The organism is Myxococcaceae bacterium (assembly GCA_016000045.1).
GTDB lineage: Bacteria > Myxococcota > UBA727 > UBA727 > JABDBI01 > AER2-1.
Genome location: JAECQY010000001.1, coordinates 113,759 through 171,429 on the forward strand (window position 1 = coordinate 113,759; position 57,671 = coordinate 171,429).

Here is a 57,671-nt window from a genome sequence, read left to right on the forward strand (position 1 = left end):
TACCCAGAAGGAGCGCGTGCAAGTAGGCCAAGAGCTCCAAGTCAAAGTGTTGGAAATTGATAAGAAAGCTAAAAAAATCAAAGTTGGCTTGAAACAACTGAAAAAAGATCCTTGGCAAGAAATCGAAGATGAATACAAGATCGGCATGGATGTCAGTGGAACGGTTGTGGCCCTTTCCGATTTCGGCGTGTTTTTGCATATTGCCGAAGGTCTTGAAGGTTTGGTTCATAGCAGCGAAATTTCTTGGCAGCGGGTGAAACACCCATCGTCTTGCTTCAAAATTGGAGACGAGGTTCGAGCTCGAATTTTGCGATTGGATCAAGAAGGTCATCGCATTTCTCTGTCCATCAAAGCTTTGTTAGAGAATCCGGTTGAAAAACTGGCTGAAAAATATCCAGTGAGTACGATTGTTAAAGCCAAAATCGTTGGCATTAAAGAATACGGCTTGTTTGTTCAGATTGACGAAGGTGTCACGGCGTTGGTTCACATCGGTGAGATTTCCTGGACACGTTCGGTAGAACACCCAAGTGAGCTCTTTAAAGAGGGCGATGAAGTCGATGTGGCAGTCTTGGGTTTTGACTCCAAGCGTCAACGTGTCTCCTGCTCCATCAAGCGTACGAAAGACGATCCGTGGATTTCCTGGAAATCTAAGTACGCGAAAGGTTCTCGCCACGAGGTAACCGTGAAGCGTGTGTCGCATGCAGGATTCGAGTGTGAATTGGAGCCCGAATTGGTGGCCTTTTGCTCCACGCGAGAAATGGGAGATACGCCGGTGAAACAAGGGCAAACCCTGCAGGTTGAAGTCATCGCTTGCGATCCGGTGCAGCACAAAGTGAGCATGAGCGTCAAGGCTCGCATTGAAAAAGAAGCGCGAGAAGATTACGATGCATACTTAAAGCGCAGCGAAGGACAAAGTTCAAAAGCAACCTTAGGCGATCTGTTCCGCAAGCTTTAAGCAATATGGATTCTCGGTGGCAAACAAGTAACCGTGCCTATTTTCTGTCGGCTGGGATCTTGAGACAGGTAATAGATTTTGGGTTGATTGGGCAAGCTTCAATGGGGTCCGATGCGGTGGCTTGACTTGATCTCAATGGCGTGAGCCTAAAAAAGTTTCTGCCAGGATTGAAAGATAGGTTTCAACAATCTCTGGAGCATACTCCATATTTTGCCGCGTTTTATGGAGTTTGGTGAAGTGATTTTATCTGGTGCGCTATTTCTGTCACTCTGCTTAAAGTTCTGCGATGACTCCGTCGGCTCCTTCCGACAGCCATTTTTTGGCGGTTTCGGTATCCGGAGCTGTCCAAAAAACGAGCGGGTAACCCTTCGGAGCTTTCGTCAGGGACGACCGATCGATGTGGAGAGCCTGTACCTCGATATCCCTCGGAACTTGGATGCTTTGTTCGGATTCAAACAGCAAGCCGATTGGCCATCCAGACCAAGGTTTCAACAAGGCTGGGTTAAAACTTGAGATCACGACTTCAATCCGGTGCTCGTGCCTTTTCAAAAGCAGCATGATGTTTTCTGCGAGAATTTCAGGATTCCAAGGTTTGCAATCCTTGAGCTCTAGATTAACGATGCCATTTTGCGGCATGGTTTCGAGGGCTTCTTCTAGGGTGGGAACGCCTAAAACTCGAAGTTGATCGGCCGAATGTTCCCAAACAAAGCCAGTGCCTGCGGTGGTTCGGTCGAGTGTTTCATCGTGCAAAATCACTGGGATGCGGTCTTTGCTTAAAAACACGTCGCATTCAAAGCCATCGGCACCTAATTCGAAAGCTTTTTGAAAAGCTAAAATTGTATTTTCAGGAGCCTGTTGTCGTGCGCCACGATGCGCCAGGATGAAAGGTTTTCGAGGCCAAGTGTACATAACGCAGTATGGGTATCCTTTGAGGGCACGCTTGTTCGCAGGCATGGCAGTTTGTGCAAGAAGCCATTTCACGAAGCGCGCGCTCGGGTTTGAGCAGAGATCGCATGGGACTCAGATTCTCCGGACAAGCGAAATCGCATTGTCCACAAGTTGTGCAACGACCGGGCTCATGAGCTATGGCTCGGAGCTCTTGGGTGCACGGTAAAAAAGACTCGGAGAAATAGTTTCGTTTGAATTGCTCTATCCCAGGAGTCCTGTCGCTCCAGGGCCAAAATTTTCGAGCATAATGGACGAAGCCGACGGAGGCTAAAAAAAGTTGGGCATAGATCCATTTGAAATGGCGGAACTTCACGATTCTGTTCTAGCATGTTCAGTTGAATTTCTCAATCGAGCGTCCGATTGAAAGTGTTCTCAAGAAGCCGTAGCTACGCAAGCATTTACAATGCTAAAAAGGGAGCGTAAGAATGCAAAAAGTAGGTTTTTGAATGACCTCGTCAATGAGAGGAGAGTGTTTATTTATATGAATCAAGTCTTCGTTTCTATTTTCTTTATTTTTGCTCTATCCCCCAACTTGTTTTCCTGGAATTTGCTGGGGCATCGCCCCGCTTGGTTGCAAGATGCTTGGTCCGAGGTGGCTCGAATAGGCCAACAGATCCAAGACAGTATTCGAGAGGTGAAACCCCTTTCGCTGGGTTCGGCTTGGGCGCCACTGACTCGCGTCGGCGGTGACTACATCGCGCAGATGACCCAGCGGCATAGGCGCATCCAAGAACTCCGGCAAAAGATCCATAGGCTGCGCCAAATAGACAAGGCTTCGGAAGCTTCGGCCGCGGAAGAAGAGCTCTTGCGGTTGATCGAACTGGGGGATTTACCCGAGAGGCATTCGAAGGCAGGAGCTCTGAAGATTGGGCTGGAGCTTCTGGATGCAGTACCCGGCGAGTTATCTCTGCCTGCCTCTAAAGCCAAGGATTCGGTACCGGGGCTACGCTTGGTTCCCGGTGCTGGTGGCCCGCCGCCTCAACCGAACCCTTTGCCGGCAGACGTGCGTAACGACTTACCCGATCCTGGGATCCCTTGGGGGATCAGTGGACGCGTTTTCAGAAACAAGACGCTTATAAATTCTACGATAGCGCTGCTGAGTCTTAAGTGTCAGCTTTTACAGCTTGAGTATCAGCTTTCACACCAAGCACTCCATAAACAGGAGATGGGCTCGTCAATGTGTCAAGCATTGGTAAGAACTTCGAGCGCGTCAGGGCGGGTCTCTGCTCAGGCCTCGCAGGCCGTTGCTCCTGTCGCTTCGCCGGGTAGGTGCTCGGCGCAGATGATACAATGGGGTCAGTCTAGCGGAGTTCACGAGTGGGATAGATCCACGCTCGGACGCAAAAGAATTTTGAGTAAGAAGCCGAAGCGATCGAACCATAGGCTGGACAAGTGGTATACCTCTCGGATTCCGGGCAGACTATCTGCTCTGGAATTGGAATCCAAACGTCCAGAGAAAGAAATGAATTTCACAGATGCCCACGCTGATATGAATCAAGTATTCGCAAGAACTTCGAGCGCGTCAGGACGCATCTCTGCTCAGGCCTCGCAGGCTACTGCTCCTAGCGATGCCTCTACTCAAAGCATATTGTCACCCAATATCGTCTATACGGAGGCGATGCGTTCAGATCCGTTTAGGCAACTTGGCGATTGGTATAAAGGCCCACGCGATGCCCAAGACGTAGCTGCTTTGGAATGGGAATCCAAACGTTCAGAGGAAAAAATGAGCTGGACGAATGCCTGCGACTACGCAGCGGATCGTTCGTCGGAAGGGTGGCGCTTGCCAACGATTTGGGAATTAGAAGTGCTGTTTAAGAAACGCGGAGGAGATCTCGGTGAAGGGTGCCACTGGTCTAGCACAGGGGTTTTTGGAACCCCCAGTTTCTGGGCCCTCAGTGCCGATGGTAAGGTAGACGAGGAGTGCAACAACCCTGGCGATATCTGCGACGATTATCTTACTACTGATAATTTTGTTCTTTGTGTACGATCTCTTCCTACCAGTAGACCGCCTGCTAGTCAATGAATCTCGGGGTCTGAATTAAGTCCTGAGAAGCGTTGCCTTCTCAGGTACTCGTAGGCGAAAGTGTTTGGATATGGGTTGAAAGATTGCTCGACACGTCAGAGAGTGTGCAGGCATGCCGTGCATGCCCAACCCTGAGGGAGTAAAGTTTATTAAAGTAATTTGAAATTCCATCTTTAACAGCTTGTCTAAAAGCCATTTTATATTCACGAGGATTGTTGTTGAACCAGAACAAAGCATTTACAGTGCTAAAAAGAGAGCGTAGGAATCCAGAAAGTAGGTTTTTGCCTAGCTTATCCATGCTGAAGAGAGTACTCGTTTTATGAATTTCGTTTTCGCTTTTATTTTTCTTATTTTTGCTTGGTCTCCAACTATATTGGCTTGGAACTTGCTTGGGTATCGCCCCGCTTGGTTGCAAGATGCTTGGTCTGAGGTGGCTCGAATGGGCCAACAGATCCGAGACAGTGTTCGAGAGGTGAAACCTCTTTCACTCGGCTCGGCTTGGGTGCCACTGACTCGCATCGGCGACGACTACATCGCGCAAATGATCCAACGAGATCAGCGCATCCAAGAACTCCGGCAAAAGATCCACAGACTGCGTCAAATAGACAAGGCTTCGGAAGCTTCGGCTGCGGAAGAAGAGCTCTTACGATTGATCGAGCTGGGGGCTTTGCCTGAGAAGCGTTCGAAAGCAGGAGCTCTGAAGATTGGGTTGGAACTTAAAGATACAACACCGGGCGAGTTATCTCTGCCTGCCTCTAAAGCCAAGGATTCGGTGCCGGGGCTACGCTTGGTTCCCGGTACTGGCGGCCCGCCGCCTCAACCGAACCCTTTACCGGCAGACGTGCGTAACGACTTACCCGATCCTGGGATCCCTTGGGGGATCAGTGGACGCGTTTTCAGAAACAAGACGCTGGTTCCAAACGGTACCTATTTCAAAGCGGAAATACTCCCAACCGATCCAGAATGGCGTTTTATTTGGCGTTGCTTTTACCACGACAAGCCGACCAAATGGGGCCTTTCGCGGGTCTATTGTGTTCATGACCGAGACCAAACAAACGTTTTTGAAGCAAATATCGCTCTGCTGGAGAAAGACGCCACCGCTTTTAAGCCAACTTGGGATGTGGAGCCTCGGGCAGATCAGCGCGCGGTTGCGATCGAGCGTTGGAAACAAGCTGTAGCACCCTTTTCGCCTTTTCACACAGTGGAAAGTGATGGGCGACCTAGAACCTTTAAAAATACCAAAGTTTTACCCCTTTGGCATGGCAGTGACTCACAGAAGTGTCATGGAATCGCGAATAGTGGGTTTAAGTTTTCTGGAAAGCTTGCTCTCGAGGGTCAAGCGTCATTCGACACGGATGATGGATACTTTGGTAGTGGGATCTATTTTACGAATAGCGCTCGTTATGCCGGAGATATTTATAGTAGAGGCGATTTGATGATGGCTTGGGTGTCTATGACGGAACCCTTTCCCATCGTCGGAGATCCCTCCCAGTTAGACATGGCACTTTTGTCGTGTGAAGGAGCCTATAAGCATTACAATGCGCATTACATTCCGGTGTTCCCAATGGAGGATAATTTTGATTGTGCCGAATATTATCCTTGTCTGGCGGGTCAAATGCCTGTTTGCGATGAGCTGGTGATTTTTCAACGATCTCAAGCTTTGCCGCGTTATTGGATAGAGCTTCAGGTAGAGCATCCTGCGATGGCGCGCCCGAGCCAAGCGCCAGCCTTTGTGGAAGATTTGATCCCGGTCTTGATGCAAGTCTTGCAGCAGCAAGAAGTGGATGCAGATAAGAGGCTTCGCAATGTGCTAAATAGGCACCTTGAGCGGCTCTTGAAGCAAGCGCGCGATGATGACTTGGAAGAGGATCAGTTGGAGATGCACGGGCAGCTCGCTCAGCTGTTTAATGCACAAGATAAGATGGATAAGTCTGTGCGTCAGGCCTTGATAGGAGCTTCGAGTTCGCTGGCAGGCGTTCCTGTGCAGGCTTCACAGGTGGCCGCTAGTGTAACCCGTGCCCATGCGTCAGTGGGCTTCTTCTCCCAGCTTCTAAAGGGAGCTGTTAGCTTCATTTCTGTCCAGAATTCTCTAATCCGCACCCAAGCGATGCGATCGGATCCGTTTAAGAAAGTTTCTGATTGGTATCAAGGCCCGCGCGATGCCCAAGAGGTGCCTGTTCTGGAATGGGAACGCACACCTTGCCGTGAGATAACTCTTAGAGAGGCCCAGGTTTACGCAACGCGCTCTTCGTCGGCAGAGTGGCGATTACCCACGGTTTGGGAATTAGAAGCGTTGTATCAGCAACGTGATGTCTTAGGAGTGCTTTATCAGCAAGGAGTGGATCACGAACAAGAGTGGTATTGGTCCAGCACAGAAATCTCTGGCTATCCAGAGCGCTCGTGGGTTATCAATTTGGATAGTGGGCGGGTCGCTTACGGTACTGTCAGCGCTGCTAACTCTCTTCGTTGCGTGCGTTTAAGGATGGAAACTGATGATTGATTGAGCCAGTTGTCGAGCAGGCTCGATTAAGTCTGCGTGCTGGACCAAGTCGCAGTGATGGAAAATAGGAAGACCGGATTGCCGTGTACCCAAAAAGTCACCGGGACCCCGAATCTTCAAGTCTTCGGCTGCGATTTCGAAGCCATCTTGGCTTTTTTCCAGGATGGCCAGCCTTCGATAAGTCTCTTCGCTGGGAAAGAGTTGAGGGGTTAGCAAGAAGCAAGTGCTTTTGCGCTCTCCGCGCCCTACTCTGCCCCGTAATTGGTGCAGCTGAGAAAGGCCAAATCGTTCCGGGTGAACGATCATCATGCAGGTGGCATTGGGGACATTCACCCCGACTTCAATGACGGTGGTGGAAACCAGTAAATCCGCTTGAGCACTCGCGAATCGATGCATGGCGGATTCCTTCTCCGCGCCCGTCATACGGCCATGAATCAAAGCGACTCGATCACTTCCAAAGCGCCCTGCCAGTTCAGCGAAAGCCTGCTCTGCGTTTAGAAGATCCATTTTTTCGGATTCTTCAACGAGCGGATAAATGATGTAGGCCTGCTCTTGGTTTCGAAGGCATTTGTCTGCCAACATCAGAACATTTTTTTGCGGATCGCCTTGCAGTAAATGCGTTGAAACCGGGGTTCTTCCCGGCGGAAGTTCATCCAATACCGACAGCGCAAAATCTCCGTAGGCCGTTAGAGCGAGGCTTCGAGGGATTGGGGTTGCGGTCATGGCGAGCACGTGCGGGACAAAGGAGCCTTTTCGACCTTTGTTGCGTAACTCGCTTCGTTGGTGGACCCCAAAGCGGTGCTGCTCGTCAACGATGCAGAGTCCTAGATTTTTAAACACAACGTCTTCTGAAATCAGAGCGTGGGTTCCGATGAGAATATCGATGTTTCCTGATTGAAGCGATTTGAGCATTTCTCGGCGAGCCGGCACGCTCAAGCTGCCCATAAGCTTACCCACTCGTTCGCTGCCAAATAGTTGAGAGAATACGTGAAAATGTTGTTCGGCCAAAATCTCGGTAGGAGCCATCATGGCGGTCTGGTAGCCATTTTTTTGAAACAGTTTGGCGGCACAGGCTGCGACGGCTGTTTTGCCGGATCCTACATCTCCTTGGAGCAAGCGAAGCATGGGGTAAGACTGGCTTGTATCGTCGCTGATTTCTTGAATGACGCGAATCTGGGCGTGAGTAGGAGCAAAGGGCAAGAGGCCCTGAAATAGCTCCCGAGCCGATTCGCGTGGCAAAATCGGAGATTGCAGCTTCAGCTGTATTTGTCGGTGTTTCAACAAACGGCATTGGAAGTGGTACAATTCTTCAAAAGCCATGCGGCGAAAAGCAGGATGCTGGCCTGGGTCTGCGATTGCCTCGACGGGTTGGTGAATGGTTTGATAGCTTTCCAGCAAGGGCAAAAGTTTGAGCTCTTGAAGCTTTTCGATCGGCCAATCCGGTGCAGAAGCTTTTTGGACTTGCTCCAGCGCAGCTTCGATAAATTTGGTCAAATCATGGGAACTGAGCCCCTTGAGTTCCGGGTAGATCGCGCAAACTCCGTGAAAGGGTTCGGGCTTGTTGCCCAAGGCGACTTTGGGGTGGACCATTTGCATCATCGCGTTAAACGCCGTGACTTCTCCGGTGACAGTCAGCTGAGTTCCAGGCTTCGCTTTGAGGAGATAAGCGACGGGTTTTAGCTGGAAAAATACGAGCTTTAAAAAACCGGTTCCATCTTTTAAGATCATTTCCAATCGTTGGTGCTTGAAAGAACCAAGTGTCTGCAAGCGCAGAATCGTTCCAACGACCCTAGCTTGCATACCGGACTTTAAGTCTCGAATCGGAAGTTGCACACGATTTTGGTAGCCTTTGGGAAGGATGCTCAAAAGGTCCTTGATCTTTGAAATGCCAAGGGCCTCCAATGCGCGTTGTTTCGCAGGACCTACACCGGGCAAGGTCTGGATGGGTTCGTCATAAGGAGAGGCGCTCATGGAAGCCAATGGTGAAAGAGGACCCAAACCACCATCGCCAAAGTGACAAGGCCAGCGAGCAGCAAAACCCAGCCCTGCCTTTTCGAGTTTGAAGCCTCTTGGCTTCGATCTTGAGAAAGAAGACCTTGTTTCTCGGCTTCTTGCTTGACCTCTTCGACGATAAATTCGGCGGTAATTTCTTCGGTTGGATCCATCAAGATATTATATCAAAATTTCGACAATTTCACACTCTTTGATACCCTTGGGGGTTTGGATTTCAATTTGATCTCCAACGGATCGTCCGACCAAGGCTCTTGCGATGGGAGAGGTAATGTTGATCTTTCCTTGTTTTAAGTCGGCTTCGTCCTCGCCAACCAGTGTCCAACGCTGTTGTTCGCCCGAGTCAGCATCGCAGATGACAACCGTGACCCCAAAGAGGACCTTCGAGCCATCGTGACGACTTAAATCAATAATCTGCGCACCCGCCAGTTTGGCCTCAATTTCACGAATACGACCTTCTACCAAGGACTGTTTCTCTCGAGCAGCGTCGTATTCCGCGTTTTCAGAAAGATCTCCGTGGGCTCTGGCTTCTGCAATGTCTTGGATGACTTTGGGGCGGACTTCAATTTTTAAGCGTCGAAGCTCTTCGGTAAGAGAGTCAAAACCGCTCTGGGTCATGGGGTAACTCATGGGGCCTCCAAAACCGTCAATCGAATCCGGTCACTCGGTAAGCGATTGACAATTTTATGGGTTAAAAAATTAAGCGTTGCGAGTGGAAGCTCTCCTGTTTTAAAAGCAGGATGCCGGACGAATACTTGCACCGAAGGTTTGGAATCCGACAATTCAAGATTGGCTTCGACGAAGGCTTCGGCTTTCGCGTTTTGAAAGATGGACTCAACAACGGCTTTTGCTTGCGCACATTTATCTTCTGGAGTGCTGGTCAGCGTGAATTCCACGCGATCATCATCGTCCAATTCAAACAGCCGTCGAAGCCTCTTGTCACCATTGGGGTTTGGAGCGGCTTCGCTGGATTCAGCGGGTTTTTGAGGATCCGGTATGAGGTGCGCTAGGCCTGCCACAACCGGATTCACACCGCCGACAATATAACGGCCCATGCGAACCCAAGGGGCTTGCTCGCTCTTTTTGCGGTACGTTAAACCGCTCAATTGATGCGTTGGAGCTAAATCAACCGAGTTTCCCAGCTGATCATGAAGAACATCAAAATCTTTGGGATTCTCACGTTGATTTCCGATGTCTTCATTGGGAAATGTCATTTCCTTTTGAGGACGTCGATTTCCGACCGAATCGCTTGGGTTCAAACCATAATAATGTTTCATGTCAGGGACTCCGATCGCCTCCGGACATACACCTGCTGAGCAATGGTGAGCAGGTTGTTCACCAGCATGTAGAGAGACAGACCTGCCGGCAGATTTAACATAACAAACGTTAAAAACAAGGGCATAAACCAGAGCACGTATTTCATCTGAGGCTGAGATTCATCGATCTGCGGGGGAATAACCAGTTGGCTGATCAGCATGGAAACACCCATCAATACGGGAAAGGCGTAGTAGGGATCCGGCTTCGTGAGATCGAGAATCCAGCCATAGAAAGGTTGCTCGTAAAGTTCGACCGAGTTTCCCAGCATTTGGTAGAGGGCGAACCAGACGGGCATTTGAATGAGCATGGGCAGGCAACCTGCCATCGGATTGATCCCTTTTTCCCGATAAAATTCCATCTGCTTTTGCCCTAGCATGGCTTTGTCATGGCTGTATTTTTTCTGAATCTCTTTAAGTTGTGGAGCGATCTTCTTCATTTCTTGCTGAGACGCGAAAGATTTTTGAGTCAACGGAAACGTGAGCAGCTTAATAAAAATCGTGAGAAGAATAATGGCAATGCCGAAGTTTTTAACCCATTGATCGATCCAGATGAGCAACCACAAAAGAGGGCGGCTCAGCACTCCAAACCAACCATAGTCGATGTTCTCTTCCAGGCCATACCCTGTGTTTTGCAGCAAGCCTATTTGCTTGGGGCCTAGGTAAGAAGAGAAAGCAAAAGTTTGGGTGGCTCCTGCAGACAGGCTAAAAGATTTGGCTTCGAGTCGAATGCCGAATTGATCGCTTCCGTCCACGTGTTGAAACGCTGTCTTGGCCCCTTGAAATAGGCTGGGTGTTTCTGGAGCCAGAGACATCAGAAAGTAACGTCGATCGAATCCAACGTATCTGGGGCTTGCTTGGGCGTGTTCTGGTTTTTCTTGCAAGTCTTTTTGCCCGAATCGATGATGCTTGTTGTTGACATTCCAAGTGACCGCCAACTGATCCGACTCATGGCCGGCTAATTCGGAAGTATTCATCTCCAAATCGATGGATAGGTGTCGCGTTGCCAAGCCAAGATTTTTAAAAGACACTTCGTGAGCCACAACAAAAGGTCGTTCTGTGAGCTGGTAGCGGTGCTCCACCTGAATCCGATCTTGGGTTTGTTGGACGAATGTGACGCTATCGCTTGTTGCAGCAACGGTTTGAAAGCGGCTCTTGGGGGAGAGAGCGAGCTCTGAGTCGCGTGAAACCACAGAGAAATTGGGACTAAAGGCAATGGGTTTCTCATAGCCTAGCAGATTCAACTGTTCGAGTTTGGCCCCTTCGCTGCTCAGCCTTGCTGTATAGCCTCCCCGAATGGAAGCCTCGGGTTCCAACCTCTTCGTGAGAACCGTTTCAGTGATAGGTATGTTCAAAGTTTCAAGAGGCAAAATAGCTTTGGGTTTGACCGGAACCAGAGGAGCCATTGGAGTCGAAGTCTCCGATTCGGCTAAAGATACCGGTTTGGAGCGCGGTCCGAAGAAGGCGTTGTAGCCCATCAGCAGGGCAGTCATTAAAAACACCGCCAAAAAGAGGCGTTTTAGATCAGGTGAATCGGGATTCATGCGCGCCAAATTGCCTGAAAGAATCTGATTTGACAAGGGACGGGGCGCTCAGGCCAGCCATCCCTGTCTCAATAGACCTCTTCTGGCACTTTGTATGTTGTGTATTAAGGCCGAATGATCCCCTAATGCGTTTAGAGCTTTGCGTTAGCCGCCGAGATCGTGCGCGGTTCAGCCCAAGAGAGGGAAAAGGCTTGCCAAAGTTAAACGAGTGTGTAGATAAAATCGTCAAAATCAGTAGGCGAAGACTGGTAGCAGAAATGTGTCCGGGTTCAAGACATTTGAGACTGGACAGGGCTCACTTGGATGCCTAAACCCTCTAGAAAATGTACGGTACAAACCGCATTGAAGTGTTTAATGATTGGACCCACTGACATAGGAAGAGACCTTTGATCTTTCTTTAGTCGAATCGCATCGAATGCGATTTGGTTCTAAAGATTGCTGCAACATATTTTTGTCGATACAGGTTGCATCGGATCACAACATCGAGATCACGTTGTATTGACGGCTCTACAGGGAAAGTCTAAGAATTAAGGAAAGTAGGTTTTTGAATAGCCTCGTCAATGAGAGGAGAGTGTTTATTTATATGAATCAAATCTTCGTTTCTATTTTCTTTGTTTTTGCCCTATCCCCCAATTTGTTCGCCTGGAATTTGCTGGGGCATCGTCCTGCTTGGTTGCAAGATGCCTATTCGGAAGTGGCTCGCATGGGCCGGCAAATTCGAGACAGCGTTCGAGAGGTGAAGCCCCTTTCACTCGGTTCGGCTTGGGTGCCGCTCACGCGTATCGGTGACGACTACATCGCGCAAATGATCCAGCGGGATCAGCGCATGAAAGAACTTCGACAAAAAATGCACAGACTGCGCCAAATAGACAAGGCTTCGGAAGCTTCGGCCGCGGAAGAAGAGCTCTTGCGGTTGATCGAACTGGGGGATTTACCCGAGAGGCATTCGAAGGCAGGAGCTCTGAAGATTGGGCTGGAGCTTCTGGATGCAGTACCCGGCGAGTTATCTCTGCCTGCCTCTAAAGCCAAGGATTCGGTACCGGGGCTACGCTTGGTTCCCGCCGGTGGCCCACCGCCTCAACCCAACCCTTTGCCGATCAACGTGCGTCATCACCTACCCGATCCGGGGATTCCTTGGGAGATGAGTGAACGCGTTTTCAAGAACAAGACGCTGGTTCCAAACGCCACCTACACCAAGGCGGAAGTCCTGCCAAGCGACCCGGAATGGGATTTCGTTTGGCGCTATTTTTACCACGATAAGCCGACCAAATGGGGCCTTTCGCGGGTGTATTGTGTTCACGATCGAGACCAGACAAACGCTTTTGAGTCGAATATCGCTCGGCTTGAGAAAGACGCCATCGCTTTTAAACCAACTTGGGATACGGAGCCTCGGGCAGATCAGCGCGCGATTGCGATTGAACGCTGGAGGCAAGCCGTTGCAGCTTTTTCGCCTTTCCAGATCAAAGAAAACGATGGACGGCGTAGAACCTTTCAGAACACCAAAATTTTGCCTCTTTGGCATGGTAGCAGCCAGGGGAAGTGTCATGGGATCGCGAATAATGGATTTGCGTTTTTTGGAAAGTCCGCTCTCCAGAGCCCAGCATCTGGCAGTACGGATGATGGGTACTTTGGTAGCGGAATCTATTTTACGAACAGCGCTCGTTATGCCGGAGATAGTTATAGCGGGGGTCATCTGATGATGGCTTGGGTGTCTATGACGGAACCCTTTCCGGTCGTGGGAGATTCTTCTCAATCAGACATGGCACTTTTGAGGGGTGAAACAGCCTATAAGCATTACAATGCGCATTACATTCCGGTAGTTCCGACAGATGATAGTTTTGATTGTTCTGTGTATTACCCTTGTCTAGTAGGTCAAGCGCCTGTTTGCGATGAGTTGGTGATTTTCCAACGCTCTCAAGCCTTGCCTCGTTTTTGGGTGGAATTGCGATGGGAAAATCCTCTGACGATAGGTCCAAGCCAAATGCCAGCGTTTGCAGGGGATCTGATTCCGGTTCTGATGCGTGCCTTGGAGCACGCGGATGCGCATCAGAGACTTCGTCGTGTGTTAAACCAACATCTTGAGCGGTTTTTACAGCAAGCGCGCGATAATGAGGAAATGCGCCAGCAATTTGCTCAGCTATTCAATGGACGAGGGGAGATGGATTTGTCTGTGTACCGAGCATTGACAGGATTGGTTTTCACGCAGGCGATGCGATCGGATCCGTTCAAACGAGTTGATGATTGGTATAAAGGCCAACGGGATGCTCAGGATGTCCCTGCTTTGGAATGGGACGGTAGGAGTCCTAGGCCAATGACTTTTGAAGAGGCTAAAGCTTATGTAGCGAGTCGTTCATCAGGGGGATGGAGATTGCCAACGATTTGGGAATTAGAGACGCTGTATCAGCAACGTTCTGTGTTGGGAGAAAAAGATGACCGTTGGTATTGGTCCGGCACTCCCATCGACGGTAAGCCTGGTTGCGTTTGGGTGGTCGGTTTCGGTGATGGCGTCGTCGTCATCGGCGGTATGAGCTCTCCTTACTATATCCGTTGCGTGCGCTGAGGACAGGATGTTGACGCTTTGACTTTTGGTCTTTTAGACTTTTTTCTTGCGCGACCGAAGGTCCGCGCACCAGGCGAAGCCTGGTAACAGGAATGTTGGGCAAGCAGATGGTTGTGTTGCAACAACGGTGAGTGCGTCTTTGCGATTGCTTATCCAGATGCTTACCGGGCCCTTAAACTTTGAACGCAGCCAGGAAACGTTCTTCCGGTTCGGCTGTTACAACACGACGGCTCCCTCCTTCTGGAAGGGGAAAAGCGATTTGATGGGCGTGAAGAGCGATTGCGTTCGGGTGGTATAAACGTTTGGAGCCATAAAGTTGATCGCCTAAGATGGGAAATCCCAAATGACTGAGGTGCACTCGAATCTGATGCATGCGTCCGGTTTCAGGGTTTGCTTCCACCAGCGTCAGCCCTTCGTGTTTCTCCAAGACTTTGATTCGAGTGAGAGCGCGCTCACCATCTTCCGAGACAATTTGGTGAGCAAGGCTTTTTCGGCTTTTGGGAGTGTCGATTCGCTTGAGGCGAGCGTCGATATTCAGCTGCTTCCAAGGAGGAGTGCCTTCAATGATGGCGAGATACCGTTTATCAACCAAATGCTTTCGAAAAGCATTGGAGAGTGCTTGTTGCCCATAAGTATCTTTTGCCAAGATGCAACAACCGGTGGTGACCCGGTCCAGGCGATGGACTGGCTTAACGCCTTTGCCAAACCGTTCTTGCATGAGATCCAGCAAGGTAGGCTTTGGAGCACCGCGGCCTGTGACAACGACTTGATTGCTCGACTTATAAACGACCCAGTGATGTTTTCCTTGGTCCAAAATTGAAATTGCGCTAAAGCTCATAGGGTTGTGAAGAAACTCCATTTTTGAGAACCCCTGCCCAATTGTCAATCCCGGTACATTGTTCGCCGGGGACGATGGTCAATTCGATGAAATTGGGATATCGTAAGGTGGGCTTGCCGTTTTTGTGCGTCATGACCTGGAGGAGATAACGATGAAATTATTAGGTTTATTGGCTATTTGCGTTCTTTCAGCCTGTTCGTCCACCCCCAAGAACGGTTCTTGCAAGATAGATTCGGACTGTAAAGACGCTGTTTGTGTCTTTGGAAAATGCCAAGAATGCGCTGTTAACGCGGATTGCTTGGCTGGGAAGTCGTGTTCGGAGAATCGCTGTGTGGATTCCAGTTTAGGGGATGCTGCAAACAAATCGCAGAGCCTAATACAGACTCCTGACGAACTTTCGCAGTGCTTTCAAAGCGGAACGATTTATTTTGGTTTTGATCAATACGATGTCAAGCTTGAAGATAGCGATCGGTTAACCGATATGGCCGCTTGCCTGCGAGCAGATTTGGATAGCCGAATTACGATTGCAGGCAATACAGACGATCGAGGTACCGTGGAATACAACCTCGCTTTGGGGGAGAAGCGTGCCAAATCGGTGTCTCAATACTTGCAAAACTCTGGAATTAGTGATTCTAGAATACATGTGGTGTCTTATGGAAAAGAGAAACCGGTTGATCCGGCAAACAACGAAGAAGCTTGGGCGCGAAATCGTCGGGCTGACATTACTCTCGATACTCGCGATTAGCGAGACGGGTTGTTTTGTCCCTCGAGCAGAAGGCGATCAAATGCGGTTGGATATTGACCGATTGCGGCGTGAGCTGGTCAATACTCAACGCGAAGATGGCGATCGGATTCTGCTGCTGGAGAATCGCGTTAAAAAATTGGAATCCGGTGTGTTCAAAAGCTCGGCAGACCAAAGCCTCGAGCGAGAGAAGCTTGTGTCTGAAGTCGAGCAACTAAAAACACAGTTGGAGGAAATTCAGTCGAAGCCTTTGGTTGAGAAAGCACCTGAGTTGAACACGGATGCTTCCAAGCATCTGAGCAAATCCGATCAACTGGCCCTGATTCAACAAGCCTACTTAGACAAACGGTACGAAAAAGCCATCTTGGAGAGCGATGTCTTTTTGAGTCGGTTTTCCGGAGATAAGCCCTTGGCTGCGCAAGTTCTTTTTTGGCGTGGCGATGCCTACTTCGAGCTGGGTGAATATAAAAAAGCAATTCTTTCTTTCCAAGAATTTTTGACAAAGTATCCGAGCTTCAACAAGGCTTCAGAGGTTCTTTACAAAGTCGGTCTTTCTCTAGAGGCCTTGAAGTATCCCAAAGATGCCAAGGTATTCTTTGAAGAGATTCTTTCGAAACACCCCAAGAGTTCGTTTGCAGCCAAAGCTTCTCAGCGTTTAAAGAAGAAGTGAGTTCGTTCTTTGATGCGTTGGTGCATGGCCTTGCCTTGCCCAGCGAAATCTTGCGAGCTGGCGAACTCTCTCCACGGCTTCGCGCCTTGCTGGGCTCCTTGGTTGATTGGGAGTCTGTGCCTTCTCCTGCCATGGATTTTTTAAAGGCTTACCGTTCTCTGTCCGAGCAAACGATTTCTGAGCATCAGATTTTAATCCAGAATCGAGTGGACTTGAGTGAACTCGAGCTTAGCTATCTGTTTCGGATGGCAGAGTTTGGGGTTCCTGTTCATGTAGAGCTTCCAGTAGATGCATCCAATCAAGGCTTCAATTTGGCCGTTAATAGCTTGGCGACTCAAATAGAGCGGCGTCATGATTTGAAGAATATCCGTGTCTCCTTTAAGCCATTTGAAAAACCCAATCGACACTATTTCTACGAAGCAGCAGACTTGGTTCAAGAAGCCAGATGGGCTGCTCAAGTCGTTGCGGGGTTTGGGCCGGAGAAACGAGTAGCGGTAGCGATGCGAGTCGTAGACAGCAGGGCTTTGGTTTTCCAAGACGCCTTGAAAGCGCACGGAGTTTCTCAAACCATTTGGGAGTTTCCAAAGCTATTGGGGAAAAAATTTGACCACGTGGTGATCGTCGATGCGGCTCACGGGCGTTTAACGCTTTCTCGAGAGCCGGATTGGCCGTTAACCGATTCAGAATGCTTTGAAATCAACTGTTTGATGAAGCGCACGGTATTGCGGCGTTTTGAAGCAGATCCGCTCGAGCCAAGCTTGTTTGCTCCGCGGCAAGCTCTCGAACCGTTGTGGTTTTTAGGCTCCATTGCGGCCGCTTGCGATTCCGTGATCATCACGAGCTCCAAACAAGACCAGAACAGTCAAGCTCAGATGAGTAGTGAATTGATTCGTTTGGTGGATTTGGGCAAACCCATGGAGCGTTCCGCACTTGTTTTGAGAAAAAGCGCACAAGAACGACGCTTTGAGCAGTCTAAATCAAAGAATCTACCCAAGCTTCCATCTCGACCACTCGGTCTGCAGATTGACCCGAATCTGCTTCGTCAGCATCTGCCGGATGCGTTGGGGCAGAACCCGGCTCGGCCCATGAGTGCCACGCTCATCGAAGCCATGGCTCGATGTCATTTTCAGGCTTTTACGGAGCGTATGCTGCAGATCGATTTCAAACCCGATCAAGGGCAGGATTTGGATGCGCGTCTTATTGGGAGAGCGGCACACCTTGCCCTGGAACGTTATTATCGAGATGGGCGAAATATGGGGGAGACTTTGCGTGAGCTCAACCCGGAAGGAGTGCATGCTGGTATCTGGGAAGCAACGATTCTATGGCTTGAGAACGCTCTCAATCGGCTCATTAACCAGGCTCGCCAGGATCCACCGCTGGAAGGAGCTAAACCCGTTGCTTTCGAGCAAAAGCTTGGCCCCATGAACTTGTCGATGGGAGACGAGCAAATCTACATTGGTGGAGTTGCCGATCGCGTGGACGCTGCCCCTGGTGTCCAGGCTGTCATTGATTATAAGCTCTCCAATCTTGCGACGCTTCGTCAAAAAATGGCAGCTAAGGAAGTCTTGAAAACGCATTTTCAAATCCCCATCTACTTGCGATTGCTATCGAAATCAGGATCGAATGAGCGCTATGTGGGGTACCCGCTTTCGATCCGAGATGGGGCTCCTGGTCCTATTGTAGAGATGACGGAGCGCTTAGAAGAAATTGATCAAGCAATTCGTGAATTGGTGGAGCCTGTGCTGAAAGGCTTTATTGCTCAGGATCTGGGTCTGCATTGCGATACCTGTTCCCTGCGACGTGTGTGTCGGGTTGCCTAGTGAGTGACGTGTAACGCTCCATTGCATTTGTTAAAGGTGAGATCTAGGTTGGTTTTGAGTATTTTGACTAACACAAAACCGTGCCTAGCCATTGGACTTGGGCTGGGAACCTGCAGGAGGGGCTGCAAACCTCATGGAGAAAAGAGGATGGCGCCAGTCTACACATTCTTAGCAATATTATCAGGTGCACTCGCTCAGTTTTCTATCACGAGTGGGTTTTCGGACTCGTTTCATCATGCCTTTAAAAATCTTTCGAATGACACTGAAGGACGCAACGCGATTCGTGCTCTCTTAAGCTTAACCGCTGGCCGGATTAAGCAATCCCCTAGCTATCAAATGCCTTTTGAACTAAATTGCACCGTTATTTACGATCACCAAGTCAAGCGCGTAGACTGCTTCCCAAGTTTTAAGAATGTACCATGGCTTAAGATGGGTTGCGAAGAGCGTCCAGTCCTGACTGAAGGTGAACGAGAACAAGCGGCTGAGTACAATCTGCTTCAAGCTCGCATAGTGGTTGGGGCTTCAAAAGAGCAAATGCTTCAATCGAATTATTGGATCCGACGAAAACAGACGGTTACAAAGACAGATTTTCAATCGGAGAGTATTGCTCGAACCGAGTCATACGCTGTGACACGTACTCCGATGCTCACGGACACAGGTTCCCAATCGTGGGGTGTTACTGAGCAGGAATCGTGTTCTGCAACAGATACTCCAACTCTCCGGATGAATGGCCTCTTTGCCATGTGGAACGCTAGTGCTGGGATCTATGCCAACGCGATAGCTCAACCAGGTCGTTATGCAATATCGAATGGGGTTGTGACGGACACTTTAACCCAAATTCAATGGGAGCAGACGGCTGGAACAGATACAATGCTGTTTTCTTTTGCTACAAGCTATTGTTCGGCTCGCAGTACTGCTGGCTTCAAAGACTGGCGATCTCCCAATATTATCGAATTAGCGACTTTAGTTGATTATACCCGATCGACCCCACCATTTTTGGATCTAAGTTCTTTTCCTGGTGCGCCGGCTTCTAATTTTTGGTCTTCTACAGACTACTTTGGAAATCCGGGGAACTCTTGGTACCTTCGATCTAGTACAGATGGGGCTGTAGAGTATCAAGCTAACTCGATGAGCTTACCCGTTCGGTGTATTCGTACAAATTATAGTATTTTTCATGGCTTTAGATATTCAATAGGAACTGGAAATTTAAATGGAACTGTGATGGATATTGTTACTGGATTGACTTGGCAAAGAGTCACCCCTCTGACTAGTTATAGTCAGTCCGGCGGAGCGGTCTACTGTGCTGCCTTGGATTTAGGAGGATTTAGCTCTGGATGGCGGCTGCCTACTGTTCGAGAACTATTGAGTTTAGTAGATTATAGTCAAATAGGAAGTGCTGCAAGAATTGAACCTACTGCTTTTCCCGGAGAACCTGCTGACACTTTTTGGTCATCGACTGGTTCGTGGGATATCTGGTTCAATGAAGGATATTTTGGACGTGGATCTTCAAACCACCGAGTTCGTTGTGTTCGTAATTAGGAGTATTTTTATGAGTGGCTTCAAGTTTAAAGTAACAGTTTTATTTAGCTGTACGTTTTTATTTGTCTCCAATCTGTTAGCAAATGAGTTATTGCCTGGTCAGCTGCGTCCGTTTGGCTGGGTTTACCTGGGACGTGCAAAGCCCGATGAGCTTGTGAGGTTTATTATTTACTTGCACCAACCGAGACGAAAAGAGTTTAACAGACTCGCTGAAAAAATCAGTAATCCCAGATCAGAGCAATATGGTCGACATATGTCGCTAGAGGAGATTCATGAGTTTTTGAAAGTGCCGGAATCAACTTATGCTGAGCTAGATGCTTGGTTTAATTCAAAAGGATTGCCGAGTTCAATGTGCAACAAAGAGTGGGATCACTACGATTGTAGGAGGGTTCCTGTGAAAGATGCAGAGCATTTGTTGCAAGTCCGAATTGGAGTTTATGATTACGACTCAGGTCAGAAGCAAGAATTGATGACTGAAGATGAACCAAAGACACTAGAGTGTATAAAATATGTGATTGGAATTGAGTTTCAAGGTCCAATATTTTATTCGACAGGCCTTAAGGTGAGGAGAATTGATGATTAACTCATGAGAAATCTGTTGATATTTTATTTTGTATTATTTTTCGGCACGGTTTCATGCTTTTTACTGTCTTCCGTAGCTGGCCTGATTCAAGGTTCAAGCTCGTTTTTGAGTTGATCATTGACCGCTTCGATCAGAAATCGTTTTCGAAGCATGATGTTATACCACAGAGGGTTATCCCCAAAAGAGTTAATACGAGCAAAGCCTTGGCATGAGATGGACGAAACGGGGATAAGAAATCAAGTTTGGAAATTCTGAACGCCGGTGTGTAAGAATTCGAGATGAATAAACAAGAGCGTGTCTTCAAAGTCACTCAATTCGAGTAGCCACTTTGTGGCATCGCCAGCGAGCAAATAGTGTCGTCTTGTATCGAGTTGCTAAGCCCCAATACTACTTGAATCGGTTAAGCAGCTTCATCTATTGTTGTCGTGGACAGTAATGTCTTATATAACGATGTCGGATGCCTAATTCCATCAACAATCTTTCAGAAGGATGGTGCTGCTGACTCGTCTTGGATGAGAGAACAATATTTCTGGATATAATTTTTGATAGTTTGATCGTTGGTTTTGATCCGCATGAAATATCTCCGGCGCATGGATGAGACCTTATGCTCATTTTCTTACGTGATGCAGTGCGCCGAGTCATTTTAAATCTTCGTTGGAATGCCATCGAATCAGAGGTCGAAGTCATAAAAAATCATATTAACGTCGAGAAAAAATTGTTGTCACAATGCAAAAGTAGGAGTAGAGATGGTGAAGTCGTTTTAAATTTTCGCAATGGAGATGGTGCTCATGATTTCTCTTAAACCAGCTTTTTTTGCTGCATTTTTGGTGTTGTTTATTCATTCTCTTCATGCTGAGCAGGAATCTCTTCTCGATTCAGATACAATAGAAGATCAATATGATTTTTATCGACCTTGGTCCTCTAAAGCCTATCAAGATGGTACGCATCAACGTCGTCGATACAAGATTCTTCAAGCTTTCAAATCTGAGATTATACTGGATTCTTTTACGGGCTTGTATTGGGAAAGGCAGGCATCGACAAGCGGAATGAGTTGGGACAAGTCTAAGGCATCTGGATCCGCTCAAAGCTATTGTGCATCACTCAAAAAAGGAGGTTTTCTGGATTGGCGAGTTCCAAGCCCTATGGAGCTCCAGTCTTTGGTTGATTACACGCTTGATTCCGCCCCGAGCATTAACCAGCAGGCTTTTCCCGAGGCTTTGCCTGATTTTTTCTGGACTTCGATGAGCTACATGGCTTCGCCTCAGTACGCTTGGGGTTTCTTTTTTCAGAATGCAGATCTGGGGATGGATTTATCAGAATCGGGCGCTGCATCTACGTCCAGTGTCCGTTGTGTTCGGGGTTCTAAAATACCTTTAAAAAATCGCTTTACTGATCAAGATGGAAAACCTATCCAACCTACGAGCACACGGGTCTTGGATAGGGCTACCGGATTTGTTTGGCAGCGCATCATTTCTCAGGAAAGTTTTGATCTGGAAGGTGCAATTTCATATTGTCGGCAATTTGGCTTAGAAGGAGCCAGTTGGCGCTTACCAAGCATCAAAGAGCTTTTAACCATAGTTGATTATTCGAGTTATAAGCCGAGTATTCATAGGATTGTTTTTCCAGAGACTCTCTCCAGCAAGTTTTGGTCGTCCACTCCCTTTGTTGGTCAATCTGGTACCATGTGGGGCTTGAATTTTGCTCATGGCAGAACGAGTATTCTGGGTTCCGCTCAGAAATTTATGTTGCGTTGCATCAGGGATTTGTAGTCATGAAACTTTCTAAATTAATCGTATTTTTCTTGCTTGTTTGTGCCTTGCCTGTGGATGCGCGTTGGAATTTCGCGGCGTATGATGATCAGGCCAACCAATCTTATCGTTACAGTCTTATAAATTCAGCGAGTGTTTTTTTTGATCTTTTTACTGGTTCGATGTTGTTGAATACTGAAAGGCCGGCTTCTTGGTCCCAGCAAGTGGGATTTTGCGAGAATTCTTTTGGAAATTTGACAAGTATGTCAGAGCTTCAGTCGATCCTGGACTACGTTGCGGAATCTCCTTGGCCGGCTTCTTGGTCCGTTTCTTCGAATTTATTGGGGGATTATTGGACCTCGGATAGCACGGAATGGACTGTTGGTTTCTTTGCGAACCGTTCTTTGAGGAAAACGCAAGCAATCGGGCAAGGTAGCTATTATGGGATTTGTAGAACCGCGGCAGCAAACCTGAAGATAAGCAAACTTCGTTATACAGATGAGTTTGAAAATCCAATTTCTAACGAGTCTCTGTATGTTTTAGATCGAAAAACTTCGCTGCTTTGGAGTCGAGAGGTTAATCCTTGTTTAGAGCAATCTTATGCAGATACCGCCTGCCGCTCTCTCGGGGATTCATGGCATTTGCCAACGGTTAAGGAGTTGATGACGCTGGTTGATTATGATCGTTCGAATCCTAGTTTGAATACTGCTGTTTTTTCGACTCCAAGTGCTTATTATACTCATTACTGGACATCGACAGGCCTTAGTAAAGATGGGGATAACTATGCTGTTGTCTCCTTTACGGATGGCTCAATTAATGACGTTTCAAGCAATTACAGCAGTTGTGTCGGGCCAGATTGTTGTATTTTTGCACGTTGTGTGAAGAGAGTTAATCGTTGGGAGAACGCGTCTTACGAGGATGCTACCAATCAAACGATGCGCTTTAATGTGTTCAATAGTTTTGGTTCTGCTGCTCCTAATCCTGTTCTTCCTTCTCTTATTGTGGATACTTCTAATTGGCTTTTCTGGCGGGGTCTTGCTCACTCAGCATTGTCACATCAGGATGCTGAGTCTGCTTGTAGGAATGCTACCTGGGGAGCTCATGTGGACTGGCGCTTGCCTACGGTATCGGAACTACTTTCGACCTTCGACTATACCTTGGGAAAGTTGGCATTTCCCTTTCCTTTTCTTTCAAATAGCTTGTTGGCCTCTGAAAGCCATTTGTCATCTCCGATTGGGTATTGGACAATGGATACTTCAGATGGCACAACTGGTTCCATTCTCAATACATCTTCCGCAGGGTTGCTGTGCGTAAGAGGAGAGAATCGAACCGTTGGCGAAAATAAATATACGAACGTCTATGGAGGTCCGATACTTTCCAATACAACGCGAGTTCGAGATTCTAAGACAGGATTTATTTGGGCTCGAGGGGTGTTGTTGAATGAGCCATGTTCTGCGGATACAACAGCTTCCCTGGCTTGTCGGCAGACATATGGCCAGGGTTGGAGATCTCCAACGATTAAGGAACTCGCTACTTTAATCGATTACACCAGCGAAATAGGAATCAATGAGACATTGTTTCCTGGAGCAGACTATTTTTCGAACTGGTGCTCTTCAAGTATCGATTCTGCTGGGAATTCTCTGGTTGTAGCCTTTGGTTCTCAAGGAGGTGGAGGAGAAATCAAGATCGTTTCTGCGCAATCTCCCGTTCCAGGAGTCAGGACCTGTGTGCGTTTTGAGACAGAATGTACTCAAGATCTCGACTGTCAAAATACTACTAATCACTACTGTGTTGAAGGATTATGTTCTGGCTGTAGAACCAATGGAGATTGCGATGATGGTCTCGAATGCCGTGATAATAACCAATGTTGTGGTACCTGCGACGAGATTACCCCGTATTGCTATCAAAGAAATTGTTTAGAGTGTCTGGTAGATGCGGACTGTGAGAGCGGGTTTTGTTCAGAAGGAATGTGTAAAATATGTCATCTCAGTTCACAGTGCCCAGATGATAAACCGCATTGTAATCGGCTTGGAGAATGTCAGCAGTGTCCAGTGACTGTTCCTTGTGTGACAGGTCAGATTTGCGGCCCGAGAGGTACCCGTCCATGTGCTGAATGTTTAAGTGATGCGGATTGTCGAGGATTTTGTGGAAAGTCTTTGGCCTATTGTAATAACTATCAATGTGCTGCAACTTGCGAACATTCCTCACAGTGTTACGATGTTTGTGGTGTCAATGCTCCTCTGTGCGCTTATTCTTCTTGCCTTGCAGGAACACCACTTTAAGGAGATTTATGAGAAAATATGGCTTTTTTGTTTTTTTATTGTCTTTTTTGAGCCCTCTGCTTGCTATCGCTCGTTCAGGGACTGTACAGTGGCAACATACGTTTTCTGATCCTGCAGAGTTGGGATGGGCCGTTGCCGTGAGCGACCAAGTGTATGTGGGTTCGCTTTCGGGTGCTTTGTATGCGATTCAAGCGCAGAGCGGATTACCGGCTTGGGGATTTAATGCAACTGATTCATTGATATTCCCAGCCACTATTAGCGAGGGAAGTATTTATTTTACTTCGAGAGATGGTCATTTGTATGCCTTAGATAGTTCGACAGGGAATAAATTATGGTCTTTTGAGGTTGAGGCTTGGGCGTCAAGTCCGGTTGTTAATGGAAGCGTGGTTTATGTGGGTTCTCTCGATTTTTCTTTATACGCTGTCAATGCGAGTACAGGTCTGAAATTATGGTCATTTCCAACTCAAAGAGCATTGTTTTCTTCTCCTGCCATTTATAAAAATATTGTTTATATAACTTCGATGGATCAAACATTATACGCGATTGATGCCGGATCGCATGAAAGCTTATGGTCTGTAAATTTAGAAGGATTTGGATCTTCTCCAGTCGTTGCTCGAGATAGTGTTTATGTTGGTTTACAAGAGGGTGAGGTGTTCGCATTTAATGCAACAAATGGGAAATTACTCTGGGAATTTAGCGCGGATGTTTCGTTTCAGATACCGGTCTTGGAAAAGGACCGTGTGTTGGTTTTTGGCAGCAATGACACATTGTTTGCTCTTGATGATCTGTCAGGAGAGGAGAAGTGGCAATTGAATACCAGTAGTTATTTTTTGCTAGCTCCAAGCGTGTTTAATTCGACTCTGTATTTGCCTGTTCCAAGTGCGTTGGTTGCCTTCGATCTAGAAACAAAAGAAGAGCTTTGGACTTGTCGGCTTCAAGGCACGGTTTCCACTGCACCAGTCATTAGAGACGGTCTAATCTATGTGGTTTACGACTTTACATTGTACGCAATTAAATCGGATAGTTTATGAGCACTTTAACTATGAAAATATCTTTTTTTATTTTTATCTTTCAGACATCTTTTTTCTTGTCGGGCTATGCTTTCGATGACTCAACAAATCAGCCTCAACGATATCTGGCTGACAAGGACGATGCGGTTCGAGATTTGTTCACGGGTCTCATCTGGGAAAAAACCATCTCATCCGATGAGTTAGTTTGGAGCCGCGATGCTGAGATGGGTTCAGCACAGGCTTATTGTGTAGGTTTGAGCAAAGGTGGTTACTTGGATTGGCGTGTCCCAACTGTTGTAGAGCTTCAATCTCTGGTTGATTATCTTGGAACAGACCCTCTAAAGTTTGACCACCCTAGATTGTGGACTTCTGAAAGTCATTTCTGGAAAAGAAAATCCGGATTGGCTTTAGATCTGAAGAATGGCTTTTTAAAATCCTATGCAGCTGGTTCAAGCATGCCTGTTCGTTGTGTCAGAGGAGATTTTTTATCAGCACCTGATGGCGATCGTTTTGTCAATGACAAAGGTGCTTCCTTGGTGATGATCAGTGACCTTGCTGAGCGCAATGGATTGGAACAAGAGAGCGTTTACGCTCGAGATCGTTGGACAGGTCTTGCATGGACTCGGGGCAGCAATCCCGGCATGAGTCAAGCGAATGCCGAAAAGGCTTGTCAGATGCTCGGAGAATCCTGGCATCTGCCAACAGTGAAAGAAATGATCACTTTGATTGATTATAAACGAGCAAGCCCTGCTTCCAATGGGACTGTGTTTCCTTTCACGAGCCCATATCATGTTTACTTTTGGACGGCTACTCCAGCCAAGCAAGCGAATCAGCAAGGATTTCTAGCAGTCTCATTTCAAGATGGAATGATTGAGCCGATTTTTGAATCGGATTCAGATGCCTGTGAGAAGCCAAAGTGTTTTGTATTTAGTCGGTGCGTTAATCGAAGCAAGTGAGGTGTTCTCGTGGACAAGGTTTTTCAATTTATAGAATGCAGTTCGAAGAAGATGGGATTCAAAATGAGAAATTTGGTCCTAATAGCCCTATTCTCGACTCTCTCTTATGGCTTTGAAACGGGGGACTTGGCACAAGGACATCACGATATCGTTCATTTGGCAAAAAAGCGTCAAACGGAGCTAGGGGATCAATGGTCTCCGCAAGCTTACGGTGACTCGACCAGTCAGCCCGGCCGTTACTACCTTCCGAGTGGTCCAAATCCAAACATGGTGTTCGATTCTTTAACAGGCTTGATCTGGCAACGTGCTCAGTCTCAGGCTCCCGTGACTTGGAACGTGTCCGCTGGATCAGGCTCTGCTCAAGGGTACTGTGATAGCCTGTCAATCGGAGGTCATTCAGACTGGAGGATCCCGAGTGTTAAGGAGCTTCAATCCTTAGTGGATTATACAGTTCTCTGGCCGCCCATGTTAAATAAGGCGGCTTTTTCACAGGCGCTGAGTGCGATGTATTGGACATCGGAGATTGAGTTTTCTCACCAGAGAGATGCTTGGGAGTTTTCTTTTAAAACGGCAAACCTTGGCCTGAATCCTTTGGCAACCTCTGCACCTTATGTTCGTTGTGTGAGAGGAGCTCAATATCCTATTGCCAATCGGTATACCGATGAACGTGGACAAGTTCTCACGGCTGCCAGTTCGCAGGTATTTGATCGGAAAACAGCATTTGTGTGGCAACGCTTCACTGCTCCAAACAAGATGATTTGGGCGGATTCTCTAGAGTATTGCTCCGGTCTCAATCTTGGTGGACAGGTATGGCGTATGCCGACAATTAAAGAATTGGTGACGATTGTTGATTTTCAGGCAGCCAATGCCAGCGTGGATGCGACTATTTTTCCGGGTACTCTATCGGAAGAGTATTGGTCTAGCACACGGGGGACTATCGGATCAAAGACTAGGTTAGGAGTCGATTTCCATGATGGGAACACAAGTGCGGTCTTGAAAAACTCAAGCTTACTGGTGCGATGTGTGCGCTATCAAAAAGAGTGCTCTGAGGATTTGGATTGCTCAGGAAACGCATCGATTTGCATGAATGGTGCCTGTGTACAGTGCGAACAAGATTCGGATTGTATGGGCATGACGCCTTATTGTTCAAGAGGTATTTGTGTTGAATGCGTTAGCAATTCTGAATGTGGGATGTCAACGCCTTATTGTGTGAATTCGGCTTGTGTAGAATGTTGGGAGGGCATTCCTGGACGTCAATGTTGGAACATGTCCGGACATGTTGGTTGTTGCCCAGTCAATACTTTCTGTTCGTCCCCATCGGTGAAAGAACGCCGCTGTGTAGAGTGTCGAAGTACGACGGATTGTAAGAGAAACAGTAGACCATTTTGCAACAGTGCTTCGTCTGCTTGTACAGCGAGTTGTGAAGCAGACAAAGATTGCGGGGAAGTCTATTTGGCTGACAGTCAATGTAAAAGCGGAAAGTGCTGGGGAGCATTCCTTGGTGAGGAAGAGTGCAATGATTAATAGAATTTTTGTCGTTATCTTAAATTTGAGTGCTTTGGTGTTTTGGGGATCTTCTTCCTGGGGTTTGGCTCCAGTTCCAGGGACGCTTAAATGGGAAGGGGTTATTCCTGGTTCTTTTGATTTTTCCAGCCCCATGTTGACGCAAGATACGGTTTTTCTAGGGTCTTGCGATGGCAGCCTGTATGCTTTGAATGCGAATACCGGACGTCAAAAATGGAGTTTTTCGACAGGCAATTGTATCTATTCATCTGTTGGTGTTGGGCAAGAGGCGGTCTACTTGGCCTCCAGTGATGGGAATTTGTATGCTTTAGACATGGAAACCGGTGAGAAGATCTGGAGTTGTCCTACGGGCTCTAATTACTCTTCTCCTCTAGCGTTCGAGGGTGTTGTGTACGTTGGGTCGGATAATGGAACCCTGTATGCCATCAACGCGTCATCCGGTGCTGTTAACTGGGATTTTATGGCTGGTGCTGGTATTCGCTCTTCACCGGTTGTCGAAAACGGAGTTGTGTATTTTACGGCGGATGACACGCATGCTTATGCAGTCGATGTTGCCACGCATCAAAAGGTTTGGAGTTCTGGTTTGGGTTCTTTGGGGACTTCAGCTGCCGTCAGCAGTGGTCGTGTTTATGTGGGTACCTATTCAGATGATCTCGTTGCGCTGAGTGCTTCGAGTGGCCAAGTTCTTTGGAAATTCAAGACAAACGGGTTCGTATCAACTCCGCAGCTGATGAATGGTATCGTGGTGGTCGCATCGTACGATGGGAAAGTTTATGCCGTGAACGGAACGAGTGGTATGCAGGTGTGGGATTTTGCTGCGAATCCGTACTCTTTTTGGCCACCTGCTGTACAGAATGGCACTGTCTATGCGCTTACAGATGCGGGTTTATCAGCGCTTGAGCTCGCAACAGGGGAGTTGGTATGGAATTGTACTTTGGCCGGGACAGGAGCATCATCGCCAGTTGCGGATGATGCAACTGTTTACGTGGCAGGTGCCGATGTTGTTTATGGAATCTATTCTGGGAATTGATGAGGTTTTTTATGAAAAAAATGAAATGTTGCTTTGTGATCGTTGCTTACTTGAGCTTTGTTTTTCTGAATATACAAAACGCTTCAGCAGATTACTCTCGGCCTATTAAAGACCTTTGGGACCGAGAGGCCTATCGAGATGAAACGAATCAGACAGATCGATATAAAGCATCTGACTATTGGGTAGGTACAGTCTTTGATTTGCTGACTCGATTGATTTGGGAACAAACCCCCTCTGAAGGGAAGTTCACCTGGAACGAAGGCGGGAAATTAGGATCTGCTCAAGCTTATTGCGCAACTTTGAATGAAAAAGGTCTCGACTGGCGTGTTCCGAATGTGATGGAATTGCAGTCTTTAATCGATTACTCGAAAAGAGGTAACCGTATTGATCCAATCTTTTCTTCAGATCCAGAAAAGCAAGTTTACTGGACTTCGGCAAGGCTCAAGGGTTCTTCGGAAGTACTTGGTTTACGAATGGGTGATGGGGTTCTGGAAAGTCTTTCTGCTGATTCGAAACAACGTGTTCGTTGCGTGAGTGGATTCCGGAACGCCATGTCTCTCGAATACACGAATAATAATCCTGGTAATATTGAGCCAGGGATTGCTTCCGCGAGCATCAAACCTTACGGACAAATTGTTGAAGGTACAGTTCGCTTTTACGATGGTATTACCGGCTTGTGTTGGGCTTCGAAATCATTTTCGCATTTAAATCACTCAGAAGCGACAATCTTATGTGCCCATAGAACACATTTCTTAGAAGATTCTTCGCCGAAAGAGCTCGTAGAAAGGGCGGAAAAGGTTGGCCCTAGATCGTGGCGTCTTCCAAGCATCAAAGAAGTAGTCACACTGGTAGATTATAAATCCGGTAAGTTTAGGCTCCATGAGACAGTTCAGCCTTCGTTCGAGTCTAAAGAATTGTACTATTGGACCTCCACGCCGCACGAGGAGCGCCCGAATTCGTTTGCGGTGATTTCTCTGAAGGACGGTTCGCTCAGTTACGTTGAGTCGGATTTTGAAGATCCATCGAAATGTATTTTGGCTCGTTGTGTCGATCGTAAGTAGATCGTAAGGTGGAGGATTGACCATGTTTCGTTTTCTTGCATTGGGGATGTGTTTATTTTCATTAATACCTGAAAAAGTGTTTGCTTTGTCTGCGCTTGAAAAGGAAGCTCCGCCTTATGGTTGGACTCGTTTAGAAAGGGCAACATCGGAAGATCGCGTTGATTTTAAAATCTATCTGCGTATTTCGAACGAAGATAAATTGACTGAGTTAGCTGATGGGGTGAGCAGCCCGGGTTCACCGTTGTATCGTCAACACAGGTCGATTTCAGAGGTACATGAATTAATTAGACCTCCAAGCGAAGATTTTGAAGAGGTTAGGAAATGGCTTCTTTCAGCAGGGATCTCAGAGAGGTTGTGCGTTGCCGATTGGGATAGTTACAAATGTAAAAACGTGCCTGTTTTTTTGGCTGAGTATTTGTTAAGTGTCAATATTTATCGCTATCGTCATAGCTCGGTACAACCCCGTGGAATTTTATTGACGGAAGATGAAATCAAATTGCCAAATAAGGTTTCTTTGATAACTGGGGTATCGATATACAATCCAATTACTTCGGAGGAAGAACCAAGAGAGGAAAAAATTTCAATTGAAAATCCGATTGATCGGTACGTAAAAAATTTTTTTGATGGCAATTCTTGTGTTAGTACTAAGACATGTACTTTCCCTACTATGCCTGGTAATGCCCCAGCAGTTTTATCGTTTCGTTATTCTGAAGGATATGGCACATTTCTTGTGTCGCCAAGTTGTTATAAGGAAAATACCTTTCCCACTGGTGCTCGAGAATTAGCACGTTTGGAAGGTAAGCCCGAACTCCTCAGTTATCCAGTTTGTCCGGGATGGTTGGGTTATAAAAAGATTGTTTATGCAATTTTAATAACTATGAGATATGGAGACGAAAGTGATAGTATGGGTTTTAATCCATCAGAAGATGCATGCAAAAAACAAGATTTAAATTCAATTATTGAAAAAAGTCAAAGGAGTAGAATTTTGTGTATTTTTAAGGCTCCGTTGACACTATCGTTAGATCAAAACTATTTCTTTTCATCTACAACTTATTTTCGTGATTTATCTTATTTTAAAGACTGCGGTAATCAGTATTGCATAGAAGATTTTCCGCATTATACATCGGATGAAGGAAGTTTTGTTTCTGCAAATGGAGTAAAATTGACATATAAATTAAATTCTGAAAAATATCCTAACTGGGTACGAGATAAATTTCAACTGCCTCCGTTTTCGGAAATATGTGAAGTTGCGAGTCCGGTTGCTCAGGGAATTTTGGAGCCTTCTGCTGGAGGATCTTCACTGAACAGTCCGAATTTTACGGCTGATTGGGAAATTTTTAGATCCACATACCTGCCTCTTTTACCTAAAGATTGCGTTCCAACTTTAGTGTCTACGGGAAATCCTGGTGTCGCTGGTGTCCCTAGTGAGCATGCGGTTATGGTTTTGATGATGATGATGTCCATGAGTCCGCATTCACAAACCGTATTTTGGGACTATGGTACATCATTGCCCTTTGGGATGATTGGTTTTCTAGATAATGTTACTTCATTAACACCTGTTTTAGGGGTTAATACTCCTAAAATATGGTCTATCAGTTCTGGGATTCTGTATGACGCTAGGTATGAAAGAGTTTATAAGGCAATAGATAGGCGACTTAAGATTCTTACGGCGATAGGAACCAGTGTCTTTGTTTCTAGCGGGAATGATGGAGTATTTGGCCGAGGGAAAAGTGTGGCCGGTACTGTTCAGTTTCCTAAGTGTTCACCCTACATTACAGTTGTAGGAGGCCTAGGTTATGATATAATAAATAAGTTCTCTGCGGCCTCTATACAGACTTCTGATGGGCTCACTTCTGGAGGCGGTTTTTGTGGTTCTCATGCAGAGACACCCGCTTATCAGATACCGGTTATAAATCAGTATGTTGATCGTTTTCCTTCTAAGAGGCGGGAAGGACGTGGTTATCCAGATCTGTCAATGATAGCTGTGAACCTAGTGTTTGTTTATAACAAAACCCAAAACATTGCGTCCGGCACCTCGCTGTCTACTCCGATTATGGCGGGTATCTTTTCGTTATTAAATAGTCAGATGAAGATAAACGGAAAGCCTTTATTGGGGAATATTAATAGACTTTTATATGAGTACAAAATTCCATTTTATGATATTGTTCTTGGGAATAATTTTGCTGGTGGTTTTGATGAAGGAGTTTACTCTGATCAAAATTATTCTTATATATATTTGCAATATGATGAAAATAAAGGTTATGAAGCGACAAATGGATGGGATCCTGTTACTGGATTTGGCGCAATAATGTATAATGATTCATTAAATAGTTTGCTGAATAACAGCCCTTATTACCTAGGAGCAGCTTTGAACGATACCACTAATCAGGCCAATAGATATATTCGACTTAACTCGAGTCTCGTATTAGATTCATTTACTAGCTTGATTTGGAATCTTAACCCAAGTAGTAATAAGCCTCTTAGTCCTTATTGTGGGGACCCGACCAGAATTCCAACGCTTTTTGAGTTAATGACTTTGTTGGACTATAGCAAAGGAAACAGTCTAAATCCCATTAACGTAATATTTGGAAATGTCAGTGGACGGTTTTGGACACAGTCTGGGGAAACAGTTTCGTTTACGTTTCCTGAGTTTCCCAACGAAAACAGTAATAACCAGGCACAGTATAGGTGTGTTCAAGGTAGAATGTTAAAACCTTCAACAGCTCTTGTTTCTTTTTCAACGAATGTTCTAATGGATCAAATTACGGGTTTGTTGTGGGATAAGAATCCATTTGTGGTTCCTCCTACTTGTTCAGGTTTGGCTACAGCATGCCAAACTGCCAATAGCAACAAAAGAACACCAACCTTGAAGGAAATGATGAGTATTTATAATTTTGGTTCACAATCTAATCCTTTGGCTTCAGGTATTGATTGGCAGGCAATTAAAAATACAAATAAAAATTTTATAACGTCTACGACAGCTTCAATTGGTGGTTCTGAGTATGTTTACTACTTGGATATTCTTAAAGGAACGGTAAAAAATGGTCCTTGTGAGGATCTTGAACATGCAGCGGTTCTCTGCGTGTATAATTAGGGAGTACTATGAGAGAATTACGTTTTATAGGTTGCCTTTTAATTTTCTGTTCAGGTGTTTTTTCTCAAAGTGCTCCTTGGGCTGTTGAAGCCTACGATGACGAAACAAGTCAGTATACTCGCTATATTTTGGAGCCTTATGGCAATCCTCCTAACTTGACGGATAGACTAACGGGACTAGCTTGGCTCTACGATTTGCGTCGTACAGTGAGTGGTCAGACGCAGGCGGCAGCGGCTTCCTACTGCGCGACTCAAGGATCCCATTGGCGCGTGCCGACGGTGCTCGAGTTACAGAGTCTGTTAAACTACACGACCGATTATGGATTTTGCCAGATAGCTACGGAATGCGATGCATTTAAGTATTGGCCAGCGGGTGGATATTTAGCCAGTGATTCCTATGAGCCTACCGCCGGGTGTCTAGGGGTTGATCTTTCGAGCTTACCCAGCGTGAGTGAAGCCTCTGTGCTTCCGAGTCCGAGTTGCAACAGCAGTTATTTTCTCACCTGCGTTTCAGGTGAAACTTTTGGGCCACCGGCACAGTTTACAGACGAAATAGCAGATTCTGTAGCGAACGATACGACGGTCGTATTAGATCAAAGGACGGGCTTATTATGGATGCGCAATCCTATTGCTTGTGTTGATCAATATAGCGCTGATGTAGCCTGTAGTTTTGGTTATTCAGATAGAGATTGGCATTTGTCGTCTATTAAAGAACTCATGACGTTGATAGACTACTCTGAAACGCCACCTTACAATGAAACTATCTTCAATAATATAGACACTTATGGGTCTCTTTATTGGACATCTACAAGCTACAATACTTCGGGATACTATGCTGCTGTCAATTTTAGCACTGGTTTGATCGTTCCTTTGTTAAATAGCACAGGATCTGCAGGCAGCGAGGCTTGCGTTTCTGCAAGATGCGTGACTCGTACGGGAAATTGGCCACGAAGTGCTGATAAGGATTCACTCGGTCAAAATCGTTATATCGTCGGTGAATACAACAATACAGTGATTGATAAGTTGACCCAGTTAATGTGGCAGCGCGATTTCTTTGGTCCTATGTCGGGTACTGCAGCTGCAAATACTTGTGAAAATGTTGGAATCGGCGGCTTCACAGATTGGCGGTTACCGAATACAATTGAGATACAATCTCTGTATGATTATTATGCATTTAAAATGGATGGTTCTATGTTTAATTTGGGATCTCTTAGTTCTTATTGGGCGTCCGGTGGTGCAGGTGCTGGAGCGTCCAGGTATTTCGAAACGATAGGTGGTAATATCGATGACATTGGAAATAGCAAGATGTATTATGTACGTTGTGTACGAAGAGGGGTAGAAGTGCCTATTAGCAGTCGGTATTCCGATGAGCACGGACGTCCTGTTTCTGAGAACTCCACAGAAGTGCTCGATCGATCGACCGGGCTGGTGTGGAGACATGATGGGTATTTGGACTACACAGGTTCAAACCCGGCGTCCTATTGCACCGGCTTGGCAGGATCGTGGCGTTTACCTACGGTTAAGGAATTGTATTCACTGACGGAAACAGAGCTTGATCTCAGCATTAATACGACGATATTCAGCGATGTGCTGGGTTGTTTAAAAAAGCAATGGTTGACATCTACGAACAGCCCTGTGAGTGCTTCTTGTTCTAATTGTTCGTATTACGTTGGGTTTCCTCTCAGTGGAGTAGCCACCGTAGATTATTCTATGAGAAATATTTCTTTTTGTATTCGATGTATTAAAGGATAGGTATATGAAAGCATTATCTTTTTTTAGGTATTTTTTCTGTTTATGCTTTGTAAGTAATATTCTGTTTTCGCGATCGACTTCTTGGAGCGAGGGAGCATTCCGCGATGAGACGAGCCAACGCATTCGTTATGATATTGCTCCGTACGCGTCTCCTCCAAACATCACAGATCGATTAACAGGATTGAGCTGGTTGTATCGGCCTTCTAGTGCAGCCTATAGTGTGTCTCAGGCTCAGTCTTATTGCCAAAGCCTTGGAGTTGCTTGGCGTCTTCCCAGCGTCTTGGAGCTTCAATCATTGCTTGACTACACAATGAGTTATAGCCCATGCCAAGTCAGTGGAAATTGCGAGGCATTGAAGTACTGGAAAAGTGGCACTTATTTAGCTCGTGATTCGTACAATAGTACAGGTTGTTTCGGAGTCAATTTGGCAGCGAATCCTGGGATCAGTACCAGGACGGTAATACCCAGTGTTGGATGTGGCCAGAGTTATCAATTGAGTTGCACAGCAGGTGATTTATTCTTAGGATCTAGAAATTTCAAAAACTGGAATGGAAAAGACTTAGGAAATGATAGCTACTTTGTTTGGGATAGGAGTTCAGATTTACTGTGGGGCCCTCGAGAAACAGGCGGTTGTTTTAATCAATCCGTCGCTAATAGCAGTTGTTACGGGATCAATTCAGGCGAATCAGGCGAACAGTGGCGTTTGCCAACCGTGAAAGAGCTTCTCAGTTTAGTAGATTATTCAGCGTATCCGGCCTCCTATTCGGAGATTTTTCCAAATATGACGGAGTTTCCTTATTATTGGACATCGACACCATCTCCAGCGCGAGATTCTGATTCATGGGCTTATGTGTCGTTTCTTGATGGTCAAGTAGGATTTAATGAGTCCGATAATTTGGATGGGTGTATTTCTACCATCTGTGTCCAAAATCTTGCCTATTGGAGTACCCCTGCTTATCAGGACACCACTGTCAGCAGCAATAGCGAAAGCCGATACTTAATCGGTAACTACAATAACACTGTTACGGATACTTCGACCTGGTTGATGTGGCAGCGGAGTGACTCTGGAAATTTAAACGCCAATGAAATGATGACCTATTGCGAGAATAATCCTGTAGCTGGATTTATCGATTGGAGATTGCCCAGCAGTCGAGAGTTACAGTCATTGTACGATTATGGGAAGATGTCCGTTGATCCGGAATTTTTAGCGAAGGGATTGGATTCGAATCTTTGGGTTGCAGATGTTGATTCAAGCGGTTTTGTTCGAGCGTTTAGATTGGCTGATGGCAGTGTTGTCCAAGTGAATCAAGATGAAAAGATGTCGGTTCGATGTGTGAGAAGTGGATCGAACGGCTTTAATATGTCAATCGCAGAACGCTATCTGGACGAAGAAGGAATGCCGATCGCTGAAAGCAATAGCACCAAGGTTCTTGATATGCTGACCGGAATGCTTTGGCAACGTATGGGGAATTTTTCAGTGCCTGCCAACAAGCAAAGAGCTGTGTGTCCCAGCAATGCTTGGCGACTTCCGACGATTAAGGAGCTTTACACCTTAGTGGAGCTGTCTGAGATAGGCAGCATGAATGATACCGTTTTCCCAGATGTGCCTGAGTGCCCAGGCTACTTGTGGGCCAGCTCTAGCAACAACTCAGAAGGCTTCTACTGGTTAACAGCGCCCTCCAATGATGTTGGAGAGGTGACCCTTCAGCCAGGTATTTCTGCCTGTGTTCGGTGCCTACTGGATTGTCCGAGCGAATGCGAGCAACCGACGCCGTATTGTAAGGATCACGAATGCGTTGAATGTATGAAGGATTGCGATTGTCCGTTGTCGAGGCCACATTGTGTGAACAATGCGTGCGTTCTCTGCTCGCCACCAGAATATTCATGCCCAGGAAGCGATCCTTACTGCCTGGATGGTGGCTGTGTGCAGTGTCTAAAAGATAACCAATGCTCGGATGCTACCCCGCTTTGTATCAATAATGAGTGCACAGCATGCAGCAATAGTACGCAGTGTGAGAAATTATCGACATCGAATCCATTTTGTGTGCGTGGCAATTGTGTGGAATGCATCGATCAGAACAATCAGGGATGCAACGCTACGAGTCCTTTGACTTATTGTATTAATAATATTTGTGTACCACCTCTTAGCATGTGGGATAGTCGAGCTTACGAAGATTCAACTAGCCAAACAGGGCGCTTTAAACATACAGATATCGTGGCTTTGGATTACTATACCGATTTGATTTGGAGTCGATATGCCGTCAATATAACGGGGCGTCTGCCGGTTGACTTTAAAAATTACTGTGCATCGTTTGGTCAAGAGTTTCGCCTGCCTACTTTGATGGAGTTGCAATCGATATTGGCTTACACAGGCCCAAGAAATTCTATTCCATTCAATACAGTTATTTTCCCATCAAATTCAACAGTCAATGTTCCTGATTATTATTTGTCTTTAGAGCTGGCCGAACAACCATCCTACTATGGTACCAACTTTAAGCGTGCTTTTTATAATCCTACGATAGAGCCAAGAAATAGCAATATTTCAGCTGCTCGATGTGTTAATGGAAATCCGTTTGAATATCCTGGTGAGAATCGTTTTGTTAACGGAGATAAATCTCCATTGACTCCTGCATCCACTAAAGTATTGGATCAATTAACAGGTTTAACTTGGATGAGGTTCGGTTCAATGCCTGGTATGAATCCTGACGAATACTGTAACATGGTACAGCCTTCAGGTTCATGGGTTGTGCCAACTTTAAAGCAACTGATGACGCTGGTCAATGTGACGATTTTTCCATTTGCAAGTCCTGAGGTATTTCCACTGATGTCATTCCCAAGCAGAACATATGGAACGGATACGGTATCTCTTGATCGAAACGGAGCTAATCAGACTGGCTACGTGAGCTTTGTCGGTAAAGAGCAAGGCATTACTTTTCAACAGAGCTTAAATTACAACCCAATTGCTCGTCTCATGTGTGTCAGTCTTTAAAATGAAGTCGATATGAGATGCACATATTCGGTTTTCATGGATTTTTGCTCGAGCAGAGAGCTCGGTAATTTACCTCAGACTCTGGGGGCTAATGAGGATAGAATGTTGAATCTGAGTGATGCAAGCGCTAAAGATTTGCCTCGAATGAGGTGAGGCCGGTCTTTTTCATAGAAATAGGTTCTTGAAGGCTTAGTAAATTTTTATTTTTCATGACGTCGTGAGTGTGTGTTGCGTTTATAAAAATCGGATGTATGCTTCAAGGGTCTAGGCATCCAAAGCCGAAATAAACGGGAAAGTATATGGGAACACATAGTCGTCTTTTGAGTGTTGTTTAAGGAGATCATCTATGCGATTTTTGAATGGATTCTGGAAATTAGCCTTTGCGGTGTTTTTGCTGTCGTTGAGTAGCATCTCAGCGGAGTTGACAGTCGAAGATCCTGACTTTGAAGCTTTACAAGCTGGTGCTGAGGCAGGAAGCGGTTGGTCAAACCGAGCGTTTCAGGATGCTACTAATCAGTCTGGTCGGTATTTTCTTCCGAATGTTCTTCTCCCGATGGTGGTTTACGATTCTTTCACCGGGCTCACTTGGGAGCGTTTTCAGTCTCTTTTGCCGGTTGTTTGGAATCAAACGGCTTATCCAGGTTCGGCTCAAGCGCATTGCGTCAGCCTATGCGCTGGTGGGTATTCGGATTGGCGAGTACCAAGTGTGATGGAATTACAGTCCTTGGTTGATTATTCTTTGACGAAAGCTCCACGGATCAATGCTCCAGCTTTTCCGATCACATTTCCATCTGGCTATTGGTCGTCGGAAGCAGTGGTCAATGCTTCTCACGAGGCTTGGAAGCTATCGTTTGGAACGGGTAAAATAGAGCCGCATGATGCTTTTTTAAGTCGCAAAGGCATTCTAGCTCGATGTGTTCGAGGGCCTGTGCCTTCTCAGGAGGATCGTTTTCTCGATCCAAGTGGCAGTGTTTTAAATCAATCGAGCTCGGAAGTGCTGGATACAACCACAGGATTTGTGTGGCAACGCGCTCTTTCGAATTTTACTCCGACTTCCAGTTTGGCCGAAGAATATTGTGATATGCTAAGACTAGGTGGGCACAAGTGGCAGTTGCCGAGCATCAAGCAGTTGGTGAGTTTGGTAGATTACGATCAAAATGCACCAAGCCTGAACTCGTCTGTTTTCCCGAATTCATCGGTTACATCTTGGTCTTCGACGCCCTCTGGCCCTGTCAGTCATCTGTGGGCCGTTCACTTTCAAAGAGGAACAGCAGAGGTGTTGAACGAAACGGTTGAGGCATCGGTTCGTTGCGTTCGTTAATCTACGACGCATTGTGCCACAAACACGGATTGTCCCACAGATGGGCCGTATTGTTCAAGTGGGCAATGCCGAGGATCTTATCGATTGACAATGTCGGGAGAAACTCTTCATTGCAGCAACCGTAGCCATTGCCTTTCTGCAAGATTTTGTGTCCCGCCAGCTCCGGCAAAGAGTGTGCCGAGTGGCTGGTGGATAGGGGCTCTATTTTTCGACAGCTGTCCCTTCTCCAACTCTTCTCATTGTGTCTTTGCCCTGTCGTTCTCACATTTGGTGCTAGAATGGAGGCTTGGTTTAGTTCGAAGGGGCTATCGATTTCGATGTGCGATAAAGAGTGGGATCGCTACGATTGTAGAAGGGTTCCTGTGAAAGATGCAGAACATTTGTTGGAAGTTCGAATTGGGGTTTATGATTACAATGCAAGTGAGCAGCGAAAATTGATGACTGAAGATGCGCCAAAGACGCCAGAGTTTGTCAAATATGTGATTAGAATCGAGTTTCGAGGGCCAAGGCGTTATTCGACGGGTCCTAAGATGGAAAGAGTCGAGGATTAATTCATGAAAAATCCATGGATGCCTTATTCTGTATTTTTTCAGCACGGTTTCCATGCTTTTATTGTCCTCCAGAGTCATTGTTCTTAGACATCGACTCGGGTAGCAGGCACCCTAAGAAGCCAAGTCTAGAGAGTTAGTTTGGGAATGACCTGAAGCAGAAGTTCTGAAAAGCGTTTCGAGGCTTTCTGGCCTGCTAAGGTGACTTCTGCATGGCTTAAGGGTGAGTTGGATAAGCCGGCAGCCTGATTGCTGATGCAGGAGATTCCCAAAACTTCCAGGCCCATATGACGAGCCGCGATGGTTTCAAATACCGTACTCATCCCGACTGCATCCGCTCCGAGCGTCTTCAGCATTCGGACTTCCGCTGGAGTTTCGTAGCATGGCCCTAAAAGACCCGCGTAGACTCCTTGACGCAACGAAGTATCGGCTTGGAGCGCTAAATCGCGCAAGCGTTTGGAATAGGCTTCGCTCATATCTGGAAAACGAGGTCCGAGTTCGGAGCGATTCGGGCCCAGGAGAGGGCTGTCGCCGGTCAAGTTCAGATGATCCGTGATGAGCATTAAGTCTCCCACGTTAAAATCTGGATGGATGCCGCCAGCGGCATTGGTGATGACGAGTTTTTCGATGCCCCAGGCTTTTAGCACACGAATCGGGAAAGCAACCTGCTGGGCTGTGTAGCCTTCGTAACGATGAACACGTCCTTGCATGAGAAGCACGGGAGTGCTGGCAATATAACCATGAACGAAACGGCCCGAGTGCCCTTCGACGGTCGATTTTGGGAAATCACGAATCGCTCCGTAAGAGAGAGAGTCTGAATGGCTTAGACAATCCGCAAATTCGCCAAGCCCAGAACCCAAAATGACAGCCACCTGAGTCTTTGGGAAAGGAGATTCGATGATTTCTTCGTTCATCTCAATGGCTCATGGAAGCAATAAAATCGGCGTTGCTCTTCGTGCCTTTCATGCGGCTGAGCAAGAATTCCATCGAATCAATGACGTTCAAAGGATGCAGAAGCTGACGCAAAACCCAGACACGATTAAGCACGTCTTTGTCCAACAGATGCTCTTCTTTACGAGTCCCCGATTTGTTGATGTCTAGGCAAGGGAAGATGCGCTTTTCCATCAACTTGCGATCAAGTACGATTTCGGAATTTCCGGTTCCTTTGAATTCTTCAAAGATCACTTCATCCATGCGGCTTCCCGTATCGATCAGCGCTGTGCTGATGATCGTTAACGAACCGCCTTCTTCAACGTGACGAGCCGCTCCGAAGAAGCGCTTGGGTTTGTGAAGTGCGTTGGAGTCGACACCGCCGGACAGGATTTTGCCGCTTGGAGGAACCAGGGTGTTGTAAGCTCGCCCAAGGCGCGTGATATTGTCGAGCAAGATCACGACATCTTTCTTCATTTCCACCAGTCGTTTGGCCTTCTCAATGGTCATTTCGGCGACTTGAACATGACGCTGAGGGGGCTCGTCAAAAGTTGAAGCAATAACTTCGCCTTTGATGTGGCGCCGCATGTCTGTCACTTCTTCCGGTCTTTCGTCAATGAGCAAGACCAGCAACGTCACTTCCGGGTGATTGGTGGTAATCGCGTTGGCAATATCTTGCATCAAAACCGTTTTACCGGCTCTGGGTGGAGCCACGACCAAGGCACGTTGACCTTTTCCGATCGGGCAAAATAAATCGATAATGCGGGTGGAATAGTTCGTGGGCAGCGTTTCCAACTTGAAACGCTGGTTGGGGTAGAGGGGGGTCAGGTTATCAAACGAGACTTTGTTACGGTGTTCCGCATGGGTAATGGAGTTGATGGTTTCGAGTTTCAACAACGAATAATAACGCTCTTTTTCGCTCGGAGGGCGGATCTGACCTCGAATCGTATCGCCCGTTCGAAGCCCGTAAGCTCGAATCTGAGACGGAGCCACGTAGATATCGTCGGCCGAAGGCTCGTAGTTGTAGGCGGGCTCCCTCAGAAAGCCATAACCTTCCGGAAAGGTTTCTAGAGTGCCTTCGCCAAAAATAGCACCGTGATGAGCGGCTTGCCATCTGAGGAGAGCAAACACCATATCTTGCTTGCGCAGTAATGCATCGAAATCAATGCCGATCAAAGTTGCCTTGGCTTGCAAGTTCTCAATTTTAGCGTGCTTGAGTTCCGATAAATTCATCGCCTCGATATCGGGATTGACATCGGGGACCGAAATAGGAGTCGGTCGCTCTGTTGGCTTTTCCGATCGATTGTGATTGTGATGGGGGCGACTCTTCCGTTTGGTCTCGCTCATTGACCGGGTATATGGCTATTTTGCGCCAGGGCGTCAAGGGCCGTCTGGCCCTCTATTTTGCTGAAAGATTTTTTAAGCATGATTCAAAATCAGATCCACGAGCGTGCGAACACCAAAGCCGGTTCCGCCCGTGCTCAAATAGCCTTGATCTCGATCGTTTCGAGCCGGCCCAGCGATATCCAAGTGCGCCCAAACGGTTTTGGGTTCGATGAACTTCTGCAAGAAAAGAGCTGCAGTAATCGCTCCCCCGTAGCGCTCTCCTGTGTTTTTTAGATCGGCGATGGGGGTCTTTAATTGATCATACAAACTGTCTTCCAGGGGCAAGCGCCAGAAAGCTTCGCCCGTAAAACGAGCACTGTCGAGCACGCGAGCGCTGAGTGGGTCATCGTTTGAAAAAAGACCCGCCATGGTGGGTCCCAGGGCAACCATGCAAGCTCCGGTGAGGGTGGCAATATCGATCAAGACATCCGGTTTGTCGACTTCTTGAGCATAGTGAAGGGTATCTGCCAGAACCAGTCGGCCTTCTGCATCGGTGTTGTTGATTTCTACGCTCAGGCCTTTTCGAGAGACGATAATATCCCCGGGGTGGTAAGATCTGGAGTCCACTCCGTTTTCGACGCAAGCGAGATAGCCGGTGACAGCGATTTCAGGTTGGAGAGCCGCCATGATCTTCATGGTTCCCAGAACGGCTGCCGCGCCTGACATATCTGTTTTCATGTGCAGCATGCCATCGGAGGGCTTCATGTCGAGCCCGCCGGAGTCAAAAGTGACTCCTTTGCCAACCAAAACCCAATGCTTCTTGGCTTTCTTCGAAGGTTTGTAGCTGAGTTTAATCACACGAGGCTCTGCAAAATCGGAAGATCCACGCCCGACCGCCAAAAGCAGATGGAAACCTTCTTTTTCAAGGGCTTTCGGGTCTAGAATCTCAACTTGGAGTCCCCCCGTCTTGGCTTCTTCTTGAGCCGCTTTGGCCATCGCTGCTGGGTTCATGAGGGTTGGGCCCTCGTTGATGAGATCTCGAGCGCATCGAACACCGGCTGCGATCGCTTCTCCAACAGCGATTTCTTTTTGGGCGTTCTTGGCTGGCGTGAACAGGGTGATTTCTTCGACGCAAGTTTCTGTTTTTTGGCTGAGGTGACGATCAAAGCGATACAAAGCCAACGAAGCTCCTTCGACGACAGCCTGCACCGAGGCTTTAGGCGCTAAAACCAGGCCAAGCTGAACAGCTTGCTTATCTTGTGCGATTTTTGCCGCACTGGCGGCCCATTTTCGGTAAGAGTCCGGAGTGAGCTTGGCTTTTTCGCCCAATCCCACCAGTGCCATCGCTCGAGGGCCTTTGTCTGGGTGTGTGTAAAAGAGTTGGCCGAGTTTGCCCTGGAATCCTTCAGCGGTTGCTCTGGGCTCGATGGCATCTCCCTCACAAACACCGTAAACGAGCAAATCAAGTTTTTTAGATTCTGGTTTCTTCAACGAAGTCGTGAATTTCATATTCGATCGATTACGAAGCTTGGAGAGGGTGGTCAAGGAAAATTAAAACGCGCCTTGACAATTAAGCTGAGGCTTGGGAATCAGCGCCTATGTTGACTGCGGAAGAGACGGCTCAGATTGATCGCGAAATCACCAAGTTTCCAGTGCGTCGCTCCGCGTGCTTGGAGGCTCTCGGCGTCGTTCAAAAGCATCGGGGTTGGGTCAGCGATGAAGCCTTGAAGTCGGTTGCCGATTATCTGGGGATGTCTGCTACTGAGCTGGACGGCATCGCAACCTTTTACAACCTGATTTATCGAAAGCCTGTCGGCAAAAAAGTGATTCGAATTTGCGAGAGCGTGACTTGTTTTATCTTAGGCTACGATCAGATCCGAGCTCAAATTGAGGAAGAACTGGGGATTAAGCTCGGTCAAACAACGCCCGATGGCGAGTTTACGCTCTTACCAACGCCGTGCTTAGGCACGTGCGACAAAGCGCCGGCGATGATGATCAACGATGTCTTGCATCGAAACCTTAGGAAGGAAACAATCGGACCGATTCTGAGAGAAAAGCAAAACCCACCTGCCTAATTGGGTATAGAATGTTGACAATAGGTAAAGTATTGTCCTAAAATAAGTATTTATTTGACAAACGAAAAAAGGATAAATGTGAATTATTTTAGATTCGATTTGAAGGAACAAGAATTGTTTGATTCTTTAGAAAGAGGCGAGTGGAGGCCCGTAGAAAATCAAAACGAAGAAATTGCGATGGTTCAGTCTGCGGCTGAGAATTTTATGAAAAAAGAGGCCCGCATTAATATTCGGGTTTCCAAATTTGATCTGAACCGAATCAAACGCGTTGCAGCGCACGAAAGACTCCCCCTATCCGCATAAGAAATGAGTTTAGGTTCTTTGTTTAAATCATTTCAAACCGGAACGGCTCTAGGCTGGTTTTTCCTCGAATGAACTAGTTCTCTTGAATATCCAATTGTATACCATTGCCTTCGGCAACGAGATTCCACAGCCCTGTTTGCTTGATTTTGCGCTTGAGTGCCTTTTTGGGTTTTTTGGGAGGATTTTGTTGAGTCAATTTTGCAATATCCAGATACGCCAGAGCTTCCGGTGAAAGTCCCGAGATTTGAATGGCATTGCCTTCAGCATACAGATTGTGAGTGCCTTCCTGGGAAACGGCTTGGCTTAAGTGAATGGCATCCAAAATAGGCGATGGTTTCCTCAATTTAAAAACAATGGATATGGGCTTTTGATAAAGCTCTGAATCCAAGTCCGTCAGAACGGTTTTTTGTTCTAGGGTAGGTTTGGGTACTTCTTTGCGCTCGATGATAAATCCTGATTCTTCAAAGGCTCGCCGGTATTCCTCAAGCGAGCGATGGAATACGATAAACTCTTCGTTCTCGCATTCTTTGGGAAATCCTTTCACCTTAATATGCTGGACGTGCTGCTCAAAATACAGCCTCGATATTCGGTGAGCCATGACACCTTCTACTTCACCGGGGACCGCTGGTTCGAGCGGAAATGCCGGATGCAAAATGACGATGATGGCGATCCCGCCTGTTTTGAGGACTCGAAAAGCCGCTGCCAGAGCTGCTCGGTAGTCTGACAAATCCATCAAGACGTAGTTCGCAACGACAGAATCAAAGGTTTCAGGAGCTTGAATGGATTCCAGTATGCGAGCATCGTCCATACGAAAATCAACCCGATCGCCATTGCCACTGTCTCCATAGCCTCGAGCGATTTCGATCATGGCAGGCAAATCGACCCCCACGACTTTGCTGGCTCCTAATTGGCGTATCCGTCGAGATAAGTATCCATTGCCACATCCGATGTCTAAAACGGTTTTTTGAGTCACGTCTCCCAGCAGCTCTAAGAGTTTGGGGTCTGACAAATGAAAGCGATTTCGATCCCCCTCGCCATTGGGTCCCACAAAGACATCCCAACAATGCGCTTTGCGCTCCCAACTAGCTTGATTAGAAGGGTCTGGAACAAATGCCAAGGCACCGATTGTGAGGTAGAAGGCAGAGAATAAGAACTGTGTATTGGTAAACAACGTGCTGACCTCTTTCGTGACAAAAATAAAATTTTGTCATGAGGCGGATCTTTGGCTGACTACTCAAAAGTCGAATTCGCGTCAATAAGTTGATTGATTTTCCTGCTGAGCAATTTCTGGAGCGAGAAACGGGGCTCGAACCCGCGACCTTGAGCTTGGGAAGCTCACGCTCTACCAACTGAGCTATTCTCGCGAACCAGGTTCCTTAGACCGATTTCGAGAGAATCTGTCAACCCTTGGCATCTCAAAAGCCGGATTGACAAATTTTGAAATGAATAATATGTATTTTTATTCATGAGTTCGAATAAGTTTAAAATTCTGCTTCTCTTGCTGTTGTTTGCTTGCTCGAAATCAAAAGACCGCGAATCAACTTTGATCTTCTGCAGCAATTTAAGTTACCCTCCTTATGAAAGCGTCGCTCAAGATGGTCGTCCAGAAGGCTTCGATATCGATGTGGCCAATGCCCTGGCCCAAAGGCTTCAGAAAAAATTACTTTTTAAGGAATTAGCGTTCGACTCTCTCATACTCGGTTTGCAGCAGGGAAAATGTGATTTTGTGATGGCTGGGATGTCCATGACTCCGAGTCGACAAAAAGAAATCACGATGATCCCTTATCAAGGGCAACCCTCCAAAGCTTACTACTTGTTGTTTTGGGATCACATTCCAGCCGGCGTGAAATCGTTGGCAGATATCCGTACCCTAGCCAACAACACGGTTGCGGTTCAGGTGGGTACCTGGATGGAGAATTACGTTCAAGCATCGCCTGGAATCACCTCAAAGGCTTTAGATACGACTTCAGAACTGCTGATGGATATTCAATATAGAAAATCGTCGACAGCTTTTTTAGAACCGCATATTGGCAGAGAAGTACTCGCCAAAGAACCGCGTTTGAAATATCTGGAAGTAGCCTTGCCGGAAGCTGAGTGGAGATTGGGCAATGGGATTGGAATCAAGAAATCCAATGTTAAGCTGGCTTCTGAAATCCAATCAGCAGTTGATTCCTTAAAAAAGAGTGGCGAATTAACGGAGATGGAGAGAAAATGGTTCAGAACCCCATGATAGCCTCTGCGCTGCCTTTACTCCTGAAAGCCTCTTTCATCACCTTGCAAGCAAGCGCTCTGGGTGCTGTTTTGGGTTCGATGGGAGGCCTCCTTTTCGGAATTGCGAACTGCGACCGGCTTCGAATTCGTGGGGTATCTTCCTGCATTGCTTTTTATGTGATGCTGATCCGAGGGACGCCTCTGTTCATTCAGTTGTTGATCATTTACTTTGCCCTCCCGGAAGCCTTAGGCATGGATATTCCCTCCTTAGCGGCAGGGGTGATCACGCTGGGGCTTAATTCATCAGCCTATCTATCGGAAATTATGCGAGGAACGATCAATGCACTTCCAGCGGGTCAGTGGGAAGCGGCTGAAGTTCTTGGATACTCGCGTTGGCAAACGTTGCGCCACGTTATTTTGCCTCAGGCTTTGAGACAAGGATTACCAGCGATTGCGAATGAGTTTTCGACCTTGATCAAAGAAAGCAGCATTTTGATGGTGATTGGGGTTCCTGAGTTGGTGAAAACAAGTCGAGACATTGTCGCACGAGAACTGAGGCCCATGGAGATCTACGCGATGACCGCCGTGATCTATCTGTTGATGACCAGTGTGGTGGCTCTTGTCACGCAACGACTGGAGAATCGCTCATGAATCGAATGGTTGGAAAGCAAGTCGCTTTAGCGTATCCAGGAACGGGTTATTCCGTCTTAAAAGGCGTGAATTTTGAGATTCCCAAAGCTCAGATCACTCTTTTTATGGGTAAAAGTGGTTCCGGAAAGACCTCTTTATTGCGATGCATGGCGGGTTTGGTCCATTGCTCGGGCGAGATTACATGGGATGGAAAACCAATCCAGACGCTCTCCAAAGCAGAACGAGCCCGAAGCATTGGTTTTGTGGCGCAGCAACTCAATCTGTTTCCCCATTTAAGTGTTCTTGAGAATTGCACTCAGCCCCAAGAGATTGTGTTTCTGCGTAAACGGGAAGAAGCGCTTCTGAAGGCCAAGGCTGTGTTGGCTTCTTTGGATGTGCTGCATTTGGCAGACCGAAAGCCCGCGCAGCTTTCAGGCGGACAAAGTCAGCGCGTCGCGATTGCCAGAGCCTTGTGTATGGATGCGCAAGCCTTGTTGCTGGACGAGCCCACCTCGGCTCTCGACCCCGAAAGCACACAAAAACTCAGAGAACTACTGGCTACTTTAATCGCGAAGGGCATTTCCATTGTCATTTCGACCCACGATATGTCTTTTGCTCGGAACGTTTTTACACACGGTTATTTTTTGGAAAATGGGCAAATAGCGAAAGAATCGGACGATCGAATTCGGGAGTACTTGGAGCATTGAGACAGGACCTTCGCATCCAGCATTTGCTTGAATTGCTCAAATCATCGGCTTTTTCAAGCCATGAAGAGATTCTATTCGCCTTACAACAGCGCGGAGTGCAGGCGACTCAGGCGACGCTTTCTCGAGATTTAATGCGATTGGGGATTCGCAAAATGCATGGCGCGTATCGATTGCCTGCCCATGCAAGCGCGATCCAGATCAAATCGGCCGGTTCCAACTTGTTGGTGGTTCAAACTCCGCCAGGCCACGCTCCGGCTTTCGCTGCCCGAATTGATGCCTGGGCGCTTGAGGGTCTAGTCGGAACACTCGCGGGCGATGATGCGATTTTCATCGCTTGCTCAGACGCCCGCACTCAAAACCAGATTCACAAGGCCCTCTTGGAGCAGCTCTAACATCTGAGCCCATCTGACATCTACAGCAATGACGATGCTCTAGCTTTTGACAATTAAGACAGATCCAGTAGAAGGATAGGTCGACGCATGCAGCAAATTCGTAACTTTTCCATCATTGCCCACATTGATCACGGCAAAAGCACCCTAGCGGATCGCATCCTTGAATTCACAGGGGCTCTGCAGAGCCGAGAAATGAAGGAACAGTTCTTGGATAAAATGGAACTGGAACGTGAGCGTGGGATTACCATCAAATCCCAAGCAGTTCGATTGAGTTACGAAGCCAAAAATGGCCAGACTTATCTGTTTAACTTAATCGATACACCGGGGCATGTAGATTTTGGCTATGAGGTATCGCGTTCGCTCTCTGCTTGTGAAGGGGCGCTCTTAATTGTCGATGCTTCGCAAGGCGTTCAGGCTCAGACGCTCGCGAATGTTTATCTGGCTTTGGACAATCATCTGGCCATTGTTCCGGTGATTAATAAGATTGACCTGCCAAATGCTGACCCAGAACGAGTTCGAAAAGAGATCGAAGAGGTCATCGGTATCGATGCTTCTGACAGCGTGCTGGCTTCAGGGAAAACCGGCCTTGGTATCGAAGATGTGCTGGAAGCGGTGGTTCAGCGAATTCCTCCTCCGTCCGGGTCGATCGACGCTCCTTTGCAGGCGCTGATTTTTGACAGCTGGTTTGACGTGTATCGAGGAGTCGTTGTTCTCGTTCGCGTGGTTCAAGGCGAAGTTGTTCCTGGGCAAAATATCCGTTTGATGCACAATGGCAAAGAGTTTTTGGTTCAGGAAGTGGGGGCTTTTACACCGCATCCTGTCAAATTGAATCAACTTTCTTCGGGAGAAGTCGGTTTTATCATTGCGAACATCAAAGTCGTCACCGATGCCAAAGTGGGCGATACCATCACGCGAGTGGATCAACCGGCTTTAGAGCCGGTCAAAGGCTTTAAAGAAGTGAAACCGATGGTGTTTGCAGGGATTTTTCCAACAGAGAGTTCGGATTACGAGAATTTGCGCGATGCTCTGCAAAAGCTTGTCTTGAACGATGCAGCCTTGGTGTTTGAGCCGGAGACCAGTCAAGCGCTTGGCTTTGGGTATCGCTGTGGCTTTTTGGGTCTTTTGCACATGGAAATTGTGCAAGAGCGGCTGGAACGCGAATTTGACCTGGATTTGATTACAACGGCTCCGACCGTGATTTTCAAAGCGTATTTGAAATCCGGTGAGGTTATTCGAATCGATAACCCCTCTAAAATGCCTGAAGCCACGCGGCTAGATTATCTGGAAGAGCCTTTTGTCAGCGCTCACATCCATGCTCCAACGGATTATGTGGGAGCCATTATTACTCTGTGTGAAGAACGCCGCGGTGAGCAACAAGGAATTGATTACCCGAGCCCGACTCACGCGGTGGTTCGTTACGTGATCCCGATGGGCGAAATCGTGTTTGATTTCTTTGATCGCTTAAAATCCTTGAGTCGTGGGTATGCGAGCTTGGACTATGAGCTCGAAGGGTATCGACAGTCTAAGCTGGTCAAGGTTGATGTTTTGCTGAACGGAGACTCGGTGGACGCTTTGTCTTTGCTGGTTCATAGCCAGTCGGCTCACAAGCGAGGCAAAATCATCTGCGAAAAGATGAAAGAGATCATCCCAAAGCAACAATTCCAAGTGGCGATTCAGGCAGCCATTGGAGGGAAGATTATTGCGCGTGAAACGATTTCAGCTTTGAGAAAAGATGTCACTGCCAAGTGCTATGGAGGGGATATCAGTCGAAAGCGAAAGCTGTTAGAGAAGCAGAAGAAGGGGAAAAAGCGCATGCGACAGATCGGGAAAATCGAAGTTCCGCAAGCAGCGTTTTTATCTGTGCTAAAAATTGATTAGGAAGAAAAATGAATTCATACTTTAAACCCGGCCGAGTGATTGCGTTTCTTTTAAGTTCGACCCTTGTATTTGTTGTTTGGGGAATGATTTTTCAACCGGGTGGGCTTGGAGCAAACGTGTTGCTCGCCTTGGTGGTTGCGGGGATGATCATCTACAACAGCACGAAAAATCTAGGCGCGTTCCTCGATGACTTGCTGTTTGAGGGCGGATCACGAGAAAAAGCCTTTTTGATGCGACGGGCACGGAATGAGCTGAAGCTTTACCGTGAAAAGCTTTGCAAAGCTTCGCGCAAGCGTCGATCGCAATTGCGGGATGCCATGTCCCAATTTGAAAAGGCCATGAACGAGCTCGAAGCTCATATCTTAGGTCCTCGTCCCAACCTAAAACATGTTCGAGACTCAATGGCTTTGGTAGACGAAACCGCCAAAGCGTTTCTCGGAAAGTTGCCCCGGAAAGGACTGATCGGTGGATTTGAGTCTTTGGCGATGGCGCTGTTGGGGGCGATGGCTTTGCGTATCTTTTTGGTCGAGCCCTTTCAAATTCCTTCGGGTTCCATGATTCCCACTCTTTTGGTGGGAGACCACTTGTTCGTGTCCAAGCTCAGCTATGGAATCATGAATCCTTTATCGAGCAAACCGTCTTACTGGCTGCGATGGGCTCAGCCCAAACCCGGTGATGTGATGGTTTTTACAGCGCCTGATTACGTTCCCAGTAATGCCGGTGCGACTTGGATCAAGCGCGTGATTGCTGGGCCAGGTCAAGAGATCTACATCAAGGACAGCCAGGTTTTTGTGGACGGAACGCCTTACCCGCATACACAACCAAACGAGTTGGTGCATTATTACGACTATTACATGAGCTACAACCTGTGGCGTGAGGAGGCCGCGCTTTATACGAAAGAGCAGGTCCCAGGAAGTGCGAATCACCCGATTTATATGGCGAATCCGGAGGAAAATTGGCCAGTTGCCGATCAGCCGCTGCTGCCTGGTTTAACGTGTGAAGCGCAGCGGTGTGTGGTCCAAGAAGGGCATGTGTTTGTGATGGGAGATAACCGTGGCGGTTCTATGGACAGTCGCTATTGGGGGGCACTCCCGATTGAAAGCGTGAAAGGCAAAGCCTTATTTGTCTGGATGAGTGTCTATGGTCGAGAGCCATCCGTTCAGTTGGGGAGCTTCTCATTGCCCCAGTTTCGCTGGTCTCGGTGGTTCAGCTGGATTCATTGATGCTCAAACATGGCTGGACGGATCGAACGATTCGGGTTCGTCTTGTCTGATCATCTCATCAAAACATACGCGGCTCTATGCGCCGCTTTTGCTCTCACGATCGTGACCGGAAATTTGGTTTACCAAAAATTTGTTTATTTTTCTTTTCCGTTCTATGTGTTTGAGCTTTCGGTTGGGGCCATCTTGTACCCTTTCACCTTCATGATTTCCGACTTAACAACGGAATTCTTTGGAAAGGCGAAGGCGCGCTATTGCGTCACTCTTGGGCTAGCCATAAACCTCGTCGTCGCGTTGGTTCTCTTGGGCTTGGATCGTTTGCCAGCAACCTCTTGGTCGACCGTTTCGGATAGCACATTTCACCAAGTCTTCGGTCATACGCCTTATGCATCGGTTATTTCGGTGTTCGCAGCTTATGTGTCACAACGTTGCGATATTTCCATTTATTGGTTCGTGCGGCACAAAACTTCTTGGCTGCCTCTGGCGAATTTTTGCGCGATGAGCCTGTCGTTGCTGGTGGATACCTGCATCGTGGTTTCCATTCTAAACCTTCTCCACCTTATTCCACTGGGAAAGGCTTTGACGATCGTTGCGAATGCTTACCTGTTCAAACTCTTATTAAGCGTTTTAAACGTCCCCATTTTTGCTTTCACCACGCGATGGATCCGCAAACACGTATTTACACATTAAATTTGAAGTGCATCACATCGCCGTCTCGAACGACGTAATCCTTGCCTTCGAGTTTGATGGCTCCAACTGCCCGGCAGCCTGATTCGCCTTGATGCTTCACAAAGTCTTCCCACCAAATAACGTCTGCCTTGATGAAACCACGTTCGAAATCCGAATGAATGACCCCAGCGGCTTGTGGCGCTTTCATGCCCGCCCGAATGGTCCAGGCGCGAACTTCTTGCACCCCGGCGGTTAGGTAGGTCTGCAGATTTAAAAGCTTAAAGGCTGCTCGAATGACGCGATCCAAGCCGGAGACTTCCAGTCCCAGATCCTTCAAAAATTCCGAACGCTCTTCGGTCTTTAAGTGAGCCAACTCTTCTTCGATTTTGGCACACACGACGACCACTTGATCCCCTCTTGAAGCGGCTAAATCGCACAAGGCCTTCAAGTGCGGGTTGGATTGCGTATCAAAGCCATCTTCATTCACGTTCGCGACAAACAAAGTAGGTTTTGCTGACAAGAGATGCATGTCTCGATAAGCATGGCTTAAGTCGTCGTCTTCGCGATGAAACACAAAGCTTCGGGCAGGTAAGCCAGCGTTTAGATGATTGAGTAACCCTTCGCACAGGCTTTCTGTTTTTTTGGCTTTAGCATCTTGCCCTCGTGCTGCTTTCCGTGCGCGCTCGAGCCCTTTGGTGCAAGAATCAAGGTCCGCCAAGATGAGTTCGGTTTCAATGGTGCTGACATCTCGTACCGGATCCACAAAATTTTCCACATGGATGATATTTTCATCTTCAAAGCAACGAACGACATGGCAAATGGCGTCTGTATCGCGAATGTGACTTAAAAATTTGTTTCCAAGTCCTTCGCCTTGGCTGGCTCCACGAACCAATCCTGCAATATCAACAAAGGTCATGGATGCGGGTAGAATCCGTTCTGGATTCACGATATTGGCCAAAGCCGTTAATCGAGAATCTGGAACATCGACCACTCCGACATTCGGCTCGATGGTACAGAAAGGATAATTCGCAGACTCCGCTTGGGCCGAAGTTAAGCAATTAAAAAGCGTGCTTTTTCCAACGTTGGGCAAACCAACAATACCACAGGAGAGTGCCATAGGGGAGGCAGACTAATACACAATCAGCAAACCCGCAAGCCGAGCAAGGCGAAACCAATGCAATCGCAAAGTCGAATGTCTTGGGATGGATCTTCCCTCTCCCAACAGGAGAGGGTGGTTAACCGGGTACATGGGTAACACATTCAACATCCCATTGGATTGTGTATTTGAGAACGTCTTGCTAGCAGACGATTCCATGAAGCTTTGGGCATTAGCGATGAACCAACCCGCCACAATCCGTTCTGTGGATTGCCGAAGCGACTCCATTCGTCGTTTACAAGAGTTGGGCTTTTTTCCAGGCGCCTCTGTTTGCTTGATCCGCAAAGGGCTTTTGGGAAGCCCGCTGTTGTTTGAGATTTGCGAAACGCAGATTGCCATTCGCCGCTCAGAAGCCGATTGCTTTGAAGTTGAATACCCCTCAAAAGACTGATAGATTCGATGAGAATGGTTCTCAAAATGCAAGTTCTCTTAATCGGCAATCCCAACGCAGGCAAAAGCTCGTTGTTTGAGGCCTTGACGGGGGTTTGTGTGAAGATTGCGAACCATGCGGGGGTTACGGTTGAACAGCAAAAAGCTTGTTGTTGCCTTGGGGCTGAAAACCACGTTGAGTTTGTCGACCTGCCAGGGCTGTACAGTCTCGATGCTTTATCTCCGGAAGAACATCTGAGCGTTGATTATCTGAACCAACACTCGAACAACCTCATTCTGTTTGTCCTAGATTCCACGCATCTGAAGCGTAATCTTTATCTGTTGACGCAGTTGCTGGAGAAGGGAATGCGCCCATTGGTGGCTTTAACCCAAATCGATTTGGCTCAGAGTTTGGGGATTCGCATTGACATACCTCTTCTGGAACGCAATTTAGGATTGCAAGTCATGCCCGTGTCGGCCAAAACAGGCGAGGGTCTAAAGGAATTACAAGTTGCGCTCGCCAGAACAACGTTACATTCAAATTGAACGTGCCTTAAAAGACGTTGTCGTGCGCGAACATCGATCGAGCTACGACATCGATCGCATTCTTTTGCACCCTGTTTGGGGCATGCTTTGCTTGTCTTTGATTGTCATCGGACTGTTCTCGTCCTTGTTTGCGATGGGAAAACCGATGGCCGATTTTCTAGAGGATGGCATTGCCAGCCTGGGACGCATGGTGATGCCTTGGTTCTCAGAATTCCCCTTTCTCGGGTCCTTATTGTTGGAAGGAGTCTTTGGAGGAGTCGGCACTTTACTGGCCTTCGTGCCCTTAATTGGCCTTTTGTTTTTCATGCTGGGTCTTTTGGAAGAAAGTGGCTATTTGGCTCGAATTACATTTTTGCTCGATCGCATTTTACTCAAGTCTGGGTTATCTGGACGCGCTTTTGTACCGCTGATGTCTGGCTATGCCTGTGCCATTCCCGCCATTTTATCGACGCGGGTGATTCGGAACCCAGAAAGTCGGCTTATGGCTATTCTGCTCATTCCTTTTCTGTCTTGTTCCGCTCGTTTGCCGCTCTACACCCTGGTGATCGCGAACTTTTTTAGCCCGGTGGTGGGGTCCTTGGTGCTGGTCGGGCTGTACTTGCTTGGAGCCGTGGCTGCGTTTTTTTCAGGCTGCCTTTTGAAACGGTATCTTTTCAAAAATCGTTTCGAAGAGCTTATCTTGGAGTTGCCGCGTTATCGAGTGCCTCGTTTGCGGCCGATTCTTCGAGTCGTTTATCAAAGATTGATTGATTTTGTGGGGCAGGCTGGAACTCTCATTTTGGGAATGAGCATCGGCATGTGGGCATTGTTTCACTTTCCATTGGGGACCGACATGGAGCATAGCTGGGCGGCTACTCTGGGGCATTGGATAGAGCCTTGGATCAAGCCGATCGGATTTGACTGGAAATTGGGCCTGGCTTTGCTGGCTGCCTTTAGCGCACGAGAGGTCATGGTATCCACTTTGGGGGTGATTTACGGCGTGCACAGCGACTGGACCCAAAATTACACCCCGCTTCAGGCGACGTCTCTTTTGATATTTTTTGCTCTTGCCTTCCAATGCTTCAGCACGCTCGCCATTGTGCGCCAGGAAACCGGTTCGTGGAAATGGCCTCTGTTTCAGTTTGTTGGAATGACTGGCATCGCTTGGACCCTGTCTTTCCTCGTTTTTCAAGGTGGAATGCTTTTGGGTTTTGAGTGAATCTTTGCGGATTTTAAAAAAAACACCTTGACTTCAGGCGGCGGCTCTGATGATATACCCGGCGAATCCGATTCCGCGGTAGCTCAGCAGGTAGAGCAGGTGACTGTTAATCACCGGGTCGGCGGTTCGAGCCCGTCCCGCGGAGCCAAACTCCCTCATAGCGCTGAATATATCTTCTGGCCTTCAACTCGGACAGGCCTTGCCTCAGCGTATGCTTCCGTTAGACTGGGCAGATGAAGTGTCTTCCGGATAATCGCTGATTTTCCAATCTTGGTGCAAGACAACTGCGTCTACGTGGACAAAACACAGGATATTCACGGGCTTTTAACGGGCTCGGGTCGGCATTTTTTTCTTTCCAGGCCCCTGACTTTGAATGAACTCGGTTCCTTTGAAATCGAACACCTTCGGTTGCCGACTCTGCTCTTTCAAAGCGGTTATTTGACCATTCGAGACTATCACCCTAAAACCCAACACATTCATCTCTCCTATCCCAACAAAGAAGTTTCCGAGACCCTGTTGGAATTTGGCTCCTCTCCTGACAGGCAAAGACTCTATAGCTCCTTGGCAAATACTGGCTGAAGATCTGAAAGGCGCTTTGAGCGCCAACAACTTGGATGATTTTTGTTCTCGCCTCAAACCTTTCTTTGCCGATATCCCCTACGATTTGCCTATTCCCTTAGAACGCTATTACCAAACTGTGTTCTACATGCTGCTCAAATTTATGGGAGCCGAGATTATGACCGAAGAAAGAACCAATATGGGTCGAATCGACGCGGTTCTCCAGACGCCTACGCACACCTACGTGGTGGAGCTCAAAATGGGCCGATCTGCTCAGGAAGCCTTGCAGCAAATCCGGCAAAAACAATACGCTCAAAAATACCAACTCTCAGGCAAATTGGTTACGGCATTAGGGCTAGCATTCGATCCACAAACTAAAAACATTGTAGATCAAGCCTGGCAAGTGCTGTAGCGATTGGCGAAATCGGATGTTTCTGGATGGATCTCCCCTCTCCTGTTGGGAGAGGGTTCCTCGTATGAGAACAGCCCTCCTCGACGTTATCCAGCGGCGCGTCTATTGCAACAGAAGCAGGCATCTGATTTCTTGAAACATACGACTTGGCGATTGCTGTATTTCAGACGACCCCGTGAGGGGTTCAGGTGCCACAGCCCAGCCAGAGGAGGTTGCTGAAAGCAACAGACGCTGGGCTGGGTTGTTGGGGTTATTGGGATTATTTGGATTATGGGTTATCTAGGCCATTTAGGTTATCCCGACATTTGTTGGCTCGACCACATAGAGAATATGCTCACAAAGGGAGTTGTGATAAAAGCCACGATTGTTTGGACCGATTGGGTGAATCCATCCGATTGTCTGAATGAATTCGGTTGGTGAGTCCATCCGGTTGTTTCAACCCAGCCCAGCGTCTGTTGCTTTCAGCAACCTCCTCTGGCTGGGCTGTGGCACCTGAACCCCTCACGGGGTTGTCTGAAATACAGCGATCGCCAAGTCGTATGTTTCAAGAAATCAGATGCCTGCTCCTGTTGGGAGAGACGCGCTGGGTGATTTCGCGATTGCCCTGCGCAAGATACCGGCCCTCTTGAATCCTTGTGAATACGTCGGTACATACCACAAGTCTCAAAATTTATACTGTTTGGAATCGAAAATGAAATTATTTCTTTGGGCAATAGTCGGAGTGAGTTGTTTGGGTAGGGCTGAGCCGAAGCCTAATTTTCCCTGTGATTTGCCAATGCTTCGATTCTCCCTTTCATCTGTTTCGGAGCAAGCACTCCCAGAACCTGCGATTCCAGCGGTGGTGACCACGGTGACGCAAAATGGGGGTGCTGTATCTTCCGTTGTGAGCGCGATCACGGCGGTTGGCCCGACTCAAGTTGCTCAGACGGCTCGCTCTGGATTAAGCCTGGATTTACTCGCTTGCGACGACGGCCTGCCCATGCAGGAAGGTCCGCTGGATTGGGCAGATAGCCCCACCCAGCTATCTTTGGGTGAGGGTTCGCTTCAGTACCATACTGGAGCTGTTCTGGGGAACTGGGTTTTGATGGTGGGAGCGGTGGGCGTATGGAGTGGGGTTGCTTACAAGCTAGGTCCTGAGGCGGCGCAGTTTCCCGGGAGTTTGATACTGCCGGCCCTGCTTTTGATAGTTCCCACCGTGACTTCTTCGTTCACGCTGGCGCGAGATGGGGACAAGTCTTTACAAACAGCCGGCTCGGTCTCGATCCTGGTATCGCTGGCCAGCATCGCTGCGGTTGGCGTCAAGGTATGCCCTCGGTTTTTTAAGGCGCGCTGGGAAGACTATGAGCATGAATGGGTCGATTTATCCAACGCGCAAAGAGGTTGGGTGGCACGGTACGGCGAGTTGTTTGATACCTACGCCGCGGGCCGACAAGGCTATATCGTGGTTGAATTGTTGACTTCGGTAGGCGTGGGGACTCTTAAATCGTATCAGATTTTAGAACAAAACTGCCAGGAGTTGTTATGGGCAGGCATGGTTGTTTACGATGCTTATGCCATTTCGCAATTGGCTTTGCGTCCCAATCGCAATCGTCATGCTCAAATTTTTTACAGCGCCATCGCGACACTTCAAGCGACAGCCCTGACCTTGCAAGCCATTGTTTCCGTCTCCGCTTCCGAAGAAACACAAAGCAAAGTGAAAACCGTGACTCAATCGGTCGTGGTGGTGACAGAG

Annotated in this window: 48 protein-coding genes and 2 tRNA genes (2 of these 50 running past the window's edge); 36 read left to right on the forward strand and 14 right to left on the reverse strand. The window is 47.4% G+C overall.

What is annotated here, in order from left to right:
* Positions 1-955: the 3' portion of a S1 RNA-binding domain-containing protein gene (locus tag I8H75_00620; GenBank protein ID MBH2005845.1), read on the forward strand. The gene continues 659 nt to the left of window position 1, outside the view; the window shows 955 of its 1,614 coding nt (coding positions 660-1,614); the start codon falls outside the window, past its left edge; its stop codon occupies positions 953-955.
* Positions 956-1,228: 273 nt separating this feature from the next.
* Here I8H75_00620 and I8H75_00625 read toward each other — a convergent pair whose 3' ends face one another.
* Together I8H75_00625 and I8H75_00630 are read right to left on the reverse strand one after the other, a co-directional pair.
* Positions 1,229-1,864, reverse strand: a complete 636-nt coding sequence (locus I8H75_00625; protein ID MBH2005846.1) for a hypothetical protein — start codon at positions 1,862-1,864, stop codon at positions 1,229-1,231.
* Positions 1,800-2,216, reverse strand: a complete 417-nt coding sequence (locus I8H75_00630) for a 4Fe-4S dicluster domain-containing protein (GenBank protein ID MBH2005847.1) — start codon at positions 2,214-2,216, stop codon at positions 1,800-1,802. Before I8H75_00630 ends, I8H75_00625 begins: the two co-directional genes overlap by 65 nt.
* Before the next feature lie 168 nt (positions 2,217-2,384).
* Here I8H75_00630 and I8H75_00635 point away from each other — a divergent pair, with 168 nt between their 5' ends.
* Positions 2,385-3,926 carry a DUF1566 domain-containing protein gene (locus tag I8H75_00635; protein MBH2005848.1) on the forward strand — a complete coding sequence of 514 codons (1,542 nt, stop codon included), beginning with the start codon at positions 2,385-2,387 and terminating at the stop codon, positions 3,924-3,926.
* Between the two features lie 319 nt (positions 3,927-4,245).
* Positions 4,246-6,426, forward strand: a complete 2,181-nt coding sequence (locus tag I8H75_00640; protein ID MBH2005849.1) for a DUF1566 domain-containing protein — start codon at positions 4,246-4,248, stop codon at positions 6,424-6,426.
* Here I8H75_00640 and recG read toward each other — a convergent pair.
* Genes recG through yidC form a run of 5 tightly spaced genes read right to left on the reverse strand, consistent with a single transcriptional unit; the run spans position 6,403 to position 11,329 of the window.
* A complete protein-coding gene (recG, locus tag I8H75_00645; protein ID MBH2005850.1) occupies positions 6,403-8,424 on the reverse strand; it encodes an ATP-dependent DNA helicase RecG in 2,022 nt (673 codons plus the stop codon). The genes I8H75_00640 and recG overlap by 24 nt on opposite strands.
* On the reverse strand, positions 8,394-8,591 hold the full coding sequence (locus tag I8H75_00650; GenBank protein ID MBH2005851.1) for a hypothetical protein: 198 nt from the start codon (positions 8,589-8,591) through the stop codon (positions 8,394-8,396). The genes recG and I8H75_00650 overlap by 31 nt, the downstream gene beginning before the upstream one ends.
* A 7-nt stretch (positions 8,592-8,598) precedes the next feature.
* A complete protein-coding gene (gene greA, locus I8H75_00655) occupies positions 8,599-9,066 on the reverse strand; it encodes a transcription elongation factor GreA (protein ID MBH2005852.1) in 468 nt (155 codons plus the stop codon).
* Positions 9,063-9,713, reverse strand: a complete 651-nt coding sequence (locus I8H75_00660) for a hypothetical protein (GenBank protein MBH2005853.1) — start codon at positions 9,711-9,713, stop codon at positions 9,063-9,065. Before I8H75_00660 ends, greA begins: the two co-directional genes overlap by 4 nt.
* Positions 9,710-11,329: a membrane protein insertase YidC gene (yidC, locus tag I8H75_00665; GenBank protein MBH2005854.1), complete on the reverse strand. Its 1,620-nt coding sequence runs from the start codon at positions 11,327-11,329 to the stop codon at positions 9,710-9,712. The genes I8H75_00660 and yidC overlap by 4 nt, the downstream gene beginning before the upstream one ends.
* Positions 11,330-11,876: 547 nt before the next feature.
* Between yidC and I8H75_00670 the strand changes: the two genes are divergently transcribed.
* Positions 11,877-13,853 carry a DUF1566 domain-containing protein gene (locus I8H75_00670; GenBank protein MBH2005855.1) on the forward strand — a complete coding sequence of 659 codons (1,977 nt, stop codon included), beginning with the start codon at positions 11,877-11,879 and terminating at the stop codon, positions 13,851-13,853.
* Between the two features lie 172 nt (positions 13,854-14,025).
* On the opposite strand, the gene I8H75_00675 is transcribed toward I8H75_00670, so the two are convergent.
* Positions 14,026-14,712, reverse strand: coding sequence for an RNA pseudouridine synthase (locus I8H75_00675; GenBank protein ID MBH2005856.1), 687 nt, complete (start codon positions 14,710-14,712; stop codon positions 14,026-14,028).
* A gap of 130 nt (positions 14,713-14,842) precedes the next feature.
* On the opposite strand from I8H75_00675, the gene pal reads away from it, so the two are divergent.
* The 17 genes from pal to I8H75_00760 all read left to right on the forward strand — a co-directional run bounded on the left by pal (position 14,843) and on the right by I8H75_00760 (position 39,362).
* The gene (pal, locus tag I8H75_00680; GenBank protein ID MBH2005857.1) at positions 14,843-15,436 is read left to right on the forward strand and encodes a peptidoglycan-associated lipoprotein Pal; all 594 of its coding nucleotides are present in this window, start codon (positions 14,843-14,845) and stop codon (positions 15,434-15,436) included.
* 40 nt (positions 15,437-15,476) lie between these two features.
* On the forward strand, positions 15,477-16,103 hold the full coding sequence (locus I8H75_00685) for a tetratricopeptide repeat protein (protein MBH2005858.1): 627 nt from the start codon (positions 15,477-15,479) through the stop codon (positions 16,101-16,103).
* Positions 16,100-17,923: a PD-(D/E)XK nuclease family protein gene (locus I8H75_00690; GenBank protein MBH2005859.1), complete on the forward strand. Its 1,824-nt coding sequence runs from the start codon at positions 16,100-16,102 to the stop codon at positions 17,921-17,923. Before I8H75_00685 ends, I8H75_00690 begins: the two co-directional genes overlap by 4 nt.
* A gap of 147 nt (positions 17,924-18,070) precedes the next feature.
* Positions 18,071-19,462 (forward strand): DUF1566 domain-containing protein, encoded by a 1,392-nt coding sequence (locus I8H75_00695; protein ID MBH2005860.1) that lies wholly within the window; start codon positions 18,071-18,073, stop codon positions 19,460-19,462.
* Between the two features lie 10 nt (positions 19,463-19,472).
* Complete coding sequence (locus I8H75_00700; protein ID MBH2005861.1) at positions 19,473-20,045, forward strand: hypothetical protein; 573 nt, start codon at positions 19,473-19,475, stop codon at positions 20,043-20,045.
* A gap of 788 nt (positions 20,046-20,833) precedes the next feature.
* Positions 20,834-21,814 (forward strand): DUF1566 domain-containing protein, encoded by a 981-nt coding sequence (locus I8H75_00705; protein MBH2005862.1) that lies wholly within the window; start codon positions 20,834-20,836, stop codon positions 21,812-21,814.
* Positions 21,815-21,816: 2 nt separating this feature from the next.
* Positions 21,817-24,075 (forward strand): DUF1566 domain-containing protein, encoded by a 2,259-nt coding sequence (locus I8H75_00710; protein MBH2005863.1) that lies wholly within the window; start codon positions 21,817-21,819, stop codon positions 24,073-24,075.
* Between the two features lie 8 nt (positions 24,076-24,083).
* Positions 24,084-25,106 (forward strand): PQQ-like beta-propeller repeat protein, encoded by a 1,023-nt coding sequence (locus I8H75_00715; protein MBH2005864.1) that lies wholly within the window; start codon positions 24,084-24,086, stop codon positions 25,104-25,106.
* An 11-nt stretch (positions 25,107-25,117) separates the two neighbouring features.
* Positions 25,118-26,041, forward strand: coding sequence for a DUF1566 domain-containing protein (locus tag I8H75_00720; GenBank protein ID MBH2005865.1), 924 nt, complete (start codon positions 25,118-25,120; stop codon positions 26,039-26,041).
* 63 nt (positions 26,042-26,104) lie between these two features.
* A complete protein-coding gene (locus I8H75_00725; GenBank protein MBH2005866.1) occupies positions 26,105-27,565 on the forward strand; it encodes a DUF1566 domain-containing protein in 1,461 nt (486 codons plus the stop codon).
* Entirely contained in the window at positions 27,558-28,595 is a 1,038-nt protein-coding gene (locus I8H75_00730; protein ID MBH2005867.1) for a PQQ-binding-like beta-propeller repeat protein, read from the forward strand. Before I8H75_00725 ends, I8H75_00730 begins: the two co-directional genes overlap by 8 nt.
* Before the next feature lie 11 nt (positions 28,596-28,606).
* Positions 28,607-29,656 (forward strand): DUF1566 domain-containing protein, encoded by a 1,050-nt coding sequence (locus I8H75_00735; GenBank protein MBH2005868.1) that lies wholly within the window; start codon positions 28,607-28,609, stop codon positions 29,654-29,656.
* A 22-nt stretch (positions 29,657-29,678) separates the two neighbouring features.
* The gene (locus I8H75_00740) at positions 29,679-32,750 is read left to right on the forward strand and encodes a S8 family serine peptidase (GenBank protein MBH2005869.1); all 3,072 of its coding nucleotides are present in this window, start codon (positions 29,679-29,681) and stop codon (positions 32,748-32,750) included.
* An 8-nt stretch (positions 32,751-32,758) separates the two neighbouring features.
* Positions 32,759-34,501, forward strand: coding sequence for a DUF1566 domain-containing protein (locus I8H75_00745; GenBank protein ID MBH2005870.1), 1,743 nt, complete (start codon positions 32,759-32,761; stop codon positions 34,499-34,501).
* Positions 34,502-34,505: 4 nt separating this feature from the next.
* A complete protein-coding gene (locus I8H75_00750; protein MBH2005871.1) occupies positions 34,506-37,490 on the forward strand; it encodes a DUF1566 domain-containing protein in 2,985 nt (994 codons plus the stop codon).
* 346 nt (positions 37,491-37,836) lie between these two features.
* On the forward strand, positions 37,837-38,811 hold the full coding sequence (locus I8H75_00755) for a DUF1566 domain-containing protein (protein ID MBH2005872.1): 975 nt from the start codon (positions 37,837-37,839) through the stop codon (positions 38,809-38,811).
* 278 nt (positions 38,812-39,089) lie between these two features.
* Entirely contained in the window at positions 39,090-39,362 is a 273-nt protein-coding gene (locus tag I8H75_00760; protein ID MBH2005873.1) for a hypothetical protein, read from the forward strand.
* Positions 39,363-39,487: 125 nt separating this feature from the next.
* On the opposite strand, the gene I8H75_00765 is transcribed toward I8H75_00760, so the two are convergent.
* The 3 genes from I8H75_00765 to I8H75_00775 all read right to left on the reverse strand — a co-directional run bounded on the left by I8H75_00765 (position 39,488) and on the right by I8H75_00775 (position 43,124).
* Positions 39,488-40,273, reverse strand: coding sequence for a purine-nucleoside phosphorylase (locus tag I8H75_00765; GenBank protein MBH2005874.1), 786 nt, complete (start codon positions 40,271-40,273; stop codon positions 39,488-39,490).
* Position 40,274: 1 nt separating this feature from the next.
* A complete protein-coding gene (gene rho, locus I8H75_00770; GenBank protein MBH2005875.1) occupies positions 40,275-41,522 on the reverse strand; it encodes a transcription termination factor Rho in 1,248 nt (415 codons plus the stop codon).
* 186 nt (positions 41,523-41,708) lie between these two features.
* On the reverse strand, positions 41,709-43,124 hold the full coding sequence (locus I8H75_00775) for a leucyl aminopeptidase (GenBank protein MBH2005876.1): 1,416 nt from the start codon (positions 43,122-43,124) through the stop codon (positions 41,709-41,711).
* An 89-nt stretch (positions 43,125-43,213) separates the two neighbouring features.
* Between I8H75_00775 and nuoE the strand changes: the two genes are divergently transcribed.
* Together nuoE and I8H75_00785 are read left to right on the forward strand one after the other, a co-directional pair.
* A complete protein-coding gene (nuoE, locus tag I8H75_00780; protein ID MBH2005877.1) occupies positions 43,214-43,690 on the forward strand; it encodes an NADH-quinone oxidoreductase subunit NuoE in 477 nt (158 codons plus the stop codon).
* Between the two features lie 78 nt (positions 43,691-43,768).
* Positions 43,769-43,993, forward strand: a complete 225-nt coding sequence (locus I8H75_00785; GenBank protein ID MBH2005878.1) for a hypothetical protein — start codon at positions 43,769-43,771, stop codon at positions 43,991-43,993.
* Positions 43,994-44,066: 73 nt separating this feature from the next.
* Here the strand turns inward: I8H75_00785 and I8H75_00790 are convergent, their stop codons facing one another.
* Together I8H75_00790 and I8H75_00795 are read right to left on the reverse strand one after the other, a co-directional pair.
* On the reverse strand, positions 44,067-45,164 hold the full coding sequence (locus tag I8H75_00790; GenBank protein MBH2005879.1) for a class I SAM-dependent methyltransferase: 1,098 nt from the start codon (positions 45,162-45,164) through the stop codon (positions 44,067-44,069).
* 117 nt (positions 45,165-45,281) lie between these two features.
* A tRNA-Gly gene (locus tag I8H75_00795) sits at positions 45,282-45,357 on the reverse strand.
* Positions 45,358-45,458: 101 nt separating this feature from the next.
* On the opposite strand from I8H75_00795, the gene I8H75_00800 reads away from it, so the two are divergent.
* The 7 genes from I8H75_00800 to I8H75_00830 all read left to right on the forward strand — a co-directional run bounded on the left by I8H75_00800 (position 45,459) and on the right by I8H75_00830 (position 51,721).
* A complete protein-coding gene (locus I8H75_00800) occupies positions 45,459-46,223 on the forward strand; it encodes a transporter substrate-binding domain-containing protein (protein ID MBH2005880.1) in 765 nt (254 codons plus the stop codon).
* The gene (locus tag I8H75_00805; protein ID MBH2005881.1) at positions 46,205-46,855 is read left to right on the forward strand and encodes an amino acid ABC transporter permease; all 651 of its coding nucleotides are present in this window, start codon (positions 46,205-46,207) and stop codon (positions 46,853-46,855) included. Before I8H75_00800 ends, I8H75_00805 begins: the two co-directional genes overlap by 19 nt.
* Positions 46,852-47,541: an amino acid ABC transporter ATP-binding protein gene (locus tag I8H75_00810; protein MBH2005882.1), complete on the forward strand. Its 690-nt coding sequence runs from the start codon at positions 46,852-46,854 to the stop codon at positions 47,539-47,541. The genes I8H75_00805 and I8H75_00810 overlap by 4 nt, the downstream gene beginning before the upstream one ends.
* Positions 47,538-47,933 carry a hypothetical protein gene (locus I8H75_00815; GenBank protein MBH2005883.1) on the forward strand — a complete coding sequence of 132 codons (396 nt, stop codon included), beginning with the start codon at positions 47,538-47,540 and terminating at the stop codon, positions 47,931-47,933. The genes I8H75_00810 and I8H75_00815 overlap by 4 nt, the downstream gene beginning before the upstream one ends.
* A gap of 87 nt (positions 47,934-48,020) precedes the next feature.
* Positions 48,021-49,811 carry an elongation factor 4 gene (gene lepA / locus I8H75_00820; protein MBH2005884.1) on the forward strand — a complete coding sequence of 597 codons (1,791 nt, stop codon included), beginning with the start codon at positions 48,021-48,023 and terminating at the stop codon, positions 49,809-49,811.
* Positions 49,812-49,819: 8 nt separating this feature from the next.
* A complete protein-coding gene (gene lepB, locus I8H75_00825) occupies positions 49,820-51,034 on the forward strand; it encodes a signal peptidase I (GenBank protein MBH2005885.1) in 1,215 nt (404 codons plus the stop codon).
* 9 nt (positions 51,035-51,043) lie between these two features.
* The gene (locus I8H75_00830; protein ID MBH2005886.1) at positions 51,044-51,721 is read left to right on the forward strand and encodes a queuosine precursor transporter; all 678 of its coding nucleotides are present in this window, start codon (positions 51,044-51,046) and stop codon (positions 51,719-51,721) included.
* Here the strand turns inward: I8H75_00830 and ychF are convergent.
* Positions 51,711-52,817 (reverse strand): redox-regulated ATPase YchF, encoded by a 1,107-nt coding sequence (gene ychF / locus I8H75_00835; protein MBH2005887.1) that lies wholly within the window; start codon positions 52,815-52,817, stop codon positions 51,711-51,713. The two genes, I8H75_00830 and ychF, sit on opposite strands and share 11 nt — an antisense overlap.
* Before the next feature lie 130 nt (positions 52,818-52,947).
* Between ychF and I8H75_00840 the strand changes: the two genes are divergently transcribed.
* The 6 genes from I8H75_00840 to I8H75_00865 all read left to right on the forward strand — a co-directional run.
* Entirely contained in the window at positions 52,948-53,247 is a 300-nt protein-coding gene (locus tag I8H75_00840) for a ferrous iron transport protein A (protein ID MBH2005888.1), read from the forward strand.
* A gap of 8 nt (positions 53,248-53,255) precedes the next feature.
* Positions 53,256-53,771: a 50S ribosome-binding GTPase gene (locus tag I8H75_00845; GenBank protein MBH2005889.1), complete on the forward strand. Its 516-nt coding sequence runs from the start codon at positions 53,256-53,258 to the stop codon at positions 53,769-53,771.
* Entirely contained in the window at positions 53,737-54,969 is a 1,233-nt protein-coding gene (gene feoB / locus I8H75_00850; protein MBH2005890.1) for a ferrous iron transport protein B, read from the forward strand. The genes I8H75_00845 and feoB overlap by 35 nt, the downstream gene beginning before the upstream one ends.
* Before the next feature lie 72 nt (positions 54,970-55,041).
* A tRNA-Asn gene (locus tag I8H75_00855) sits at positions 55,042-55,117 on the forward strand.
* Positions 55,118-55,492: 375 nt separating this feature from the next.
* Positions 55,493-55,939 carry a PD-(D/E)XK nuclease domain-containing protein gene (locus tag I8H75_00860; protein MBH2005891.1) on the forward strand — a complete coding sequence of 149 codons (447 nt, stop codon included), beginning with the start codon at positions 55,493-55,495 and terminating at the stop codon, positions 55,937-55,939.
* A 691-nt stretch (positions 55,940-56,630) separates the two neighbouring features.
* On the forward strand, positions 56,631-57,671 hold the 5' portion of the coding sequence (locus I8H75_00865) for a hypothetical protein (protein ID MBH2005892.1). Its footprint extends 420 nt past the window's final position; only the first 1,041 of its 1,461 coding nucleotides appear in the window; the start codon lies at positions 56,631-56,633; its stop codon lies beyond the right edge, outside the window.

What these genes read in the sequence shown, in the direction of transcription:
- I8H75_00750 (MBH2005871.1), top strand. Translation starts at nt 34,506, where the DNA reads ATGAAAGCATTATCTTTTTTTAGGTATTTTTTCTGTTTATGCTTTGTA.
- rho (MBH2005875.1), bottom strand. Translation starts at nt 41,522, where the DNA reads ATGAATTTATCGGAACTCAAGCACGCTAAAATTGAGAACTTGCAAGCC.
- I8H75_00685 (MBH2005858.1), top strand. Translation starts at nt 15,477, where the DNA reads ATGCGGTTGGATATTGACCGATTGCGGCGTGAGCTGGTCAATACTCAA.
- I8H75_00640 (MBH2005849.1), top strand. Translation starts at nt 4,246, where the DNA reads ATGAATTTCGTTTTCGCTTTTATTTTTCTTATTTTTGCTTGGTCTCCA.
- nuoE (MBH2005877.1), top strand. Translation starts at nt 43,214, where the DNA reads ATGTTGACTGCGGAAGAGACGGCTCAGATTGATCGCGAAATCACCAAG.
- lepB (MBH2005885.1), top strand. Translation starts at nt 49,820, where the DNA reads ATGAATTCATACTTTAAACCCGGCCGAGTGATTGCGTTTCTTTTAAGT.
- I8H75_00805 (MBH2005881.1), top strand. Translation starts at nt 46,205, where the DNA reads ATGGTTCAGAACCCCATGATAGCCTCTGCGCTGCCTTTACTCCTGAAA.
- greA (MBH2005852.1), bottom strand. Translation starts at nt 9,066, where the DNA reads ATGAGTTACCCCATGACCCAGAGCGGTTTTGACTCTCTTACCGAAGAG.
- I8H75_00725 (MBH2005866.1), top strand. Translation starts at nt 26,105, where the DNA reads ATGAGAAATTTGGTCCTAATAGCCCTATTCTCGACTCTCTCTTATGGC.
- I8H75_00755 (MBH2005872.1), top strand. Translation starts at nt 37,837, where the DNA reads ATGCGATTTTTGAATGGATTCTGGAAATTAGCCTTTGCGGTGTTTTTG.
- I8H75_00760 (MBH2005873.1), top strand. Translation starts at nt 39,090, where the DNA reads ATGGAGGCTTGGTTTAGTTCGAAGGGGCTATCGATTTCGATGTGCGAT.
- I8H75_00730 (MBH2005867.1), top strand. Translation starts at nt 27,558, where the DNA reads ATGATTAATAGAATTTTTGTCGTTATCTTAAATTTGAGTGCTTTGGTG.
- I8H75_00810 (MBH2005882.1), top strand. Translation starts at nt 46,852, where the DNA reads ATGAATCGAATGGTTGGAAAGCAAGTCGCTTTAGCGTATCCAGGAACG.
- I8H75_00635 (MBH2005848.1), top strand. Translation starts at nt 2,385, where the DNA reads ATGAATCAAGTCTTCGTTTCTATTTTCTTTATTTTTGCTCTATCCCCC.
- ychF (MBH2005887.1), bottom strand. Translation starts at nt 52,817, where the DNA reads ATGGCACTCTCCTGTGGTATTGTTGGTTTGCCCAACGTTGGAAAAAGC.
- pal (MBH2005857.1), top strand. Translation starts at nt 14,843, where the DNA reads ATGAAATTATTAGGTTTATTGGCTATTTGCGTTCTTTCAGCCTGTTCG.
- I8H75_00660 (MBH2005853.1), bottom strand. Translation starts at nt 9,713, where the DNA reads ATGAAACATTATTATGGTTTGAACCCAAGCGATTCGGTCGGAAATCGA.
- I8H75_00720 (MBH2005865.1), top strand. Translation starts at nt 25,118, where the DNA reads ATGAAAATATCTTTTTTTATTTTTATCTTTCAGACATCTTTTTTCTTG.
- I8H75_00735 (MBH2005868.1), top strand. Translation starts at nt 28,607, where the DNA reads ATGAAAAAAATGAAATGTTGCTTTGTGATCGTTGCTTACTTGAGCTTT.
- I8H75_00830 (MBH2005886.1), top strand. Translation starts at nt 51,044, where the DNA reads ATGGCTGGACGGATCGAACGATTCGGGTTCGTCTTGTCTGATCATCTC.
- I8H75_00775 (MBH2005876.1), bottom strand. Translation starts at nt 43,124, where the DNA reads ATGAAATTCACGACTTCGTTGAAGAAACCAGAATCTAAAAAACTTGAT.
- I8H75_00625 (MBH2005846.1), bottom strand. Translation starts at nt 1,864, where the DNA reads ATGTACACTTGGCCTCGAAAACCTTTCATCCTGGCGCATCGTGGCGCA.
- lepA (MBH2005884.1), top strand. Translation starts at nt 48,021, where the DNA reads ATGCAGCAAATTCGTAACTTTTCCATCATTGCCCACATTGATCACGGC.
- I8H75_00845 (MBH2005889.1), top strand. Translation starts at nt 53,256, where the DNA reads ATGAGAATGGTTCTCAAAATGCAAGTTCTCTTAATCGGCAATCCCAAC.
- I8H75_00705 (MBH2005862.1), top strand. Translation starts at nt 20,834, where the DNA reads ATGATTTCTCTTAAACCAGCTTTTTTTGCTGCATTTTTGGTGTTGTTT.
- I8H75_00700 (MBH2005861.1), top strand. Translation starts at nt 19,473, where the DNA reads ATGAGTGGCTTCAAGTTTAAAGTAACAGTTTTATTTAGCTGTACGTTT.
- I8H75_00695 (MBH2005860.1), top strand. Translation starts at nt 18,071, where the DNA reads ATGGCGCCAGTCTACACATTCTTAGCAATATTATCAGGTGCACTCGCT.
- I8H75_00765 (MBH2005874.1), bottom strand. Translation starts at nt 40,273, where the DNA reads ATGAACGAAGAAATCATCGAATCTCCTTTCCCAAAGACTCAGGTGGCT.
- I8H75_00650 (MBH2005851.1), bottom strand. Translation starts at nt 8,591, where the DNA reads ATGGATCCAACCGAAGAAATTACCGCCGAATTTATCGTCGAAGAGGTC.
- I8H75_00715 (MBH2005864.1), top strand. Translation starts at nt 24,084, where the DNA reads ATGAGAAAATATGGCTTTTTTGTTTTTTTATTGTCTTTTTTGAGCCCT.
- I8H75_00675 (MBH2005856.1), bottom strand. Translation starts at nt 14,712, where the DNA reads ATGGAGTTTCTTCACAACCCTATGAGCTTTAGCGCAATTTCAATTTTG.
- I8H75_00800 (MBH2005880.1), top strand. Translation starts at nt 45,459, where the DNA reads ATGAGTTCGAATAAGTTTAAAATTCTGCTTCTCTTGCTGTTGTTTGCT.
- I8H75_00740 (MBH2005869.1), top strand. Translation starts at nt 29,679, where the DNA reads ATGTTTCGTTTTCTTGCATTGGGGATGTGTTTATTTTCATTAATACCT.
- I8H75_00745 (MBH2005870.1), top strand. Translation starts at nt 32,759, where the DNA reads ATGAGAGAATTACGTTTTATAGGTTGCCTTTTAATTTTCTGTTCAGGT.
- I8H75_00710 (MBH2005863.1), top strand. Translation starts at nt 21,817, where the DNA reads ATGAAACTTTCTAAATTAATCGTATTTTTCTTGCTTGTTTGTGCCTTG.
- I8H75_00840 (MBH2005888.1), top strand. Translation starts at nt 52,948, where the DNA reads ATGGGTAACACATTCAACATCCCATTGGATTGTGTATTTGAGAACGTC.
- I8H75_00670 (MBH2005855.1), top strand. Translation starts at nt 11,877, where the DNA reads ATGAATCAAATCTTCGTTTCTATTTTCTTTGTTTTTGCCCTATCCCCC.